This window comes from Parapedobacter deserti (genome assembly GCF_042646065.1).
Classification (GTDB): domain Bacteria; phylum Bacteroidota; class Bacteroidia; order Sphingobacteriales; family Sphingobacteriaceae; genus Parapedobacter; species Parapedobacter deserti.
The window spans coordinates 57,672-115,342 of sequence record NZ_JBHRTA010000022.1 but is presented as its reverse complement, the minus strand read 5'-3'; the positions used below and the strand labels follow the sequence as shown (position 1 = coordinate 115,342).

General features: G+C 48.7%; 46 protein-coding genes and 1 tRNA gene (2 of these 47 cut by a window edge). 25 read left to right on the top strand and 22 right to left on the bottom strand.

The features are described from left to right. Together ACFOET_RS07255 and ACFOET_RS07250 are read right to left on the bottom strand one after the other, a co-directional pair. On the bottom strand, positions 1 to 1,287 hold the 5' portion of the coding sequence (locus ACFOET_RS07255; protein ID WP_379021067.1) for a cation:proton antiporter. It extends 846 nt beyond the left edge of the window; only the first 1,287 of its 2,133 coding nucleotides appear in the window; it begins with the start codon at positions 1,285 to 1,287; its stop codon lies off the left edge, out of view. A 106-nt stretch (positions 1,288 to 1,393) separates the two neighbouring features. Further along, complete coding sequence (locus tag ACFOET_RS07250) at positions 1,394 to 2,596, bottom strand: ABC transporter permease (RefSeq protein WP_379021065.1); 1,203 nt, start codon at positions 2,594 to 2,596, stop codon at positions 1,394 to 1,396. A gap of 63 nt (positions 2,597 to 2,659) precedes the next feature. On the opposite strand from ACFOET_RS07250, the gene fmt reads away from it, so the two are divergent. Continuing rightward, positions 2,660 to 3,598 (top strand): methionyl-tRNA formyltransferase, encoded by a 939-nt coding sequence (gene fmt / locus ACFOET_RS07245; RefSeq protein WP_379021063.1) that lies wholly within the window; start codon positions 2,660 to 2,662, stop codon positions 3,596 to 3,598. Positions 3,599 to 3,856: 258 nt separating this feature from the next. Beyond that, on the top strand, positions 3,857 to 4,717 hold the full coding sequence (locus ACFOET_RS07240; RefSeq protein WP_090972378.1) for a sigma-70 family RNA polymerase sigma factor: 861 nt from the start codon (positions 3,857 to 3,859) through the stop codon (positions 4,715 to 4,717). A 70-nt stretch (positions 4,718 to 4,787) separates the two neighbouring features. On the opposite strand, the gene ACFOET_RS07235 is transcribed toward ACFOET_RS07240, so the two are convergent. Further along, positions 4,788 to 7,601 carry a M16 family metallopeptidase gene (locus tag ACFOET_RS07235; RefSeq protein ID WP_379021060.1) on the bottom strand — a complete coding sequence of 938 codons (2,814 nt, stop codon included), beginning with the start codon at positions 7,599 to 7,601 and terminating at the stop codon, positions 4,788 to 4,790. Between the two features lie 115 nt (positions 7,602 to 7,716). On the opposite strand from ACFOET_RS07235, the gene ACFOET_RS07230 reads away from it, so the two are divergent. The 4 genes from ACFOET_RS07230 (at position 7,717) to ACFOET_RS07215 (ending at position 11,089) form a co-directional block, all read left to right on the top strand. After that, complete coding sequence (locus tag ACFOET_RS07230) at positions 7,717 to 7,869, top strand: hypothetical protein (protein WP_379021058.1); 153 nt, start codon at positions 7,717 to 7,719, stop codon at positions 7,867 to 7,869. Then, entirely contained in the window at positions 7,866 to 8,534 is a 669-nt protein-coding gene (locus ACFOET_RS07225) for an HAD family hydrolase (RefSeq protein ID WP_379021056.1), read from the top strand. Before ACFOET_RS07230 ends, ACFOET_RS07225 begins: the two co-directional genes overlap by 4 nt. Positions 8,535 to 8,636: 102 nt before the next feature. Then, complete coding sequence (locus tag ACFOET_RS07220; protein WP_379021054.1) at positions 8,637 to 9,053, top strand: Fur family transcriptional regulator; 417 nt, start codon at positions 8,637 to 8,639, stop codon at positions 9,051 to 9,053. A gap of 44 nt (positions 9,054 to 9,097) precedes the next feature. Continuing rightward, complete coding sequence (locus ACFOET_RS07215) at positions 9,098 to 11,089, top strand: heavy metal translocating P-type ATPase (RefSeq protein ID WP_379021052.1); 1,992 nt, start codon at positions 9,098 to 9,100, stop codon at positions 11,087 to 11,089. Positions 11,090 to 11,100: 11 nt separating this feature from the next. Here ACFOET_RS07215 and ACFOET_RS07210 read toward each other — a convergent pair whose 3' ends face one another. From ACFOET_RS07210 to ACFOET_RS07200, 3 genes are all read right to left on the bottom strand, one after another. Continuing rightward, on the bottom strand, positions 11,101 to 11,481 hold the full coding sequence (locus ACFOET_RS07210; protein ID WP_379021050.1) for an SRPBCC domain-containing protein: 381 nt from the start codon (positions 11,479 to 11,481) through the stop codon (positions 11,101 to 11,103). 265 nt (positions 11,482 to 11,746) lie between these two features. Then, positions 11,747 to 11,834, bottom strand: a tRNA-Ser gene (locus ACFOET_RS07205). A gap of 168 nt (positions 11,835 to 12,002) precedes the next feature. Further along, the gene (locus tag ACFOET_RS07200) at positions 12,003 to 13,166 is read right to left on the bottom strand and encodes a tetratricopeptide repeat protein (protein ID WP_379021048.1); all 1,164 of its coding nucleotides are present in this window, start codon (positions 13,164 to 13,166) and stop codon (positions 12,003 to 12,005) included. 111 nt (positions 13,167 to 13,277) lie between these two features. Between ACFOET_RS07200 and ACFOET_RS07195 the strand changes: the two genes are divergently transcribed. Further along, positions 13,278 to 13,577 carry a hypothetical protein gene (locus ACFOET_RS07195; protein WP_379021046.1) on the top strand — a complete coding sequence of 100 codons (300 nt, stop codon included), beginning with the start codon at positions 13,278 to 13,280 and terminating at the stop codon, positions 13,575 to 13,577. 288 nt (positions 13,578 to 13,865) lie between these two features. Here ACFOET_RS07195 and ACFOET_RS07190 read toward each other — a convergent pair whose 3' ends face one another. Continuing rightward, on the bottom strand, positions 13,866 to 14,750 hold the full coding sequence (locus ACFOET_RS07190; RefSeq protein WP_379021044.1) for a hypothetical protein: 885 nt from the start codon (positions 14,748 to 14,750) through the stop codon (positions 13,866 to 13,868). Between the two features lie 68 nt (positions 14,751 to 14,818). Here ACFOET_RS07190 and ACFOET_RS07185 point away from each other — a divergent pair, with 68 nt between their 5' ends. Both ACFOET_RS07185 and ACFOET_RS07180 read left to right on the top strand, forming a co-directional pair. Continuing rightward, positions 14,819 to 16,159 (top strand): MBL fold metallo-hydrolase, encoded by a 1,341-nt coding sequence (locus ACFOET_RS07185; RefSeq protein ID WP_379021042.1) that lies wholly within the window; start codon positions 14,819 to 14,821, stop codon positions 16,157 to 16,159. Next, entirely contained in the window at positions 16,159 to 16,656 is a 498-nt protein-coding gene (locus ACFOET_RS07180; RefSeq protein ID WP_379021040.1) for a rhodanese-like domain-containing protein, read from the top strand. The genes ACFOET_RS07185 and ACFOET_RS07180 overlap by 1 nt, the downstream gene beginning before the upstream one ends. 15 nt (positions 16,657 to 16,671) lie before the next feature. On the opposite strand, the gene trxB is transcribed toward ACFOET_RS07180, so the two are convergent. From trxB to ACFOET_RS07165, 3 genes are all read right to left on the bottom strand, one after another. Continuing rightward, entirely contained in the window at positions 16,672 to 17,625 is a 954-nt protein-coding gene (trxB, locus tag ACFOET_RS07175; RefSeq protein ID WP_379021038.1) for a thioredoxin-disulfide reductase, read from the bottom strand. Positions 17,626 to 17,710: 85 nt separating this feature from the next. Next, the gene (locus ACFOET_RS07170) at positions 17,711 to 18,691 is read right to left on the bottom strand and encodes an exonuclease domain-containing protein (RefSeq protein ID WP_379021036.1); all 981 of its coding nucleotides are present in this window, start codon (positions 18,689 to 18,691) and stop codon (positions 17,711 to 17,713) included. Positions 18,692 to 18,784: 93 nt separating this feature from the next. Further along, the gene (locus ACFOET_RS07165; protein ID WP_379021034.1) at positions 18,785 to 18,916 is read right to left on the bottom strand and encodes a hypothetical protein; all 132 of its coding nucleotides are present in this window, start codon (positions 18,914 to 18,916) and stop codon (positions 18,785 to 18,787) included. Positions 18,917 to 19,050: 134 nt separating this feature from the next. Between ACFOET_RS07165 and ACFOET_RS07160 the strand changes: the two genes are divergently transcribed. After that, positions 19,051 to 20,187 carry a cysteine desulfurase family protein gene (locus tag ACFOET_RS07160; protein ID WP_379021033.1) on the top strand — a complete coding sequence of 379 codons (1,137 nt, stop codon included), beginning with the start codon at positions 19,051 to 19,053 and terminating at the stop codon, positions 20,185 to 20,187. Positions 20,188 to 20,262: 75 nt separating this feature from the next. After that, on the top strand, positions 20,263 to 20,475 hold the full coding sequence (locus ACFOET_RS07155; RefSeq protein ID WP_379021031.1) for a hypothetical protein: 213 nt from the start codon (positions 20,263 to 20,265) through the stop codon (positions 20,473 to 20,475). Between the two features lie 42 nt (positions 20,476 to 20,517). On the opposite strand, the gene ACFOET_RS07150 is transcribed toward ACFOET_RS07155, so the two are convergent. After that, a complete protein-coding gene (locus ACFOET_RS07150) occupies positions 20,518 to 20,850 on the bottom strand; it encodes a tetratricopeptide repeat protein (protein ID WP_379021029.1) in 333 nt (110 codons plus the stop codon). A gap of 195 nt (positions 20,851 to 21,045) precedes the next feature. On the opposite strand from ACFOET_RS07150, the gene ACFOET_RS07145 reads away from it, so the two are divergent. The 4 genes from ACFOET_RS07145 (at position 21,046) to ACFOET_RS07130 (ending at position 24,797) form a co-directional block, all read left to right on the top strand. After that, positions 21,046 to 21,783, top strand: coding sequence for an electron transfer flavoprotein subunit beta/FixA family protein (locus tag ACFOET_RS07145; RefSeq protein ID WP_379021028.1), 738 nt, complete (start codon positions 21,046 to 21,048; stop codon positions 21,781 to 21,783). Positions 21,784 to 21,829: 46 nt separating this feature from the next. Beyond that, complete coding sequence (locus ACFOET_RS07140; protein ID WP_379021026.1) at positions 21,830 to 22,804, top strand: electron transfer flavoprotein subunit alpha/FixB family protein; 975 nt, start codon at positions 21,830 to 21,832, stop codon at positions 22,802 to 22,804. A 56-nt stretch (positions 22,805 to 22,860) separates the two neighbouring features. After that, entirely contained in the window at positions 22,861 to 23,472 is a 612-nt protein-coding gene (locus ACFOET_RS07135; RefSeq protein ID WP_379021024.1) for a bifunctional nuclease domain-containing protein, read from the top strand. Between the two features lie 86 nt (positions 23,473 to 23,558). Then, positions 23,559 to 24,797, top strand: a complete 1,239-nt coding sequence (locus tag ACFOET_RS07130; RefSeq protein WP_379021022.1) for a nucleoside permease — start codon at positions 23,559 to 23,561, stop codon at positions 24,795 to 24,797. 90 nt (positions 24,798 to 24,887) lie between these two features. Here the strand turns inward: ACFOET_RS07130 and ACFOET_RS07125 are convergent, their stop codons facing one another. Then, positions 24,888 to 28,235 (bottom strand): DEAD/DEAH box helicase, encoded by a 3,348-nt coding sequence (locus tag ACFOET_RS07125; RefSeq protein ID WP_379021020.1) that lies wholly within the window; start codon positions 28,233 to 28,235, stop codon positions 24,888 to 24,890. Between the two features lie 36 nt (positions 28,236 to 28,271). On the opposite strand from ACFOET_RS07125, the gene hrpB reads away from it, so the two are divergent. Together hrpB and ACFOET_RS07115 are read left to right on the top strand one after the other, a co-directional pair. Next, positions 28,272 to 30,776, top strand: a complete 2,505-nt coding sequence (hrpB, locus tag ACFOET_RS07120) for an ATP-dependent helicase HrpB (RefSeq protein WP_379021354.1) — start codon at positions 28,272 to 28,274, stop codon at positions 30,774 to 30,776. A 91-nt stretch (positions 30,777 to 30,867) separates the two neighbouring features. Continuing rightward, the gene (locus tag ACFOET_RS07115) at positions 30,868 to 32,889 is read left to right on the top strand and encodes a M3 family metallopeptidase (protein ID WP_379021018.1); all 2,022 of its coding nucleotides are present in this window, start codon (positions 30,868 to 30,870) and stop codon (positions 32,887 to 32,889) included. A gap of 75 nt (positions 32,890 to 32,964) precedes the next feature. On the opposite strand, the gene ACFOET_RS07110 is transcribed toward ACFOET_RS07115, so the two are convergent. From ACFOET_RS07110 to ACFOET_RS07095, 4 genes are all read right to left on the bottom strand, one after another. Next, positions 32,965 to 34,566 (bottom strand): RagB/SusD family nutrient uptake outer membrane protein, encoded by a 1,602-nt coding sequence (locus ACFOET_RS07110; protein WP_379021016.1) that lies wholly within the window; start codon positions 34,564 to 34,566, stop codon positions 32,965 to 32,967. A 16-nt stretch (positions 34,567 to 34,582) separates the two neighbouring features. Then, entirely contained in the window at positions 34,583 to 37,813 is a 3,231-nt protein-coding gene (locus ACFOET_RS07105) for a SusC/RagA family TonB-linked outer membrane protein (RefSeq protein WP_379021015.1), read from the bottom strand. A gap of 91 nt (positions 37,814 to 37,904) precedes the next feature. Beyond that, positions 37,905 to 39,035, bottom strand: coding sequence for a FecR family protein (locus tag ACFOET_RS07100; RefSeq protein WP_379021013.1), 1,131 nt, complete (start codon positions 39,033 to 39,035; stop codon positions 37,905 to 37,907). A 101-nt stretch (positions 39,036 to 39,136) separates the two neighbouring features. Continuing rightward, positions 39,137 to 39,733 carry an RNA polymerase sigma factor gene (locus tag ACFOET_RS07095; RefSeq protein WP_379021011.1) on the bottom strand — a complete coding sequence of 199 codons (597 nt, stop codon included), beginning with the start codon at positions 39,731 to 39,733 and terminating at the stop codon, positions 39,137 to 39,139. 364 nt (positions 39,734 to 40,097) lie between these two features. Here ACFOET_RS07095 and ACFOET_RS07090 point away from each other — a divergent pair, with 364 nt between their 5' ends. Next, positions 40,098 to 40,604, top strand: coding sequence for a hypothetical protein (locus ACFOET_RS07090; protein WP_379021010.1), 507 nt, complete (start codon positions 40,098 to 40,100; stop codon positions 40,602 to 40,604). Here ACFOET_RS07090 and ACFOET_RS07085 read toward each other — a convergent pair. Beyond that, positions 40,601 to 41,917: a mechanosensitive ion channel family protein gene (locus ACFOET_RS07085; RefSeq protein WP_379021008.1), complete on the bottom strand. Its 1,317-nt coding sequence runs from the start codon at positions 41,915 to 41,917 to the stop codon at positions 40,601 to 40,603. The two genes, ACFOET_RS07090 and ACFOET_RS07085, sit on opposite strands and share 4 nt — an antisense overlap. A gap of 248 nt (positions 41,918 to 42,165) precedes the next feature. Between ACFOET_RS07085 and gyrA the strand changes: the two genes are divergently transcribed. From gyrA to ACFOET_RS07070, 3 genes are read left to right on the top strand one after another with little or no spacing between them, the layout of a single operon-like run. Then, on the top strand, positions 42,166 to 44,727 hold the full coding sequence (gene gyrA / locus ACFOET_RS07080) for a DNA gyrase subunit A (RefSeq protein WP_379021006.1): 2,562 nt from the start codon (positions 42,166 to 42,168) through the stop codon (positions 44,725 to 44,727). Then, positions 44,702 to 45,838: a tetratricopeptide repeat protein gene (locus ACFOET_RS07075; RefSeq protein WP_379021004.1), complete on the top strand. Its 1,137-nt coding sequence runs from the start codon at positions 44,702 to 44,704 to the stop codon at positions 45,836 to 45,838. The genes gyrA and ACFOET_RS07075 overlap by 26 nt, the downstream gene beginning before the upstream one ends. 4 nt (positions 45,839 to 45,842) lie before the next feature. Beyond that, on the top strand, positions 45,843 to 47,015 hold the full coding sequence (locus ACFOET_RS07070; protein ID WP_379021002.1) for a tetratricopeptide repeat protein: 1,173 nt from the start codon (positions 45,843 to 45,845) through the stop codon (positions 47,013 to 47,015). A 41-nt stretch (positions 47,016 to 47,056) separates the two neighbouring features. Here ACFOET_RS07070 and ACFOET_RS07065 read toward each other — a convergent pair whose 3' ends face one another. Next, on the bottom strand, positions 47,057 to 48,085 hold the full coding sequence (locus ACFOET_RS07065; protein ID WP_379021000.1) for a quinone-dependent dihydroorotate dehydrogenase: 1,029 nt from the start codon (positions 48,083 to 48,085) through the stop codon (positions 47,057 to 47,059). Positions 48,086 to 48,133: 48 nt separating this feature from the next. Here ACFOET_RS07065 and ACFOET_RS07060 point away from each other — a divergent pair, with 48 nt between their 5' ends. Both ACFOET_RS07060 and ACFOET_RS07055 read left to right on the top strand, forming a co-directional pair. Beyond that, positions 48,134 to 50,047: an ABC-F family ATP-binding cassette domain-containing protein gene (locus ACFOET_RS07060; RefSeq protein WP_379020999.1), complete on the top strand. Its 1,914-nt coding sequence runs from the start codon at positions 48,134 to 48,136 to the stop codon at positions 50,045 to 50,047. A 5-nt stretch (positions 50,048 to 50,052) separates the two neighbouring features. Beyond that, positions 50,053 to 51,372 carry a type IX secretion system plug protein gene (locus ACFOET_RS07055; protein ID WP_379020998.1) on the top strand — a complete coding sequence of 440 codons (1,320 nt, stop codon included), beginning with the start codon at positions 50,053 to 50,055 and terminating at the stop codon, positions 51,370 to 51,372. Here the strand turns inward: ACFOET_RS07055 and ACFOET_RS07050 are convergent, their stop codons facing one another. Then, on the bottom strand, positions 51,373 to 52,245 hold the full coding sequence (locus ACFOET_RS07050; protein ID WP_379020996.1) for an aminotransferase class IV: 873 nt from the start codon (positions 52,243 to 52,245) through the stop codon (positions 51,373 to 51,375). 74 nt (positions 52,246 to 52,319) lie between these two features. Further along, a complete protein-coding gene (locus ACFOET_RS07045) occupies positions 52,320 to 53,357 on the bottom strand; it encodes an RluA family pseudouridine synthase (RefSeq protein WP_379020994.1) in 1,038 nt (345 codons plus the stop codon). A 55-nt stretch (positions 53,358 to 53,412) separates the two neighbouring features. Here ACFOET_RS07045 and ACFOET_RS07040 point away from each other — a divergent pair, with 55 nt between their 5' ends. Together ACFOET_RS07040 and lat are read left to right on the top strand one after the other, a co-directional pair. Continuing rightward, positions 53,413 to 54,312, top strand: coding sequence for a 1-aminocyclopropane-1-carboxylate deaminase/D-cysteine desulfhydrase (locus ACFOET_RS07040; RefSeq protein WP_379020992.1), 900 nt, complete (start codon positions 53,413 to 53,415; stop codon positions 54,310 to 54,312). Positions 54,313 to 54,434: 122 nt separating this feature from the next. Then, positions 54,435 to 55,769 (top strand): L-lysine 6-transaminase, encoded by a 1,335-nt coding sequence (lat, locus tag ACFOET_RS07035; RefSeq protein WP_379020991.1) that lies wholly within the window; start codon positions 54,435 to 54,437, stop codon positions 55,767 to 55,769. A gap of 27 nt (positions 55,770 to 55,796) precedes the next feature. Here lat and guaB read toward each other — a convergent pair whose 3' ends face one another. Then, positions 55,797 to 57,272, bottom strand: coding sequence for an IMP dehydrogenase (gene guaB / locus ACFOET_RS07030; RefSeq protein ID WP_379020989.1), 1,476 nt, complete (start codon positions 57,270 to 57,272; stop codon positions 55,797 to 55,799). Positions 57,273 to 57,353: 81 nt separating this feature from the next. Next, positions 57,354 to 57,671 carry the 3' portion of a porin family protein gene (locus ACFOET_RS07025; protein WP_379020987.1) on the bottom strand. The gene runs 279 nt beyond the window's last position, so only the last 318 of its 597 coding nucleotides appear in the window; its start codon lies beyond the right edge, outside the window; it ends in the stop codon at positions 57,354 to 57,356.

Here is a 57,671-nt window from a genome sequence, read left to right as displayed (position 1 = left end):
CATGTTGTTTAGATTGGCAATTGGCAGAACCAATTGCTCATCCCTGGCGATATTCTTTTCAGTGGTTATTTCGTCTTGCTCACCGGCGAGTACCACCTTTTTCGAGGCATTTTCCGTTGACAACGTGGCAACGATGCAGGTCACCAAAATCAGCACAATAGTACCATTGAGTACATTCTCATCAATGATCTGGTACTGGAAGCCGACCATAATGACTGCGAGCGTAGCTGCCGCATGTGCGCTACTAAGCCCGAAGATAACTTGGCGTTGGGCGGTTGAATAACCGAAAGATAGTTGTGTGAACCAAGCCGCTATCCATTTACTAAAAATGGCGACTATTGTCAAGGTGGCAGCGATCAGTAAGGCGGTCGGACCGTTGAACAGTACACTTGTGTCTACAATCATCCCGACACTGATCAGGAAGAAAGGGATGAATATGGCATTGCCGATAAATTCAATCCGGTTCATCAACGCTGATGAATGCGGGATCAACTTATTTAGTGCTAAACCAGCGACAAACGCTCCGATGATATGCTCCAACCCGGCAATTTCCGCCAGAAAGGCCGCAAAAAAGACAACTGAAAGCACGAAGATATAATGCGCAGTCTTTTCACCTTCCACTTTTTGAAAGAACCACTTGGCGATACGCGGCACAATGCCGAACATAATCAATAGAAAGACAGCGAACGAAATGCCTAACGTTACCCAAAACCGTTGGTCTAGTTCGCCTTGAGACGCTCCGATGATTACTGCAAGAATGATTAACACCGCTGTGTCGGTAAGAATTGTGCCGCCAATGGTAATTGCGACCGCCTCATTCTTAGAAATGCCGTAACTGTTTACGACAGGATAAGCAACCAAGGTATGTGTGGCGAACATACTGGATATCAGGATACTTGCCAGCGTGTCATATCCAAGGACATAATAGCATACCGGATACCCGATTGCAATCGGGATGGCAAAGGTAAAAAAGCCAAACAGAATACTTTTATGTCGTGATTTCCGGAATTCATTCATGTCCAGTTCGAGACCGGCGATGAACATGATGTAAAGCAGGCCGATCGTTGAAAATAGATCGACAGCTGAATTTTTCTCGAGTAGGTTCAAGCCATGCGGACCAATAGCTACACCAGAAAGGATCAGACCGATGATGCCTGGTATCTTAATTCTGCGCAACAATATGGGGGACAGCAGGATGATGAAAAGGATAAGAGCGAAGATGAGCACGGGATTGCTCAACGGGGTTTCAAATGCATGGCTTAGATGATCTAAAAAATTGTTGCCCATAAGGTTACTTTAGATAAATGTACATACGTTCAAAATTGCATTCCCATTAGCTTGCTCGCTTCAAAGGTAACAAAATACGGCCATTTCTGAAGCCAGCCCTGTCCGCTTACTGAAATTGGATAGCTTTTACCGGACTGATCCTGCTGATCAAATAAGATGGGATGAGTAATACAGCAAGCGCAATGACAGCAACACCGATATTCAATACAGCAATTTCGGTCAGGTCGATGCTGACTGGGATATATGATACATAATACGACGCTTCATCTAGTTTGAAATAACGGGTCTGCTGTTGGAATACATACAGCCCAATTCCCAACAGATTACCAAGTAAAAGCCCCAGGCCGATTAAATACGCTGCGTGATATAAAAAGACCCGGCGGATACCACCATCCGTGTAACCTAGTGCTTTTAGCACACCAATCATCGGCGTACGTTCCAGAATGATGATAAGCAGGGCCGACACCATGTTAACCACAGCGACGACTATCATGAGAATCAGTATAATCACGGTGTTTATATCCAGAAGGTCGAGCCATTGAAAGATTTCGGGAAGCTGATCCCGTACGTTCACCGCATCCACGTCGAACGGCAGTATGTCCTGTATTTCGCCGGTGAGTGTATGTAACCCGTTGAAATCGTCAATGGACACTTCATAGCCACCCACATCGCCATCCGTCCAGTTGTTCAACCTCCTGATCAATGGAAGGGCACCGACCACATAAGTGTTGTCAAGTTCCTCCACCCCAGTATGGAAGAGACCAACTACCTCGAATTTCCTTAGCCTGATCGGTTCCTGCACAAAGTACATGATAAAATCATCGCCAACGGACAGTTGCAACCGGTTCGCGACATATTGTGACACCAATATTTGGCTGATCGCCTTCGTGCTGTCCGTAAAATCAATCGTGTCCCCTTCTGCAAGCACGTTGGCAATAAAGTGTTGGTTATATGACGAGTCAATTCCTTTGAACAATACGCCTTCCACCTCATCGTTTACATTGATAATTCCCGGTTTGGCGGCATAATACTGGATAGACGATACACCCGGAATCGCCTTTATTTCGCTTATCTGCGCGTCGTTGAGGCGGAAAGGAGAAGATTCATAGGAAGCATTTAGTTCATATTTACGGATTGTAATGTCTCCGAAGAAGCCCCGTTGTTTGGCGGTAACCTCGCCTTTAAACCCTTTTAGAACGGCGATCGAGAGCATCATGACTGCCAAGCCTATCATGATAGCGCCGATGGCCACCCGCACAATCAAAGTGGAAAAAGTCTGCTTTCCGCTGAGGGCGATCCGTTTTGCCAAAAAAAGTGGAAAATTCAAGCCTCTTGATATAATTTGTATCTTTGCAAAGGTAATAAAAAAACTATGCGCATCGTCTTCATGGGAACTCCGGAATTTGCTGTAAGATCGTTGGCGGCGTTGCTCGACGCCGGTGAGGAGATCGTTGCTGTGGTTACCGCTCCGGACAAACCAGCCGGACGCGGACAAAGACTCCAGCAACCCGCGGTCAAACAGTACGCCATGGCTCATGGTTTACCAGTTCTGCAACCTGAAAAGTTGCGGAATGCAGACTTTTTGTCAGCGCTTGCTTCCTGCCGCGCGGATCTGCAGGTTGTAGTGGCCTTTCGCATGTTGCCTGAAGTCGTGTGGAATATGCCGCCTCTTGGAACCATCAATTTGCACGCGTCCCTTTTGCCTCAGTATCGTGGTGCAGCGCCAATAAATCACGCTATCATCAATGGGGAAACCATAAGCGGTGTCACGACGTTCCGTTTGCAGCATGAAATCGATACCGGAAACATCCTTTTTTCCGAAAAGGTAGCGATTGGTCCCGATGATACCGCTGGTGATTTACATGATAAATTGATGGTCACCGGTGCAGACCTGTTGGTAAAAACCGTAAAGGCTATTGCCGCTGGGGAAATTGATCCCGTTCCTCAAGAACACTTGGAAGCCGGGACTATACTCAAGCACGCTCCAAAAATCTATAAAGAGGATTGCCTGATTGACTGGAGCAGGCCGGTCGATGAAGTGCACAACCTAATCCGAGGCCTCAGTCCCTACCCTACCGCCCATACCGTACTTGACGGAAAGATGCTTAAAATATTTTCTGCAACCAAGGAAACGGCTACAGCACCCTATACGCCAGGAACGCCGTACACTGACGGCGTATCTTTCCTGAGATTCGCCTGTCTAGACGGCTGCATCGCCGTTAATGAGCTTCAATTGGAAGGTAAAAAAAGAATGGATGTAGCGCCGTTTTTACGAGGACATCGATTTTCTTCTGTCACATTTGTCTCATAATAGCAATGCCGGGTAAACCATCAGTTAACCAAGCCGTCTATTACTTTGTTGATAATTAGCGATTTTTCCAAAGTTATACTGACAGTCGGTGGTAACTGACAAAATTTATTTGGAACAATTTTTGAGGTAGGTTTTTAGGTGAAAAAATCCGATAATTTCCTCTAAATCAGACAACTTTTTCCAAAAAGATCAGTTAATATGATTAGGAAAATCGTAATTTTGCAAACTTTTTAAAAGAGGAAGGTACTTAATATATCAATGAGACAGCTCAAAATCACACAATCCATTACCAATCGTGAGTCGCAATCACTCGATAAATACTTGCACGAGATTGGTAAAGTAGACTTAATTACAGCCGAAGAGGAAGTTATTCTCGCTCAAAAAATCAGGGAGGGAGACCAGGCTGCTTTGGAGCGTTTAACAAAAACGAATTTACGTTTCGTCGTCTCTGTAGCCAAGCAATACCAAAACCAAGGCCTTACCTTGGGCGATTTGATCAACGAGGGTAACCTCGGCCTTATAAAAGCGGCGAAGCGTTTTGACGAGACCAAGGGCTTTAAATTCATTTCTTATGCAGTTTGGTGGATCCGTCAATCCATTCTACAGGCTATTGCCGAGCAGTCGCGTATCGTGCGACTTCCTTTAAACCAGGTGGGTTCGCTGAGCAAGATTAGCAAGGCATTCTCCAAACTGGAGCAGGAATACGAGCGCGAACCGTCGCCGGAGGAGTTGGCAGATATTTTAGAAACTACAGTTGACAAAGTATCTGATACACTCAGTAATTCCGGTCGCCATGTATCCATGGATGCGCCGTTTGTGCAGGGCGAGGAAAATACATTATTGGATGTGCTGGAAAATAGCGATCCCGACACAGACAGCACGTTAATCGACGAATCGCTTTCCGAAGAGATCAAGCGTTCGCTAGCTACACTCACCGAAAGAGAGCGGGAAATTATCGTATTATTCTTCGGCCTTGGATCAAACCACCAGCTTTCTTTGGAAGAAATCGGCGAGAAGTTCAATCTCACCCGTGAGCGGGTCCGTCAGATCAAAGACAAGGCGCTGCAGCGGCTTCGCCATACCTCGCGCAGCCGCATTCTGAAATCCTATTTGGGTTAACAGGTATTCTTTACCGCTACAAATAAAAAGCGCCCCGTTAGAGGCGCTTTTTTATTAGGCTATTTCCTTTTTATGGGACATCTCGTGTCTCTGGCATAAGCACGAACCTGAACAGCCGGTCCTCTACGAGGTACTTGTTTGCTACTGTCTTCACGTTCTCCGCTGTCACTTTGTTCAGCTCGTCGAGGTATCTCAGTATATAGGCCGGGTCTTCGTTGTTCTGGTATGAGTTAGACAGGTGGCCTAACCAGAATCCATTTTCCCGCAGCTGCACTTCCAGCTGGCGCTTTTGTTCGCTTACAAACTTATCGATGTCTACCTGTTGGGGGCCATGCTGCTTGATCTTGTTGATTTCATCGATCGCAGACGCCATAAGCGGCTCCACCTTGTCCGGGCTAGTGCCATAAGCGATGCTGAAGGAATACTTATGTTGCGGATATTTGGCATAGCTGGCGTTGGCTGATACACCGTACACACCACTTTCGGCCTCACGCAGCCGTTCGATTAGTTTAATGTTCAGGATACTTTCCAGGGCGTCCAGCTGCATGTTTTCGGTCTCCGAATAATTGTAGTCGCCGAAATAGTAAAGCCGCACACTTGATTTTTGTTCCTTGCCTACATGCACTGTGCGCTGCATACCTTTCTCCGGAGGATAGATACCCAGATCCGGAGCCTCCTCTACCCGATACGTGCTGGGCAGGCCACCAAGGTATTGGAGTAGCAATGGCATGATTTCCGCTTCAGTGAAACTACCGACGATAGTCACCGTGAAATCTGATGCATCTGCAAAGCGTTCCTTGAAGATGTCGAACGCACGGCTCGGGTCAACAAGATCAGCTTGTTCCACGGTCATGCTTGTGCGCCGGATGTTATTGTTGTATAGCACGGCGTTTATGGTGTCAGAAAACACCGCGTTCGGATCATCCAGTCTGTTGGCAAGTGAAGCTTTGATCCGCTGCATGTATCCTTGAAACACATCCATGTCTAACCGAGGTACGGTGAAGTAGCCATAAATAAGTTCGAAAGCCGTTTGCAGGTCTTTCCTGCCGCTTGATGCACTGAATCCCTCGGAACGTTCTGCAACATAAGGCCGTACGGAAACCTTTCTACCGCTGAGGTATTTGGTCAATTGCGTAGCATCAAATGGGCCGAGACCGCTTCCGCCTACTACGGTTGCTGCATATGCCGCCGACAGAAAGTCGCTGTCGTTGTACAACGCCGTTCCTCCCGGGCTGAACGCCGTAATACTGATTTCGTCATTCTTAAAGTCGGTTGGCTTTAACACCACTTTAACACCGTTGCTAAGCGTCAATTCTGTTACTCCCAGTTCGGGCCTGTCTACCTTGCTCACCACCGATCCCGCCGGGGGCAGCGTTTCAAGCAACTGCGCGTCCGCCATGTTGTCATCATAAGGGGCTATTTCCGTTTTTTGAATCGAAGCCAGCCAGCCATTCACGGTGCTTTCGTCGGGAAGGCTGTCTTTATCTTTCTCCGGGGCCATGATAAGGATGTCGCGGTTGCTGTCCGTATAGTATTGTTTGCCAAGCGTATTGACGTCATCAAGTGTGACGGTACCAAGCAGCTGGCGCCCCAATCGATATTGGTCGTCGTTGCTGAGCACGTTTTCGCCTTCCAGAAAATGGTTGAGATAGCTTTCAACATAACTTTCCGACTTTCGTTTATCGCGTTCAGCATAGGCCGATTCTACGCTGGTGAGGAAATTATTTTTGGCGCGTTCCAGTTCAGTGTCAGTAAAGCCGTGGCGCCGGATGCGTTCAAACTCAGTTACCACCGCTTCGAACCCACGTCTCATTTCGCCAGGTTTAGCCGACAAGTACATGGTAAACGCATCCAATCCCCTTAAAAATCCTCCTATACTGCCGCCACCCTGAATAAATGGTGGGTCGGATTGGCGGATAAGCTCAGCAAAACGGGCGCTGGCCATTTGATTGAAGAGTGCTTTGGCCAGCTGCATGCGGTAATCTGCAACGGTTGTCACCTCCTCTTCGGGGTGCTTCACAATCACCTGCACCACCGTTTGAGGCATTTCAGGATCGGTCACCGCCATAAACTGATTCTTGCCGTTTAGTGGTATGCTATATTTTTCACGTGCAGGTGCGTCGTCCGGATTTTCAAGATCGGCAAACAACGCTTTAATCTGTGTTTCCATTGCTATCACATCAATATCGCCTACTACAATCAGTGCCTGCAGATTTGGTCGGTACCACGCACGGTGGAAACTGCGCAACGTTTCATGGTCGAAGCTTTCGATGATCTCCTTTGTACCGATGGGCAGGCGTTGTGCATAGCGTGATTGGTTTAGTATCATCGGGAAGTACTGGTCGCGCATGCGTTGTTGTGCACCGCGTCCACCCAGCATCTCATTGAGAACCACACCTCGTTCTTTGTCGATTTCCTCGTTCTCCAGCAAGGCATCCTGCGCCCAATCACGTAGCACCTGAAGGCCGTTTTTCAGTAATTCGGGATCATCCGAAGGGATGGGCAGTTGATACACCGTCTCATCGAACGATGTATACGCATTCAGGTCAGACCCGAACCGTACACCCGCCCGCTGCAAATAGTCGACCAGTTCATTTTTCGGGAAATGTTTAGTGCCGTTGAACTGCATATGTTCGAGAAAATGGGCCAGTCCCAGTTCGCTGTCGGTCTCCAATATCGAGCCGACTTTGGTGGCCAGGTACATCACGACACGGTCCTTCGGCTCCTTATTGTGTCGAATGAAGTAGGCAAACCCGTTGGGCAGCTTTCCGCGGCGTACGCTGGTATCCATCGGCAGGGTATCGGTAAGACGCAAAGTACCCTGCGCTGGCCTATCCTGCGCGATTGAAGGCCCGGACGTGAACGCCAGTAGTAACAATGGCATCGCCATTGCGCATAATAATCGATTCATGTTGTGCATAAAAAGAGGTTAAAATAGTCTCAAATGTAGCATTTTTTGATCGCGTATGCACGTTAAATGTAAATCTCCGTTCCGGCTTATGCTACCAGATCCTTTAGGCACTGGTAAATTCAAACAATTCACGGCAACAGTATTCGGCGCTCAGGAACAGTTGCTGATCGATTTTGACGGCGACATGGGATGGGGCGGCAAATTGATGTTTACGTATTTAAAACCTACCTTTACGGCATGAACAACTATGCAATCATTTTCGACATGGACGGGGTCATTGCACACACCAATCCCCACCATTCTGAGGCCTTTAAGCAATTTTTTGAGAAATACGAAATCCCTTATACCGAACAGGAGTTCGAGGACCACATGTATGGAAAACACAACGATTACATCATGCGGTATTTTTTCAAACGCGACCTGAACGACACCGAAGTCCAACGCCTGGCAGACGAAAAAGAAGCACTGTTCCGCGAACATTATCGTGAGAGCTTGGAACCCGTTTCCGCGCTTCCGGAATTTCTTGCGGCACTCAAGGCTGAAGGATTTCACCTCGGCGTAGCCACCTCGGCTCCCCGTGCCAACCTTGATTTCATCATCGATGGCTTATCGCTGCGTCCACTGATGGACGCTATGCTATCCAGCGAAGATGTGCAAGCCCATAAGCCCGACCCCGAGATTTACCTGAAGTCGGCCAGCCGGCTCGGCGTGGAACCGAAAAACTGCGTAATTTTTGAAGACTCATTTTCCGGGGTGACTGCCGCCATCAATGCCGGTGCCAAGGTGGTCGGCGTGCTTACTTCGCACACCAAGGAACAGCTTCCGCCCTGCCAACACTACATTCGCGACTACCACGATATCGATTTAGACCGCATTAAGCAACTGCTTAACCTAGAACATGCTTGATCTTCCACCCTCGCGAAGCAATCCTAACGGTCTCATTTTTGACGAGCGCTATTAAACTTCGTGATTTTTGTATAAGTTTGAAGAAGTTAGCATACGTTAGAGATGGACGGAAAGCAGCTTGCTAATATACTAGAGGCCCGGTCGGTCAAGCCGACGGCAATGCGGCTGCTCGTGCTTGATACGCTCATCCGGCAGGAGGCTGCCGTCAGCCTGTCCGATCTTGAAGGGCGGTTTGATAAAGTGGACAAGGTAACGCTCTACCGCACCCTGAAAACCTTCGAACAGCATAAAATTATTCACAGTATAGATGATGGCACCGGATCCGCCAAATATGCGCTTTGCAGCGAAGGTTGCGAGTGTTCACCAGGGGATTTGCATGTGCACTTCCATTGCCAGCAGTGCAAACGCACGTTCTGCCTGACCGATTACGCTATTCCAGCTGTAAATCTTTCCGAAAAGTTTGTCTTGAAAGAAATAAACATGGTATTAAAGGGCTTCTGTGACGCTTGTTCAGACTGAAGTTTGCAAATCGATTGCATATCTTTTTGGCTTACCTTTGCTGTATGAGCAATACCGATCAGGACCATGTAACCGACGCTGCACAGGAGGAGACCGAATGTTGCACCGCTTCGGAACCAAATCCTCATGGTAACGGCGAAGACCAACTGCCAACTCACAGTGCAGGCAACCATCTATTCCGGTTGTTCCTCCCGGTTATCCTTAGCCTCTTGTTGCTACTGTCGGGGCTTGCCTTTGACAATGCATGGCTCCCAAAACCAGCTTTTTTCAGCGGATGGATACGTTTAATTTGGTATATTTCGGCCTACATTCCGGTTGGTGTGCCAGTCATCTCTGCTATGGTCAGTGCTTTTGCGAAAGGAGACCTTTTTTCGGAGTTCACGCTGATGACCATTGCTACCCTTGGTGCTTTTGCTATCGGTGAATATCCAGAAGGTGTGGCCGTGATGCTATTTTATACGGTGGGCGAAAACCTACAGGGTATGGCGCTACGTCGTGCAAAAGGCAACATTAAAGCATTGCTGGATCAACGTCCGGATCAGGTGACCGTTATCGATGAAAACGGTCTGCGGACCATAAAAGCCGCACAAGCCGCCATCGGACAGACCGTACAGCTCAAGCCGGGCGAAAAATTGGCTTTGGACGGTGTCCTGTTGTCGGAATACGCCTCATTTAATACTGCCGCACTTACAGGTGAGGGTATACCGGATAGGAAAGTGCATGGCGATTCGGTATTAGCCGGCATGATTAACCTGAATACAGTTGCAAAAGTGCGCATCACCGCTAACTATTCGGACAGCAAGCTCAGTAGAATCATTGCACTCGTGCAGGATGCAACGGCGCAGAAAGCCCCGACAGAGCTGTTCATCCGCAGGTTCGCCAAAGTCTACACCCCTCTTGTGGTGGTGTTGGCCGCGCTTATTACCATACTTCCTATACTATTTGTAGCCGATTATGTGTTTAGTGATTGGATGTATCGGGCATTTGTCTTCCTGGTAATTTCTTGTCCTTGCGCACTGGTAGTTTCGATCCCGCTCGGTTATTTCGGCGGAATAGGCGCGGCCAGTCGCCAGGGTATCCTTTTCAAGGGAAGCAATTTCCTCGATGCGTTGGCGAATGTCCAGCAGCTGGTTATGGATAAGACCGGTACACTCACCAAGGGTAAATTCACCGTGCAGGAGGCCTTTATTTTTGATGAATTCGATCAAACAGAGTTGCTGCGATTGGTTAATGCATCAGAACAAAACAGCACCCACCCGGTGGCCACCGCTATACACGAGTACGTAGGCCCGGTGGAGCCCAGCTCGCGCGTGAAACAGGTAGAAGAAATCGCCGGATATGGCATGCGTGCTACAGTCGGCAGCAGGGAGCTCTTAGTTGGCAGCTTCAAGTTGCTTGACCGGTTTGGAATCGTATATGACGAACCTGCTAATGAGATGGCGAAAACCGTCGTCGCCATCGGTTATGCCGGCCGATACGCGGGATACCTTACCATCGCCGATGAAATCAAACCGGACGCCGCCAAAGCCATTACACAATTGGAGTCCTTAGGTATTACGCTTACGATGCTTAGCGGCGACCGTCATGTAGTTGTTCGTTCCGTCGCAGACGCCCTAGGTATCAAAGACGCATTCGGCGACCTATTGCCTGAAGATAAGGTAAACAAAGTAAAACAAATGAAATCCTCTGGCTACACGGTCGCGTTTGTCGGCGACGGGGTGAATGATGCCCCGGTTATTGCGGTAAGCGATGTCGGTATCGCTATGGGCGGCCTTGGAAGTGACGCCACCATCGAAACCGCCGACGTGGTCATCCAAGACGATATGCCTAGCAAAATCCCGCTTGCCATCCGCATCAGCAGAGCTACCCGCCGCATTGTATGGCAAAACATCGCTATGGCTTTCACTGTAAAGGCCATGGTGCTTCTCCTTGGTGCCGGAGCGGTGGCCGGCATGTGGGAAGCAGTATTCGCCGATGTGGGCGTGGCTTTGTTAGCTATCGGCAATGCCATTCGGATACAACGGATGAAATTTTGACCGTCTCGTCATCACTCCGTATAAAAGTCGATCAGCGACGACACGTACTCCGTGCGCCATCCATCCACGATATCGTCATAGTCTTCGTCCGGGATATTGCTCTGCCGTACTTCCATAGAAGTACCTTGCTTATGTTCATGTAGTTTAATGGTAACGATGGAAGGCAACTCCTGCTCGCCGAAGTACCATTGCTGTTCAATCTTCTTACCGGGCTCAAATGAAAGGTTTTTCCCAACTATCGCACCCCCCCAAAGTGAAAATTCTGTACCAGGCTCGGGTATCATCACCGCTTCGTCGCCGGTCCACAACCGGATGGTCTCAGCCTTGGTAAGGGCTAAAAAAACATGCGCCGGCGAAGCGGGTATGATAAAATATGCCTTAAAATCTTTCATATTATTGTATCTGCCGGCAAAAATACATAAATTTTGTGCAGACGAATAACTACGTTCATATGTATAGCCACATCCCTACGTTATGAACTTGAGAGTATTCCAAGCCATAGCGGATATGACAAAAAGAGCGATCTTGCTGTGGGATTCCCGGGTTCACTAAAGGTCTGAAGCCGCGACTTCAGGATGGCTTTATTTGCAGCTGGCTGATATAAAAAAAGGCCGTCTTCTTAGACAGCCCGTTCCGATTGTATTGTTTTTCATCCTGCGGAGAGGGAGGGATTCGAACCCTCGATACGCTCAACACGTATACACACTTTCCAGGCGTGCTCATTCGACCACTCTGACACCTCTCCGAATGGGTTGCAAAAGTAAGCGTTTATTTCAGCATTTCAAACGAAACGCAACGAATTTATAGGTAGCCGCTGACCATCGGCCTTCATCGGTACTACCGAGCATACAGATTAAAGCCCTATGATAAGGTCTAACGCTGACTAAGAAAATTGCACAAACCGATGGTTTCATTACTTAAGGCGTTCTAACTCTTTGATTCGCTGTTGCACGTAGGTGATGTACCTGCTTTCTTTTTCCGACGGGTTTTGCTTTAAGTACAACCGGTAGTATCGCAATGCATTATTCTTGTCCGACAGCTTTCGGTCATATACCACGCCAAGGCTGTAATAATGCAACGGAACCACTTCAAACTGAAGGCTGCGCACGTAACTGGCTACGGCAGATGACGGTTGGTTGGCTAGGTCGTGGAGGTCGGCTTTGCGCCCATAATAAAAAGCTGTATTAGTTGAAACGGCAAGCTCCAACACCTTATCCATGCAACTCAGCGCTTCTTTGTAGTGCTTCATTGCCTTATATGACATTGCTAAGTAATAGTAATCGAGCTCACCCATACGTTCATATAGCGCAAGCATACGATCATACGTTTCTTTAGCTCCGGCAAAATTGTTAGTATGGAAATATCCACGGGCCAATAGGGAGAGTACCACAGGACTTTCATCTCCTTGTTCGAGCAACCGCCGACCATAGCTCACCATCTCCGGATAAACTTCCAGTTTTTCGGCAACTTGGATTTTTCCTAATAACAGCATACCATGCCGCGGATCTGTTTGCAAAGCCGCCTGCAAAACGGAATCAGCCTTAACATATTGATCAAAATCCATGCACAATTTTGCAAAATCGTATGCAATATCGCTGTTTGAAGGTTGCAACTTGTTTGCACTTGCAAAATAGCGATAAGCGGTTTCGAAATCTGCCTTTCTTATCATTAAGCCGGATAAGGCTTTATATGCCGCTAGATGGGCTGTGTCGATCGCAATCACCCGTTCGTAGTAGCTGGTTGCCTGCACATATAGTCCCCGCTGTACGCTAATAGCGCCCAAGTTGAGCAAGGTGGGAATGTGCAGACTGTCCTGGGCATGTAGCCGCAGGTAGTATTGTTCAGCCAGATTGTAGTCGCCAGCCATCCGATAACAGTAAGCAAGCCGACTCAAAACCGTTGGGTCAGCTGTCGTTTCCGGATAGAACATGTTTAGGTACTCCGCAGCCTCACGATATTGCTGCGTTTGATAGAACTCGACTAGTCGGGCATCATCCGGTTGTCGGTCTTGGGCGTAGCCCGTTAAACAAGAAAAGCAGAGGTAAGGTAACGCAATTGCGTGCAAAACAGTGTTCATAGCGCTAAATATTAACTCATCAACTAATGCTTTAGCAGAGTAACTAAAAAATTAGTTTAAGAAAAACATTTTACGCTTTTTTTTGTTTATCAAATTAAAAAAGACATAGTTATGGACAAATTAAAGAAATTCGAATTGATGGAAAAAATTGTTCGCGAGCTCGAGGATGTGAAGCGGAGCCAGCAGGCGGTACTTGAAAAAATAGGCAAGGTGGAAGTGGATAACATTGAATTGGGAGATAGTCGCCTCGAAAAGGTATTGCCGGAGATTTACCAGCGTACAGCCGATAACTCCGATGCCATAACTGATTTGTTGAGCTCTTTTGCTGAAACGACCGATGAATTTGCCGCTAAGAACAAGGTGGACCAACTCCGGCAGCAGCAGGAAGCCGGAGGTAACCGCAACGCTTAACCACATGACCTCCCCTATTGTATTATTCCATAACGTAATGTTTTAAAAAAAAACACCGTTTAAATCGTAAGATGGCGAATATACCCCCCATTCCTAATGCAGAAAAAAGTCCTGATTGCGTGGCAATCAGGACTAGTTTTTAAGTTTATAATTAGTTGGTTTGCGCAATAAAAATATAAAAAATTTACCGCCCCTCGTAACCTATTATTCAAAATAGTCAATTTTTTTTACCAAACACTCATAACAGATTGTATATCAGGCATAAAAACAAAACCTAATTATCCTCGTTTATAGTCGATTGTAAAAATAAAAGACCACGTCCATCCCCAATACGGCCTCGCTCAGTGTATAATAGCCTTTTCCTTCGTACGAGAATGCGATCGCCTCCCCTTGTGGCTCCGGCAGATACGGTAGCACAACAGCCGGTTTACTGAGTGCGTCTGCCACAGATTCGCCCCGCTTCCGTGTCCAATAGAAAACGCTCACTAGGTTTTTCATCAAAAGCTCAGTTCCGTCGGGGCTAATATCGGCTGCTGTAATGAATGTGAGTGGTAAGGTTGCTTCCCGACGGAGCACTAACGTATCAACCGGTTTAAGACCTTTCGGCAATTCTGTGTAATACAGGCCCACCCTCAATTCCCGTTTGCTGACAACGTATAGTCGTTCATCTATTGGGTCGAAAAACAGCGATTCGGCATCTCTGGACCCGTCTTCGTACCGCAACGCAAATGATCGGATAGCCGCATTTGGAATCGTGTCGATAATGGGTCCAGATCTGCTTAGCAACGGTTCTTCAAAAATATGTACATCCACGACTGCACGGCGACCAGCGTTGTCTCCAATATCGCCGACTACGAGGTAGTTTACCCCTTGGCGTTCCATCACTCCAATGTCCTCCCAATCGCACGCGTGGATCCCTTCCAGGTAGAAGGTAGCTTTATGCCTTGCCGAATCATCAATGAGAAAAATCCGTGCCGCGTCACCGCTATCGTTATGTGTCCAGAAATGCCTAGCATTTACCCGAGATGCCACCAATCCAGATGCTTCATGAATCTCAACATGGCGCACGCTACCAAGGTTCTGCCTCTTAGAGAAGGGTATGCTGTCCTGAGCAAACGCGGCAACCGCCATAAAGCAACTGGCGATTGCGGTCAACTGTATATGTAGCGTCATTCAGCCAAAATACAAATTAATTTTACTAAAAGACATTTTCTGTATCTTTGCTGCGTAATTGCCACACCATGAATGTACACCAATTTTACGATAACGGACTGGCTCATGCGTCTTATGCCATATTGAGTGAAGGAGTGGTCGCTTTGATCGACCCCGCACGTGATCCTCAGCCCTATTTGGACTTTGCTGCGCAGCATCATGCCAAGATCCAAGCCATCATCGAAACACACCCACATGCAGATTTTGTCAGTTCGCACCTTGAACTTCATCTGCTTACTGGAGCGCCCATTTACACCAGTCGCTTGGTCGGTGCTGAGTATACGCATCAGGCGTTTGATGACGGCGACCACATTACGTTGGGCAAGATCGATCTTGAAGCAATTAACACTCCGGGGCACTCTCCTGATAGCATCTGCGTCTTATTGAGAGATGAGCTTCGGCAACCGTACGCTGTGTTTACAGGCGATACCCTCTTTGTGGGAGATGTGGGCCGACCCGATCTACGGGAAAATGTCGGAAATATCACAGCCAAAGCGTCTGCACTGGCCAGGCAGCTTTACCACGCCACCCGACATAAGCTAATGTCCCTCCCTCCACATGTGCTAGTCTACCCTGCCCACGGACCCGGTTCACTTTGCGGTAAAAATATGAGCAATGACCTACACAGCACTATTGGTAGAGAGGTCAGTGAAAACTATGCGCTGCAGCCCATGGATGAGGAAGAATTTGTTGCATTGGTAACCGAACAGCAGCCATTCGTGCCGAAATATTTCGAATATGATGTGGCACTCAATAAAAAGGGTGCTAATGGGTTCAGTGCCAGCATCGAATTTATCCCAACGTTAAAGAAACCAGTAGATCTGGTGGAAGGAATTACTATTGTCGACGGCCGTCCAGGCGAACAGTTCAGGGCTGGGCATCTTCCGGCAGCTATAAATATACCCGACGGGCTAAGATTCGAGACGTGGTTGGGAGCCGTCATCAATCCAAACGAGCCATTTTACCTCTTAGCCGAGAATGCAGCGCAACTTCAGTTGCTTGTCGAGAAAGCGGCTAAAATCGGCTATGAACAGCACATTGAAGCGAAATTAATTATAACCGGCGGTCCAAAACAATCAACTCCATTCAACATGGACCATTTTATCGGCAACCCGCAGGCTTATACCATCGTGGATATTCGGAATCGGCAGGAAACTGCGGCAAATCGTCTGTTTGAGCAATCTCTTAGTATACCACTACCTGAATTGCGTGAGCGTCTGAACCAAATTCCAACATCGAAGCCCATCGCAGTGCACTGTGCAGGCGGCTATCGTTCCGCAATCGGTTCGAGTATCATTGCTGCCGCGTTTCCCGAGGTATCTGTCCAGGATATAAGCAATCATATTTTGGACTTCACGGCCGCCGGCTGATGTGGAATGTCGTCTTGTCTATTGGACTGGCGCTCGGATCGGTAAGGCAGGATTCAACCGTCAACCCGGAATTTGCGCTGCTCTTAAAACGTGCGTACCGACATAGCGTACCCACCGTCTCCGTAAGTGAATTAAAAAGCATGATCAAGCGGGGCGCGATCGTGCTGGACGCCCGCGAACAGGAGGAGTTTGAAATCAGTCATATAAAACGTGCTAGGCACGTCGGCTATATTTGGTTCGACATGCGGAAAGTGTACGACATCCCGAAAACGGATACCGTAGTTGTATATTGTGCAATAGGCAAGCGCAGCGAACGCATTGGCGAAAAACTCCAACGCGCGGGATACCAGCATGTATACAATTTGTTCGGGGGCATCTACGAGTGGGCCAATCAACGAAATCCGGTATATAACTGTTCAAATATCCAGACGACGGAAGTACACATCTACGACGATGACTGGTCGAGATGGCTCGAAAACGCCTCGAGAGTATATTAATTAATACCGCTTTTTTTAAAATACAGCGTGCTCTTTCGCTGCGAGGTAACGCTCAGCCTCCAAAGCTGCCATACATCCCGTACCGGCCGCCGTCACCGCCTGACGGTATACGTGGTCTTGCACATCCCCACAGGCAAATACACCTTCGATATTGGTACGAGTGCTGTCCGACTTGGTAATAAGGTAGCCATTGGCGTCCATGTCCAATATCCCGTGAAACAGCTCCGTATTGGGCTTATGCCCTATCGCGACGAAGAAACCAGTCACAGGCAAGAGTGTCTCTGCAAATGTTTGGTTGTCGTAAACCAGTACCCCTGTTACACTCTGTCCGTCCCCAACAATTTCCTTTGCCTGAGTGTTGTAATGAATTTCAATGTTTGGCGTATTCAGCACGCGGTGTTGCATGGCTTTCGAGGCGCGAAATTCATCCCTTCGGACCAGCATGTGCACTTTATTGGCAAGTTTTGCAAGATATGTGGCTTCTTCGGCGGCGGTATCCCCCGCCCCTACGATGGCAACGTCCTGTCCCCTAAAAAAGAAACCGTCGCATACCGCACAGGCTGATACGCCGAAGCCGTTGTATTTCTGTTCGCTCTCCAAGCCCAACCACTTTGCCGTAGCACCTGTAGCGATGATTACAGTCTCCGCAGTAATCGTTTTTTCTCCATCCACTACTACTTTATGCACGTCATTGGAGAAATCTACGGCAGTAATGTAGCCAAAGCGTATATCCGTGCCGAAACGCTCTGCCTGTTTCCTGAAATCCTCCATCATCTGCGGCCCCATTACGCCGTCCGGATAACCCGGAAAGTTCTCTACATCGGTGGTCTGTGTAAGCTGCCCCCCAGGTGTGATACCCGTATACATCACCGGTTTCAGATCAGCCCTGGCAGCATAAATAGCCGCTGTGTAACCCGCAGGCCCAGAGCCGATAATAAGACATTTTACGTGTTCGGTTTCTCGTGACATAACTATGTTTTAATCGCACAAAAATACACCTTTGCCTTCTGTAGTTCAATACCGGTTTGTCAGGCACAGGTAAGTATTATTCCGCTTATTTTCCAAATTTTTCTTGCAAGTTTTTTAGCATATCCTCTGTTATCGGGCTCGCTTTGCGTTTTGGCTGCTGCTGATGATCGGATCCGCGCTTATCAGGGCCGGCAGACACCGCGCCTTCGGCAGATTTCGGCAAAGCGTCCGCTTTTGAAAGCGCCATCCGTTGTTCCTTTTGCTTTGCACGGAAACGTTGCCAGACCTTGTCCAGGCACTTTTTGGTATATAATGGGAAATCGCCTTGCATCATCCACGAATAATAGCTCGGTTCTACCGCAAACACTTCCTCCACGGTGCGCCCCTTGTGTTTTCCAAAATTGAACACTTCGTCCCCATGCTCATTGAATACCATCCTTCCCGCAAAATCTACTGGGCGGCTTAAGTTGGTGAATCGGTGCAGCGCTTCGACATCATTGACTACGGGCGTACTTTTATTGCCTGCTTTATCCTCCCATTCCACGCCCTGATAACGCTCCAGTTGAGACTTCAAAACCTCGTACGTAGCTTTCACATCGTCTTCTGCGCTGTGCGCGTTATCCAGATTCTTACCGCAATAAAAATTATAGGCTGCTTTTAGTGTGCGCTGTTCCATCTGGTGAAATATGTTCTGTACGTCCACAAAGAAGCGACCATCCAATGAAAACTCAACATCAGCACGGATAAATTCTTCCATGAGCATCGGAATATCAAACTTATTGGAATTGTATCCTGCTAAGTCAGCATCGCCGATAAAATCAGCAAGCTCAACCGCCACATCTTTAAAGGTAGGTGCATCGCGAACGTCTTCGTCATAAATGCCATGAAAGAGCGATGAAGATAAGGGAATGGGCATTTGGGGATTTATTTTCAGCGTTTTCACCATTTCGCTGCCATCTGGAGAGACCTTCAAAATAGAAATCTCCACAATGCGGTCTGCCGATATGTTTACGCCAGTGGTCTCCAAATCAAAAAATGCCAATGGGCGTCTTAATTTAAGATTCATTCGTGATGTTATTCGTGTATATTAATTCGCTTTTGATGGTGCCTATGGCTTCCTTACTCAGCATACTTTAGGTGTCGAAAACGATAATTGGAGTCAGCTGAATACCACAATGCCCAATAAAATACCAATCACCATGACTACGTACAGCAGAATTTCATTTGTGGCAAAGCGTTTATTCCTTGTCCAAAAACTGTACTCATCCATTTCCGGTTGTTTGATTTCCATTACTCCGCAAAGGTAAGGATTATTTTGAAACATTTATGTCGAACCGTTTTCCCAGTGCGTCGAGCATTAGATAAAACCGGAATAAATCCGCAATGCAACATACGGAAATATCATTTGTTCCTTACATTTGCACCATGCAAGTATACCTGGACAATGCTGCCACCACTGCACTCGACCCCGAGGTCATCACAGCCATGGTCGAAATCTTGGAACATAACTTTGGGAACCCATCGTCCATCCATGCGCATGGACGGCAGGTGAAAACCATCATAGAGAAAGCGCGTAAAACCGTTGCCGGACTGCTGAATGCGGCTCCTGCTGAAATATTTTTTACTTCTGGTGGCACTGAGGCGGATAATATGGCTATCGTTAGGGGCATTGTCGACAATGGCATCACCCGCGCCATCACCTCTCCATTGGAGCATCATGCTGTACTGCACACCTTAGAAGAATTGGAAAATAACGGTACGATCGAGTTAAGCCTTTTGAATGTGGATGACCAAGGCCATGTAGACTTACATCAATTGGAGCAGCTGCTGGAACGTGGCCCCCGCTCGTTCGTTTCGCTGATGCATGCCAATAACGAAATCGGTACGCTGACGGACATTGAGTATGTGTCGGCTCTATGCAAGCAATATAATGCCATCTTCCATTCTGACACCGTTCAGACCATGGGGCATTTCGTACACGACCTGAATAAACTACAGATTGACTTCGTGACCGGCGCTGCTCATAAATTCCATGGCCCGAAGGGCGTAGGCTTCCTTTACATCAGCCGCCACACAAAGATAAAGCCACTTATATACGGTGGAGCACAGGAACGCAACATGCGTGGTGGAACGGAAAATGTCTATGGCATAGTGGGGCTTGCCAAAGCGCTGGAAATCTGCTATGCCCACATGGATGAACACCGGCATCATATTCAAGGGTTAAAGAACTATATGATAGCCCAGCTGCGAGAGCATGTGCCGGATGTGCGCTTCAATGGCGATATTGATCCGGAAAACAGTCTGTATACCGTTGTCAATGCTTCGTTTCCCTGCACGGACATCGCCGATATGATGCTCTTCAATCTTGATATTTCTGGCATCTCAGCCTCCGGGGGAAGTGCATGCAGCTCGGGATCGGACATTGGGTCACATGTTTTGCGGTCAATAGGCGCCGACCCCAAACGGCCCAGCGTGCGCTTTTCTTTTTGCAAAAACAACACAAAGGAAGAAGTTGACTTTGTGATTCGCAAACTGCGCCAACTCTGCCAGGAAAAAGCGTAAATTCCGTTTTGTCCAAACAACGGCATTTCCCTGCTGTTAGTGCATATATAGGAACTAATTGAAAGGAGAAATGTTATGGACCCGAAGAAACCATTTGCTAACGACCCCGAGAAGGAGCGATTAGAGCATCCCACTGATGAAGTTGAAAACGATCGGGTGGATAACATCGAAGAAGATGACGACTCAGTCGATGTAGACGAAGTCATCGAAAAGAGGAGTTATGCCGACAGGAACCATGGCCGGACAAACGAAGGTCCGGCTGACGTCAGCAATCCAGGAACGATTTGATCCGATTGATGGCCGATCGTAATAACGGGAGTCGGCCATCAATTATTCGTCGTCGTCATCGATTCCCATGACCAACCGGTAAGCGGCCTGCAATTCCGACAGTGCATGCATGTTATGTCTGTTTCTTGCAGCATGCATACCGCGCTCATATGTTGATATGGCGTCTTGTTTTCGACTCAGAGCCTCGTACAGCTTTCCTAAGTGATAATAGGTGCCCACATAAGATGGATGATTAGTCAGCAGGTCTTCAAAATATTGGAGTGCTTCGTCTGTTGCTCCGGATTTCAAGTACTCGGTTGCAAGGGCATATTTGAGGAAAGGATCGTTTGGGGTTTCCAATAAAAAGCGCTGTAATTGTGATAAACGGTCGTTCATACTGACTCAACGATTAAACTGCTGCGATGGCAAACTTATCACTTTTTTGGTTATTTCCGATAAGCCAATGGAAATACTATGCTTGCATAATAAAAAAACTTTGTCGACTTTTGTAAAGAGCCGGTTGCCAAAAACGACCGTTTGCTTGACCGGCTATGGTCGTCGAAAAATAATCATTGCACCAATAATTTTACGATGAAGATACTTGTTTGCATCAGTCATGTTCCGGACACGACATCAAAAATAACCTTTTCCGACGGTGATACAGCATTGAACACGACAGGGCTCCAATACATTGTCAACCCTTATGATGAAATCGCTTTATCGAAAGCAATCAGTTTAGCCGAAGGAGGAAAAGGTACCGTAACGGTTATTAATGTGGGTGAAGCAATCACTGAAGCTACCATTCGTAAAACCTTGGCCATTGGAGCTGATGAGGCGGTGCGCGTGAATGCCGCACCCCGAGATGCATGGTTCGTAGCACACCAGATCGCGGGCTATGCGAGGGAAAAACAATTTGACGTTATCCTCACGGGAAAGGAATCCATCGACTACAATGGTGTTCAGGTGGCTGCGTTCGTTGGCGAGCTGCTGGGAATTCCCTCAGTGTCTACCGCCAAGAAAATAGAAGTTGCCGGTGATTCGGCTACCGTGGAACGGGAGATAGAAGGTGGAAAAGAGGTGCTTTCAATTCCGTTGCCCATCGTTGTAGGCACAGCTGAAGGAGTTGCCGAACCACGTATCCCCAATATGCGAGGCATCATGAGTGCCCGCACAAAGCCACTGACCGTAATTGGTCCCGTGGATGTGCCGGTATGGAGCAAAGTGGTGGGCTATGAAGCGCCTGAACCGCGTGGTACCGTCACGTTGATTGATGCCGGGGAAGTAGAGAAACTCGTGGATTTATTGCATAACAAGGCTCGAGTAATTTAATTTATTCAAGTACAATGTTCCCTTTTCAATTTTTTTTTACACAGATATGTCAGTTTTAGTATATACAGAAAACACCGATGGCAAGTTCAAGAAGTCCGTGCATGAAGTTGTTTCCTACGCCAAAGCCGTCGCGGATGCTATAAATACAACTGTTACGGCGATATCTATTGGCAATGTGGACCCATCGGATCTGGCGTCATTGGGCAACTATGGCGCCTCTAAGGTGCTTAATGTATCGGCAGACCGACTTAAGCAGTTCACTAATCAAGCTTATGCCTCAGTCATCGCCGCCGCCACCGACCACATAGGTGCAAATGTAATAGTTCTTTCCAACTCATTTAGCGGGAAAGGACTGGCGCCGAGGGTGGCAGCCAAGCTGGGTGCTGGGCTGGCCGATAGTGCCGTGGAATTGCCTCGGTTTGATGGGGACCGGCTGACCGTTAAGAAGACCGCCTTTTCGGGAAAAGCCTACGCCATTACCGAGCTCAGTTCTGCAAAAAAAGTTATTTCCCTCAACCCGAATGCCTTTGAAGTACGCGAAACGGGCGGCAGTACAGAGATAGAAACATTCAGCCCTGAAATTCCGGCCGGCGACTTCGCTGCGGTCATCCACGATATCGTCCGCGCTACGGATAAGGTGACCCTGCCGGACGCCGAGATTGTTGTATCCGCGGGCCGCGGACTTAAAGGGCCGGAAAATTGGGGAATAATAGAAGAGCTGGCCGAAGCGCTGGGCGCAGCAACGGCATGCTCGAAACCGGTGTCTGACGCCGGTTGGAGGCCTCATTCCGAACATGTTGGACAAACAGGTATTACCGTAAGCCCCAACCTGTATATTGCCATCGGCATTTCCGGCGCCATACAGCACCTGGCAGGCGTCAGCGCCTCTAAAATAATTGTCGTTATCAACAAGGATGCGGAAGCTCCATTTTTCAAGGCGGCCGACTACGGTATCGTCGGAGATGCGTTAGAAGTAGTCCCCAAGCTTACTGCGGCAATAAAGGCACATAAAGGCAATTAATCGGTTGATTTTTCCATAACATTTTGCATCTTTGTATTTCCTGCGCGGAATCATGCATGAAGAAGATAAAATTAGATATCGTCGGATTATCCTATAGCCAGACCCAATCAGGGGCGTATGCATTGGTTTTGGGCGAGGTGTCAGGGCGCAGGAGGTTGCCCATCATTATTGGAGGCTTTGAAGCGCAGGCGATTGCCATCGAAATCGAAAAAATGACGCCCAGTCGGCCATTGACACACGACCTATTCAAGGCCTTTGCGGAAACCTACCACATACGGATCGACGAAGTGATTATCTATAACTTGGTTGATGGTATCTTTTATGCAAAAATCATTTTTAACGATGGCCACAAGCAAACCGAGATTGATGCGCGTACCTCTGACGCCATTGCGCTAGCCGTTCGTTTTAAAGCTCCGGTCTATACCTATGAGTTCATACTGGCCTCTGCTGGCATCGTCATTGAAGGAAACGATTTCGTATTTCTAGAAAACATTGAGTCTGCAGGAACGAACGATCCGGAAGCTATGGCACCAAAAGACGCCGGCTCGTCTTTCACTTCCATGACGGATGACCAATTGCAGGAATTGCTAACAAAGGCACTCGCAGAGGAAATGTACGAAAAGGCAGCTCGGATAAGAGATGAGATTTCTCGTCGAAAGTCGTCCTAGCGACAGCTCAATCAATAGCGAACACCTGCTCGTTCACGGAACACGAACCATCGACCACCTTTATCAACACCACCAACGATCAAACGATGCCGATAAAAATTCGACTCACGGTGATGAACTTCCTGCAGTTTTTCGTTTGGGGTTCATGGCTGATTTCGCTTGGCGGGTATATGGGAAGCCAACTGGGCTTTTCTGGCCTGCAGGTCGGATCGGTCTATTCAACCATGGGAATAGCATCTGTGTTCATGCCTGGGCTGTTGGGTATCGTAGCCGACCGATGGGTCAATGCCGAACGGGTATTCGCCGTGGCTCATTTCATTGCCGCTGGGGCGCTGATTGCAGCGGCACAGGTCACAGACTTCCAGACGTTCTATGTCTTGATGCTCATCAACTCACTGTTTTACATGCCGACGCTGGCATTGTCCAACTCCGTGTGCTATAATGTGTTGACGCGCAATGGGCACGACGTTGTCAAAGCCTTCCCTCCTATCCGTGTGTGGGGCACCGTGGGTTTCATTGTGGCTATGTGGAGCGTCGATCTCCTAAGCTGGACAAAAAACACAAGCCAGCTTTATCAAGCCGCAGTAGCAGGGCTTTTTCTGGGATGTTATGCTTTCACAGTACCGCCGTCTCCGCCGTTTTTAGACGAGACCCGCAGAAAGTCATGGGTATCCTCATTGGGGCTGGATGCCTTTGTTTTATTCAAACACCGGAATACAGCATTGTTTTTCCTTTTTTCCTTGATGCTTGGCGCCGCATTGCAAATTACCAATGCTTTCGGCGGACCGTTTTTAGACGATTTTCGGGCGACTTATCCTGGTTCGTTCGGCGCACAGCACCCCAACCTGCTGCTTTCTATATCGCAGATTTCCGAAACATTTTTTATCCTGCTGATCCCGTTTTTCCTACGCCGTTTCGGCATCCGAAACGTCATCCTGTTCAGTATCCTCGCTTGGGTACTCCGGTTTGCATTATTCGGCTTGAGCAATCCCCATGACAGACTTTATTTACTAATTTTATCAATGATCATATACGGGATGGCGTTCGATTTCTTCAATATTTCCGGCTCGCTGTACGTAGAGAAAGTTGCAGAGCCAAAAATCCGTTCCAGTGCACAAGGACTGTTTATGATTATGACCAACGGTTTCGGGGCGATCGTTGGCGGCTACGGCAGCGGCTGGGTGGTAGACCACTTTACAAACGCCGAAGGTCAGCGGGATTGGCCTAGCATCTGGTTTACTTTTTCAGGCTACGCATTGGTCCTGGCTGTGCTCTTTCTCTTAATTTTTCGGAATAAGCGAATGATTGCAACCAGAAGTTTATAAAGCGGCTTCAACAATAGCTTTAGCCGCCCCAAAGCTCACAACCATGGAATCGTCGTACTTGCCAGTGAAATTTTCTTAAAACCGCAGTGGTTACAATAGCCTTAGCAAATGCTCCTTATTCAATGTTCGGAAAAAGGGTGCATCGTTTCTTACCAGCCCATCCGCCAGCGCGCTTTTCGTAGCCTGCAATTGCAGTACTTTTTCTTCTACCGTGCCCGGTGTGACCAGCCGGTATGCCATCACTTTTCGGTTCTGCCCAATCCGGTGTACACGGTCTATCGCTTGGTGTTCGACTGCCGGGTTCCACCAGGGATCTATCAGATACACTACCTCCGCCGCTGTAAGGTTCAGCCCCATGCCACCGGCTTTAAGGCTTACCAGGAAGACACGCATGGTGGGATCGTTCTGAAAGGTGTTTACCACTTCTTCACGGACCCGCGTACTACCCGTCAAGGTCACATAGCGGACACCGATGCTACTCAACATGTCACCCACTAAATGCAACATGGACACAAACTGCGAAAAGATGACCACCTTGTGATAAGGACTCTTTTCCTTAATTCGCTCCTTCAGCAACTCAAGCTTGGCCGATACTGCGGTGTTCAGCATGCCATCGGGCAGTAGTGCCGGAGAATTACAGATTTGCCGCAAGCGCGTCAGTCCGCGGAGCACATATATCGGACTTTTGTCCAGTTCATCGCCCGACAGTGCGCAGATAAATTCGCGGAACTCCCTTTCATAGGCGTCGTATACCTTACGCTGCTCGTTGCCCATCTCGCTATAAAGCACCATTGACACCTTCTCTGGCAGATCAGCCGCCACATCGGCTTTGGTGCGTCTCAGGATGAATGGTTGGATTTTCTGCTGGAGTTCTATCCGTCGTTTCTGGTTTTTGAACTGGTCGATAGGCTTACCGTATACGTCACGGAAATACCGCTTATCGCCCAATAATCCCGGACAGGCAAATGAAAGCTGTCCGTATAGATCGAACGAACTATTCTCCAAAGGGGTCCCCGTAATGGCTATCCGGTTGCGTGACTGTAAGAGGCGAACGGCTTTGTAGCGCTGAGAATCAGGGTTCTTGATATGCTGGGATTCATCAAGATAGACATAGTTGAAGAAAAAGTCTTTAAGCGAACGGACATCAGACAGTAACGTCGTGTAAGACGTCAGCACCACGTTGTAACGGTTAATCGTGTCAATGGATTTCGGGCGATCAGGTCCGTACAATGTCAGTACCTCCAATGAAGGTGCTAGCGCCGCCAATTCGCGCTGCCAATTGAAGATCAATGTTGCGGGCGCTACTACCAGATCGGTGCCCGTACGTCCACTTTCGCGTTGCGAAAGCATAAACGCAATCACTTGGACGGTTTTTCCCAACCCCATCTCGTCCGCCAATATACCGCCCAAGTTGAAACGATCCAAGAAGCTTAGCCAGTTCAACCCCTGTCGCTGATATGGGCGGAGCACCGCTTTCAGCCCGTGCGGCACCGCTACCGGCTGGATCGCCTCAACGTCGTTCAGTTGTTCACGCAATTTCACTATCTCCGCGGCAGTTGTTTTGTCCAGCATCGCCGCATCATAAAGCGCAGACACCGTCTCGAAATTCGATTTGGTAAAGCGAATCGTCTCATCATCCAGCACCTCGCCTGCCCGGAAGTATGCCGCAAATTTCTCCAGCCACTCCTGGGGGAGGATGCCCATTGTACCGTCGCCCAACGCCACATACCTGCTCTTGTTACGAAGGGCTGCTTGAATCTTTTTCAGCGATGCTTTCTTTTTTCCGAAGCGCACTTCGTGCGTGGCGTTAAACCAGTTTATCCCGCTGGTGACCCTAATATCAATAGCTACTTTGTTCGGAATTAACTTACTATTCAGCTCATTAAATCCATATACCTCAATTCCCAATCGACTCCACGCGTCAAATACCCGCAAAAACCATGTTTCATCCAAAAAGTATTTCTTATGCAGGAAAAAGTAGTAAAGTTTATTATCCATTTGCTCTGCCAGATGAGGATGCTGCTTGATAAGCAGGAACTTAAACTCCTGCTCAAAGTCGTCATCCCGGGAGACGATGAAGTCCCTCCCTCTTCCATCCACCGCCTTCACTTGCCTTTCCGTGCGGATAGCTACCTCGGCTTCCCCGTAGCGCACCACTGGAATGATCATAACATGCTGGCCAAAATCCGACAAGTATATAAGCCGCTCCGGAGGCACCGCAAACCCGTTCTCTAACAATTGCTCTGCCGTGCCCGGCTTGATGTTCGGGTAGGTTACCTGTATGCTGTCGGACAGTTTGTCTAGCAACAACCGTTGGAAATCCCGGTATCTGCTGGCATGGATAAGTAATTTGCCCTGATGTTCCCGAAACAACACCACCAAGGAGAGCAGGAGGGCGCTATCGATTAAATAAAGCGTGCTGTTCAATGAGAAAAAGCAGCCGGCTGTGAGCGATAATTCATGTATGGCGTACGTTTTCCCTGCCAGGGTAACTGCGCCCGTCACCGCGTAGAAAACGCCTTCGGCTTGCACCGAAAGGCATACCGTGTCGGGTAATAGCGCCGTTTTAGTTAACACCAACGATTTAGAAGAAATTTTAGTCCCAAATTGCTCGTCATGGTAGTAAAACGGATGACCACTCCCGTTTTTCAAGATAATCCGCAGTGCTTCCAAGTCCGCAGCCATCCGGTCGACGCCTTTTACCTGCTGAAGTTTGGCGACAGCCGCATAAAACATCGCTTCACCTAAGCTGGCTGATTCCGTGAGCAGGCTAAGTGGATCTACAGGGGTTAGCGGAGCCTTTAGGCCACCTGATTGGGTTCGTTCTGCGTCAAACAGTTCAACTACTGGATGGCGGTAATATTTGTGGCGAGCGATAACCGCAATGGTCCGTTCCGCTGTCGATACGGCGACGTCAGGGTGGCATTGGCGCTCTGCCTGCGCACCCAGTTCTCGCAGCTTGGGCGAATCAAGTGGTAGCAATCCGGCATTGCGCGGTTTGATGGTTAACCGCCCTTCGGCAAGAACCGGCTTTAAATAGAGGTCGAGATCTGGCTCATGCTCCAAGCCATAGGCCATAGCGGCTTCCCGCAGCTTCTGATGCCGGACCAGCGGCTTGAAAAATATATTGAGCTCCTCGCTCCTGAGAATCATAGTCAACACCATTGCCTCCGCAAGCGTCATTTTATTTGACAGACCAGGCAGGTCACCCGAGACAATCACGTGTCCGTTTTCCTGCACTATTCCAACGGTGGCAAGTGTGCCGTCGGGAAGGCGGCAAGTAAATACTCCCCGGTCTACTTCCAGTTTCAGGGGCTTAACTGCCCCTGCGTCCACCCAGAAACCCCGCTCGCTTAGCGACGCTACCATTGATTCGGTAAACTGGTCAACGGCCGTACAGCGCAAAATAAAGACGTGGCACTCTTGAAAATCGAGCATGTCGCAAATATATCCTTTTCCTATCTTTGTCACGGCATGGCTGTAAGTTTTGATTTGTCTAAAGTCCATCTCCCCGTTGTTGGGGTAATACCGCAGCTAACTCAACAGTTGGCTATACATAATACCCTTATCCTCAGCACACCTCCGGGGGCCGGAAAAAGTACCGTGGTGCCCTTGGCGTTGCTCAATGAGTCGTGGCTGCGAGACAGAAAAATCGTTATGCTTGAGCCGCGCCGCCTGGCTGCAAGCAGCATCGCTCAACGCATGGCATCGCTTTTGGGCGAAAAAGCCGGCGAAACTGTCGGCTATCGGGTGCGCTTCGAAAACCAAACTTCATCTCGCACACGCATCGAGGTGGTCACCGAAGGCATCCTCACACGTATGTTGCATCAGGACAATGCGCTGGAAGATGTTGGGATGGTCATTTTCGATGAGTTTCACGAACGCCGTCTGCACACTGACATGTCCCTTGTACTTTGCCGCGAAAGCCAGCAGGTGCTCCGTCCCGATCTACGCCTGCTCATTATGTCGGCCACCTTGGACACCGCCCAGCTTACGACAATCCTGCAAGCACCTGTGGTCGAAAGCAGGGGCCGCATGTACCCTATTGATATCGTCCACACGGAAGAGCCGGACGTGCGCCAACTGCCCGAATATTGCGCCCGTATGATTGTCCGGGCGTCCAGGGAAACAGAGGGCGACATTCTTGCCTTCCTGCCGGGTGAAGGAGAAATCCGGGCTTGCGCGCAGTTACTCTATGCTCATCCCACAGAGGCAGTCGTACACACCCTCTACGGACGGATGTCCTTGGCTGACCAGCATCTGGCCATACAACCGAACCGACATGGGCAACGAAAGATTGTGCTGGCCACCTCCATAGCGGAAACGAGTCTCACCATTGAAGGCATCAGCGTGGTGGTCGACTGCGGTTATACCCGCACACAGGTGTTTGATCCTCCATCAGGACTTTCACGCCTCAAAACGGTACGCATTTCACAGGATGCGGCAGCCCAGCGCGCGGGCCGTGCCGGCCGGCTTGGTCCCGGAACCTGCTACCGCCTCTGGACCATGGCTACGACGCAGCGGATGGCGCCCTACAGAATACCGGAAATCCTAGAAGCGGACCTCACCTCGCTTCTACTCGATACCGCCCAATGGGGCATAAATGACTTAAGCCAGCTTGAATGGCTCACGCCACCTCCACCGCCGACGGTGGCGCGGGCGGCGGCATTGCTGCAAGAGCTGGGCGCTCTTGATGGTGGCAAAGTCACTCCGCATGGCAAAGCCATCCATGCGCTGCCCTGCCATCCGCGTATCGCCCATATGTTGTTGAAAAGCAAACAGCTCGGAATGTCTGCCCTTGCCACAGATACCGCAGCCTTGTTGGAAGAGCGCGATCCGCTTGGTCGAGACGCCGGAATCAATATTAACCTTCGCGTAGAGGCACTACGGAAGCATAGGAAATACGGAATGCAAGGCAAACGTTTCGATAATATCGAAAAAATCGCCCGCTCATACCGAAAGTTGCTCGATATAACCGAAGAAAACGGTCCTGTCGACCCGAATCACACCGGCCTTATGTTGGCATATGCCTATCCTGAACGCATCGCTAGGCATCGAGACGACAGGCCACGTGCTGGCGTCTTTCAACTGGCGGCTGGAAAACGGGCTGCTGTACCGGCCAATGACGACTTGGCCCATGAACCATGGCTATCCATCGCGCTGCTCGACGCCGGTGATGGCCTGGGCAGCGTATTCCTCGCCTCGGCCGTCAATCCCGCCGACTTATCCCCTTTCGTTCGCGAAACCCAGCGCACCATGTGGGACACCAAGCAGGGAGGCATCATCGCTACGCGCGACCGACGCATAGGCGCCATTGTGATCCAGTCCGAGCCACTGCAAGAACTAGATGAAGAAATAATCCGGCAAGCGATTTTCGATGTCCTCCAGACTGAAGGCGATCACATACTCAATTGGACGGCGGCTGTCGAACAATGGCAACGCCGTGTGCTAAGCCTTCGCAAATGGCGGCCCGATGAAGCGTGGCCCGATGTGTCGACGTCTACCCTTTTACGCCATCCGGACCAATGGCTGTCTCCTTACGTCCATGGCGTGCGCAAAGTCGAAGAAATGAAAAAGCTCGATTTATTTGCGATTCTCCACCACACTCTCAATTACGAACAGCAACAGGCATTGAACCGTCTAGCCCCCCCAAGCCTTATCGTACCCAGCGGTTCGACCATCAAGCTTTCGTATGCCCCCTCTGGCGAGCCACCGGTACTGGCGGTAAGGTTGCAGGAAGTGTTTGGCCTGCTGGACACTCCGCGCATAAACGACGGGCGTACTCCCATCGTACTGCACCTTCTGTCCCCTGGATTCAAACCTGTGCAGGTCACAGCCGATCTTCGCAGCTTCTGGCAAACAGCTTACTACGAAGTGCGCAAAGAGCTCAAAAGGCGATACCCTAAACATGCATGGCCAGATGACCCCTTGCACGCGCAAGCGGTGCGAGGCGCACCCAGGAAGTCGCTAACGCCATGAGCGTCGGTAATGTCCGTGATTTTTTGTAAGTTTGGCAGATTTGAACTACTGCCGTTGACCGGCGGTTAAGAACTTTGATAATCGATAATTCATGGACAACCCCTTATTGAAGCCATTTGATACTCCGTTCAATAGCGTACCTTTTGATCGGATTAAAACCGCGCATTTCAAACCTGCAATTCTCCAATTGATCGACGAGGCCAAACGTGACATTGACGCCGTTGTCGGCAATCCAGCTCCACCCGATTTTGGCAACACCATTGCCGCGATGGAGCATACCGGGAAGCGGCTTAATATAGCATCGGCCACTTTCTTCAACCTCGACGCAGCGGAAACCAACGATGACATCCAGCAACTTGCACAACAATTGTCTCCGGTATTGGCGGAATACAGTAATGACATTATGCTCAATGAGGAACTCTTTAGTCGGGTAAAGCAGGTGCATGATGCGACAAACAACAAAATGCTGACGCCAGAAGAAGCCCGCCTGTTAGACAAGACGTATAAAAGTTTTGTTCGAAACGGTGCTTTGCTATCGGCCGATGATAAGGAAAAACTGCGGGACATTGATAAGCAACTGGCTGTCCTAACCATGAAGTTTTCGCAGAATGTACTACAGGAGACCAATGCATATCACCTGCATGTGCAAGACAACGAGCAATTGGCTGGATTACCTGATTCCATTCTCGCCGCTGCCAAGGCCGATGCGGAAAAACGAAATCTTGTTGGGTGGGTATTCACCCTTCACTTCCCAAGCTTTGTGCCATTTATGAAGTATGCAGCAAACCGCAAACTGCGCAAGCAGCTTTACCTGGCATCGGCCACACGCGCAATGAAGCCGAACGAATACAATAATGAAGGTATCGTGCGTGAAATTGTCGCGCTGCGCGACCGTAGGGCTAAACTGCTTGGTTTTGGTACACATGCCGACTTTGTATTGCAGGAACGCATGGCTTCATCTCCAGCCATTGTACTGAATTTCTTGCAAGATCTCCTGCAGAAAGCCAAGCCATACGCCGAGCAAGAAATCGCCAAATTGCAGGCACTGGCAGAAAAGGACGGGATATCGCCCATCATGCCCTATGACCATGCCTATTACGCCGAAAAACTACGGGAAGCTACTTTCAACCTCGCGGAGGAAAAACTGAAGCCGTACTTCCCGTTACCACAGGTGCTCGAGGCAGCCTTTGATGCAGCAAGCAAGCTCTATGGACTCGTCTTTGAATTGCGTACCGACGTCCCCGTCTATCATCCCGAAGTAACCGTGTACGAAGTGTTGGAAAACGGACAGCACAAGGCATTGCTATATACCGATTGGCACCCACGGGAAGGTAAACGCGCAGGCGCTTGGATGACCGCCTACCGAGGGCAGTGGAAAGAGAGCGACCATCAGGTACGCCCGCATATCTCCGTCGTGTGCAACTTCGCTCGTCCAGTAGGTGACGTCCCGTCGCTTCTCACCTTCCAAGAGGTGACCACCCTCTTTCATGAGTTCGGGCACGCCCTGCACGGAATACTGGCAGACACGGTCTACGAAAGTTTGTCGGGCACCAACGTCTATTGGGACTTCGTCGAATTGCCCTCACAGTTTATGGAAAATTATTGTTACGAAAAAGAGTTTTTGCAATCTTTTGCTCGCCATTACCAGACGGGAGAATCGCTGCCTGATGATGAAATCGACAAAATTGTGGCGGCCGCTAATTTTTTGGAAGGCTATCAAACTGTCCGCCAGCTAAACTTCGGTCTCCTGGACATGGCTTACCATACGGGTAAATTTGACGGTGATACCACCATTGAACGCTTCGAGAAAGACATCATCGGTGATAGGCAACTTTATCCAGATGTGCCCGGCACTGCACAAAGTCCTTCGTTCTCCCATATTTTCGCAGGAGGCTATTCCGCAGGGTATTATTCCTACAAGTGGGCTGAGGTGCTCGATGCGGATGCCTTTGACTATTTCAAGGATACAGGCATATTTAACCCTGACACCGCAGCCAAATTCAAAGCGCTGCTCGCGAGTGGCGGCACGGTAGATCCCATGGAGCTATACATACAATTCCGGGGCCGCGAGCCAAAAACTGACGCGTTGCTTAAGCGTGCGGGGTTAAATTAGTAGCCCAGCGGTAGCATAAAAAATGGCCGGCATTTTAGCTAAAATGCCGGCCATTGAATGTTAAAATATGGATGGCTAATATCCTGGATTTTGTTCCAATGCCGGCTCTACTTTTAGCACCAACTCATGGAATGGCCACAGGTAATTATGCGGTGCGAATGAGCGGTCTTCGATATGGAGCGACTGCACCTGCCCATTTACTTCGCGGGAATGTCCCAATGCTGGCTGGTTCAACACGCGTTCAGCGATGCGCCAACGAATAATATCGTCATATCGCAGGCCTTCTCCAGCAAATTCTACCCGGCGTTCGTTGCGGATCAGGTCTATCCATTGCTGTTGTGAAAATGCGTTGTATTCCGGAAGGGTCACGTCAGCATAAGCCATGTCAAGCCCTGCCCTTTCCCTTACTTCGTTAATGCACGTTTTGGCCAAATCGTCTACATCATCCAACATAATCTTCGCTTCTGCATAGGTGAGCAACACCTCCGCATAGCGCAACAACCCATAAGTGAGGTTGCCGTTGCGAAATGCATCCGCTTCTGAAACAAACTTCCTGAACCAATAACCGGATTTACTGGCCCTTTGGTTTTGGTAATACATGGGATTACCCGGTGAATAAATATCAATCTCTTCACCATAGAAAACATCCCCGTGCCCCATGATGCTGGCTTCGTAGCGCGGGTCGCGATTCAACTTGGGATTCAGCTCGTATTCCTCGCGGGTATGCAAGGGGCAACCATCAATCGGCCTACCTTGTTCAGTCCAATATGCATCAACCAAACTCTTTAATGGCACGTTATAGGATTCCCCTCTACCTGTGCGGAAATGCGGCCCCAAATCCCTGAAGGAGTGCGTCACGTTGGTTCCCACAGATTCCAGGTTCTGGTGGATGATGAACTCTTTATTGTTTGCATGCCCTTCGTACTGGAAAAGGTCGCGATAACTGGAGTACAACGCATATTTACGGCTGTCCATGATTTCCTTGGCTAACCGTGCGGCAAGTTCCCAGCGTTCATAGTATAACGCGTAGCGCATGACCAATGCTTTAAAAGAATACCGGTTGAACATGTATTTATCGGTCGTGTACTCATCCGGCGGCAACCGGGTGGCGATGTCGTCTGACATCTGGAAGAGCTGTTCTAAAATCTCTTCCTTCGGAACTGGAGGTGATTTGGCCTCTTCGATGGTCGCTGGTGTCAATAGGAACGGAATATCGCCCCAACGGGAAACCATTTCGAAATAATGCCATACCCGCAACCCCTCCAGTATCGCTTTATACCGCTGCCGGATAGATTCATCTTCAACATATGGCACATTGATATTAGCCAAGTAAGTGTTTATCCGGCCTACATGCTTCATTTGGAGCGTATAGTAATATTCAAAAGCGCGGGTGTTACTGTTCATTGTGCCGTTAGCAATACGCAGGTGATGGTCTCCGTCTACGCGGGCATAAGCGTTATCGCTCCTGCCATCTTTCATGTAAAACAATAGCCTTCGGTTATCGCGCGGGGTAAAGTAGTCAAGGTAGGAGCTATACGTCACACGCTGCAAATCCGCCTCGGTGTTAAAGAACTCTTGAAACGTAGTAGCTGTGGGGTCGCGTTTGTCCAGAAATTTTTCGCATCCCGTAAACCCTGCCAACAGCACAGGGATCAGATATAAAATTCGTCTCTTCATTGCGTTATACTTTCGATTACAATATTGTTGCCTTAATTCCTACACTGTAGCTTGCCATGCGGGGATATGCACCATTTCCGGTAAACCGGTCGTCGCGTTCGGGTTCCAGCCCTTCCCACCTGGTGAACGTCAGCGCATCCTGCGCATTTAAGTAAAACCGGACGTTGCGGATGCTTCCACCGATATTAGGTATGGTATAACCAATCTGGATTGTTTTCACCCGGAAATAAGCCGCGTTGCTCAGCCATACATCACTCAGCACAGCATTTGAACTGTTGCCCGTCCACACCCTGGGAAAGCGGCTGTTCGGATTGTCGGGCGTCCAGCGGTTTTCCACATACTCTTGCCGTGGTGTGCCCAAACTATTGTTGGTACCATCCATCAGCACCGGGTAGCCCTCCATGCCGCGGAGCCGTTGCGTGCGTTTGCCAACCCCCTGGCCAAGCATGCTGAAATCCCAACGTTTGTAGCGCAAGTCCAGCGTAACTGAATAATTCATATGCGGGAATGGATCGCCGAGGTCCACCCGGTCGAGCTCATTGATAATGCCGTCGCCATTTCGATCTACATAGCGGATATCCCCAGGAAGCGTGTTCGGTAGCTTAGCTGCGGTAGCGTCAACTTCTTCCTGCGTTTGGAAATACCCGTTGCTTTGATAGCCATAGTAATTGTCGATTGCGATGCCCCGATACCAGATTTTGTCCGCATTGTCTTTAAAAACAAGCGAATCGCCTGTCGAATAACCTGCTTTGAGTACCCGGTTTTGATTGTCAAACAGCATCCCGCCTACGGCATAGGTTAAGTCGCCCACCCGGTCACTCCAACGGGCGGCAATTTCCCATCCCTTGTTTTCAACTTCACCAATATTGACGGATGATTCCAAAACATTTGCACCAGTCAGCGGAGGTACCGGAAAACTCTCATAAATTAAATCGTATGAATGTTTTCTGTAAACCTCTGCGGTTAAATTGAGCCTGCTTGCCAAGGCGGTGATGTCCATTCCCACGTTCCACTGTTTTTGCTTTTCCCAGCTGAACTGCGGGTTCGGAACGCGCATTACCCATCCCCAGTTGTTAACCACTTCCTGCCACAGGTAAGGGGCCACGTCTTCGTTACCGATCAATCCGTAAGAGAAGCGGAATTTCAAGTTGTTAATGGCACCGCTCTCCCGCAAGCCAGCCATGAAGCGCTCATTGTGTGCGTTCCACGCCAGCGCGGCCGACGGGAAAAGTCCCCACCGGTGTCCGGGAGCAAACTTGCTGCTTCCATCGGAACGGGCTGTTACTTCCAGGAGATACCGCTCATCAAACGCATAATTCAACTTACCAAAAAACGAAGCCTTGTTGATCTCCCTGTAGTCGGTAAAATTATAGGTCATTACTTCCGTTCCTGCAATCAGGTACAGCTTATCCTTGTTTTTCCGGAGCGATTGCTCATAATTGATATTAGCCCGTGCCGTAAGCTGGCTCTCGCTGATACCCTGGTCAGCACCCACGCTATTCGTCCAGATCTCTGTGGGTTTGCCATCGCCATCATAAAAGCGGAATGTCTCACGTTTTTGCTTCCATGCTGATTTATTGATCATGTATGATACGTTGCCGTCAAGCGAAAAATTTGGAGAGATGAAGTAACGCGGGCGCAAGTTAATGGTGCTTCGATCGTGCACGTTATTGCGTATCCCGCCATGAAGAATGGAAGCAATGGGATTGAGGTTGTTATGCAAGATGTAATGATTTTCCCGGTCGCTGTCGTAAAAAATCTGCTGTGTCGGATTCATCTTCCATGCATTTTCATATAAACCGTTCCCGTTCGTGTTGGCCATTAACCGATCCACCTGTAACCGATGAGCGTAAAAGTCGGCCAATAAAACAAACTTATCCGCCATGTTAATGTTCGTATTGAACCGGGCGCTGAATTTTTCTGCTCCTTCTCCATGGTTCAACCCGTTATCAGTTAAATACCCGAGCATCAGGTTAAACGCGCCTACTCCGCCACCGCCTGAAATGCTGGCTGTTGTATTGTGTGAGTGTGCCCTGCGCTGCATGACCGCGTCAAGCCAGTCTACTGATGGCAACTCACCGCTTGCGGCCTTTGCAATATCCCCGTCCGAGAACAGGAGCGACTGTCCTTGCATTCCCCGCGCCTCGTTGTTGAGCCGCATGTAGTCAGCAGCACCCACAAAATTAGGCTGATCAATCGGGTCGCTCAAGGCTGTCCATGAATGCAAATCCACCTTGAATTGCCCTGTCTGCCCGCGTTTTGTTTCGATGATTATTACCCCGTTCGCACCGCGAGAACCATAAAGCGAGGCCGAAGCGGCGTCCTTCAAAACACTGATGCTTTTAATCTGATTAGGATCAATGTCGGTGAGCGATTGTTCCATACCGTCTACAATAACCAACGGTGCTTGGCTCTGCAGGGTACTAATACCGCGGATGGAGATGGTCCCCGGCACACTGCCGGGCAGGTTGTTCCCTTGCATCATCGTGACCCCGGGCAGCGTACCGCTGAATGCTTCTTCCAGTTTAAAGATCGGCCGGTTGACTACCCTATCCATATCAATTTCTGCCACCGACGAAGCGAGGTGACGCCGCTCAATGGTGCTATATCCGGTTACGACCACTTCTTCCAAGCCCGTGGTTTCTTGTTGCAATATAACATCAATCGTTGTTCGATTCTGTGTGTTTACTTCGACTGTCTGGAATCCCATCAAGCTGAAAATCAATGTAGATTCTTCGTTGATGATAATCTGGTAATTTCCCTTGCTATCAGTAATGGCACCCACCGTAGACCCTTTTACTAAGACGTTCGCCGAGGCGAGTGGGGTACCGTCTTCATCCCTAACCGTCCCCTGTATTGTCCGTTGCCGTCTCTCTTCCCTTGCTTTTATTGTAATTTGATTCCCCGTGATGACATAATCCAAATTTTCCTTAGTTAGCAGCTGTTTCAATAGCCGGTGAAGATCTTCATTACGCGCCGATACGTTTACGGTTTTGTGTTTTACCAATTTATCCTGATAAAAGAAGATATAGTCACTTTGTTGTTCTATCTCCCTAAACACGTCGGTAAGGCTGCCGTCTTTGATATTAATGGTAATATGCTGCGAATAGGTATCAGCATAAACAGAAACCATGCACACACATAAAAGAAAAGCGACAGTTTTGAACATTAGAACTGTTTTTTTGAAAAAACCATAGCCCTCGCCGCCAAAGAATGATAGCGATTGCCAGGCATAGAGATAATTCATATCTTTGTTAATCGTTATAAGTTATACATCAATTAATTAACGTGAGACGGGTGGATGTGCCAGCATCTGCCCGTTACTAATTATTGGCTGATTAGTTTGATTTTTGCTGTATAATTATCCTCCTTTCCTCTTGGTTGATATCATAGGCTTGCTGATCGTAGATAATGGCTAAAAGCCTAACGAGCGGCTGGGTTAAATCAAGCCTGCCAGAAAAAGTCTCATTTTCTCTAACAACTTCATTAACCGCCACGATTTCAGTGTTATATATTCGTTCCAGGCGAATGAGTAGCTCGGCTAAAGGCGTGCTTTTCAAAATCAATTGCCGCTGGGTCCATGAAATATGGCTTTGAACATCGTCTTTCCGAATCTCCAAACGACTTGCATTTTTTTGCAAGACGGCGGTACTCCCGGGTTCTAATACCAAGTTCTTGAACTGTTGCTTTCCCACACCCTGCAGCTCAATCTTACCACTTACTAAGACCGTAGAGGTAAATGCATCGTCGCGATATGAACTTACGTTAAACGCGGTACCTAAAACTTTTATCAGCATGTCGGCCGTATGTACAAGAAAGGGTTTATTGAAGTCATGGACAACGTCAAAATACCCTTCGCCCTCAAGATAAATTTCTCGTTTATTCGTGTCGAACTGCTGCGGAAAGGTCAATTGTGAGCCAGCATTAAGCCACGCCTTAGAGCCGTCGGGTAGTACAACCTCCGTACGCTTGCCGTAAGGCACTGTAAGCGTGTTGAAACTATCAGTCGTCCCTCTGCCGCCATAACGGACTGAAAGCAATGATAGATCAATCACGGCTGTATCGTTAAGGATGAAAATCCGTTCGCCGCTTCCTTTCAGCTTAATAGCGCTAGTATCCAAAAGCAGGTTTTGGTTACTTAATGCGGCATGGGCTATTGGCGCTTGCGTGGTCCCGGGCGATAGCCAAAACCACAAAGAAACCGTAAACACACTGGCAATGCTTGCGGCTGCGGCTAGCCTCAACCTGCGTATATTCTTATTCCGCTGCTGGTTTATTTTACTAATGTTTGACTTTATCTGTGCCCATAATTGCTCACGGTCTTCCAGACTAGGCCCACTATTTGGTTGGCTATTCAAGATGTTCAATATGGACGCGGCCATTCTCTTTATGGGGCCATCAGGTTCCTTGTCAAGGTTTTGGCGAGGGTCACCATCTCCCCCTAAAATATCTTCGACGTTGCGGTTCATTCAACTTGGAGCATTACTTCTTTTATACAGAGAGAAGAAAATACAATTTATAGACACCTTTTTGAAAAAAAGGTGATCGTTACCTGTAATGCTTTTCATTTCTAGGGTCGCCTAAATGTGATGAAAAGCACGTTAGACATAGGAATGTAGGCTAACTTTTTGCGCAGTTCTTTAACGGCACGGTATACCAGTGTACGGCATGACGCCACCGAAACTCCCATAACGTCTGCGACATCGTCATAGCCCAATTCGCAAGTAAAACGCAAGTAAAGGGATTCTTGTTGCCTGCTGGAAAGCCGGCTCACTTCTGTAACAACACGTTGTAACAATTCGGCCTCCTCCTCATTGCGGATGGCCTTGTGTTCAATATCCCATTCGATCAGGAATGGAATGCCTTCTTCAAATGCAGCGTATAGTTCGGCCTGCCGTTGGTTATTCTTAATAGCTAAAGCTATTTTCCGCCGCAACGAACTGAAAAGATAAGCCGTCGGGTTGGCAGTGACGTCCAATCGGGGTCGGTACCTGTAGATATCAATAAATAAATCGTGAACCAGGTCTTTAATTAGCTCGGTATCTCGACTATAACGGCAGCCGAAAGCAAATAAACGCTCAACATAACGATCATACAAGGCGCCAAAAGCATGTTCCTTTCCGATAACAAAGTCTTTCCAGCAGCTATCTTCAGTTAATATTGCCATTCAATGCACTACTGCTCACAAAATCCATGGTTGCAAATATCCATAACGATTTGTTATGATAATGTTAATATTAAAATTAAGACAGGTGGCCTCTATTACAACCCCACGTAACTCAATCGTCATACCACGCCCTTCAAAAATAACTATTTCTAAGAAGGGTTCAAACTTTCGGCCATGTAATCTATCCGTGCTTGCTTATAGCAAGCTCCTTGGTTATAGGCATGAGTTCCGACCAATGACACGCATTTTTGCAAAAGTTGATGCAACACAAACTACTTGTGGGTATTTTCCTATTTTTGCGGTTGCTGAAATTGATGTGTAATACGCCGCTGGAAGCGGCGCACAGAACTAAACAAATATTGAAATGAGTGAACGGGCAAAAAAGATCTTTCTAGCCATATGTATTATCATCCCCTTTATTGTCTACTGTTATGTATACTACAGCCAGATGCTCCGGAACGCCCCGTACCGGTTTTCCGATTTTGAATCGATCGTCATCAAGTATGGCGAAGGAAGCGACTTGACTAACCAATTTGACTCAAAAACCGGAGTCTTTCAATACTTAAACAAGAACGACTCATTGGTCATTGATACTGTTCGGCTTCGGAAGGATGACCTGCACCACCTGCATGGAAAAGCTGCCCAGTTAGGTTTCTGGAACTTGCCCGAAGACATGACGGGGCCGGCAGTCGCAGACGGAGCCTCTTCCCGCCGGACCACCCCCCGTTTCTATCTTCAATACAACTATAAGGACAAAAGAAAGGAAGTGACCTTCGACCCCAATTTTGCCGGCAACCCCAAGATGCTGGAGACAGCAAGATCGGTCATCGACGAAGTGATGCGGGTCATCAACGACGCGCGCGACCGTTAGTCAGATGCCGCGTTTGCATCCGTCGCAATGACCGGTACGCGCAGGCTCCGGACATCGTCCGACGCTGGTGCTTCAAACACTTCCAGCTCAAAGTATTTGATTGCTGCCAATAAGTGGTCAAAAATATCGGACATGATATCTTCATAAATGGCCCAACGGGTGTCGGAGGTAAACATATACAGTTCAATAGGAAGCCCATGTTCCGTGGGCTGCAATTGACGCACAAGCATGGTCATATCCTTGCGTATCTTGGGGTGGTGCTGCGCATAACGATTGATGTATTGCCTGAATAGCCCTACATTGGTCATGTTCCGACCGTTAACCGGCATTGACCGATCGGCCTTGGTTGCTTCATTGTAAGCATCGATTTCCAATTGCCGCTCCTCGATATAAGGCAGCAGCAATTGGACTTTTTTCAGACGTGCAATCTCGTCTACGGTAAGGTACCTGATAGACGATATCTTAATGCTGATTGCCCGCTTGATACGCCTCCCCCCGGAGTTCTGCATACCGCGCCAATTCTTAAATGAGTCGGATATCAGGTAATACGTTGGGATGGTCGTGATCGTTTTATCCCAATTCTGCACTTTCACCGTATTCAGATTGATCTCGATGACATCGCCGTCTGCTCCGTGCTTGGGCATCTCTATCCAGTCACCTACACGGATCATGTCGTTGGTTGAAACCTGAATACTCGCGACAAAGCCCAAAATTGTATCTTTGAAGACCAGCATCAGGATGGCTGATGCTGCACCCAAGGCTCCTAAAAATGCCCATGGGGACTTGCCGGTAACCATCGAAAACACCACTATACCTGCAATAAAAAACATAAAGATATTGGCAACCTGCAGGTAACTGTCCAGCGGCTTGTCGTGAAAGCCACGCTTGGTCCGCAGGTGGTCACGGACCGATTTGAACAATGCCCGGAAAAGCATGGTCCAGCCGAAAACAAGCAAAATGTCAATAAATTTCCGTACAGGGCCAATCCAATCGGGGAAACCGAAAAAAATAACCGGAACAAAGTTTATGGAGATAATGAGCGGAATGAGCCGTGCAAAATGGACCAGCACGTTGTTGCGTACCAGGTAATCATCAAATTTTGTGGTCGATCTGCGTGCCGCCGCAGTCAGAAAATTCAACAGCACTTTACGGACGACGAAATCGACAACTACTAAAACAAAGAGCAGCACTCCCAAAAGGATGAACAGATTGATCAAATTTGCCTGCGCCTCGGGCACCCCCCATTCAATAAGTTTGCGGTAGGTCCATTCGTATACAAAGTTCGAAGATGTAGCAATTGTACGTATTTCCATAAGCGGTCGACGAAAAATAAGCGGGTTGTAACCTAACCAAGAATAAGAAGCCTCAAAGTTAAGGATTCCCCATGGAATTCAAAACGTGAACCCACAGGCCGATCATCAAACACGACTTAGATCATTGGGTTCCAAGCGCCAAAAAACATTATTAAATCAGGCAAAAAATACTTAATTTCGCATGCGCAATAAGCTTATCCTACTATACGCTTATTGCGCTTATTGATTCAAGAACTGGAAACGTAATAATGGCTGAAGAAACAGAAAACGACAACAATCTCGTACCGGCAAACGACCGGATCATCCCCATCAATATCGAAGACCAAATGAAATCGGCATACATTGATTACTCAATGTCTGTCATTGTTTCCCGAGCCCTGCCCGATGTTAGGGATGGACTGAAACCCGTACATCGCCGGGTGCTTTTCGGTATGTTGGATCTGGGCGTTACCAGTGGCAAACCCTATAAGAAATCGGCTCGTATTGTGGGCGACGTGCTTGGTAAATACCACCCGCATGGCGATTCTTCAGTATATGACACGATGGTGCGTATGGCCCAAGAATGGAGCCTGCGGTACCCACTGGTAGACGGTCAGGGAAACTACGGATCCATAGACGGCGATCCTCCAGCGGCCATGCGTTATACCGAAGCGAGGCTGAAAAAAATTGCAGAGGAGCTTTTGTCCGACATCAATAAGGACACAATCGACTACCAACTTAACTTCGATGACACCACCGAAGAGCCCACGGTGTTGCCTACGCGAATACCTAACCTCCTGGTCAACGGTGCGTCGGGCATTGCAGTGGGTATGGCCACGAATATGGCGCCGCACAACCTTTCCGAGGTCATCGACGGCATTATAGCATATATCGACAACCGTGACATCGAGATTGCGGAGTTAATGCAGCACATTAAGGGACCGGATTTCCCTACGGGCGCCATTATCTATGGATACGCCGGTGTACAGGAAGCGTTCCATACCGGCCGCGGCCGCATCGTTATGCGCGCGAAAGCCGAAATTGAAACCACAAAAAGCGGTCGGGAGCAGATCATCGTCACCGAGATACCTTATCAGGTAAATAAATCAGACATGATCAAACGTACAGCCGACCTGGTCAACGAAAAAAAGATAGAAGGGATATCCGAAATACGGGACGAGTCTGATAGGCGTGGTATGCGCATTGTATACGACATCAAGCGGGACGCCAATGCCTCCATCGTGTTGAATAATTTGTACAAGCACACTGCCTTACAAACCTCATTCAGTGTAAATAATATAGCCTTGGTGCACGGGCGGCCTATGCTGCTCAACCTCAAGGACATGATTTATCATTTTGTCGAACACCGACACGAGGTGGTGATACGCCGAACCAAGTTCGAATTAGCTGAAGCGGAGAAACGGGCGCATATCCTGGAAGGTTTGCTCATTGCACTCGACCATTTGGATGAAGTGATCCAACTCATCCGCGCCTCAGCAACGCCCGAAGATGCGAGGGTAGGATTGATCGAGAAATTCGGTCTTTCGGATATCCAAGCTCGGGCGATTCTCGACATGACCCTACGCCGCCTTACCGGACTAGAGCGCGACAAAATCAAAGAGGAATACGCCGAGTTGATGAAGACCATCGACTACTTGAAATCCGTGCTTGAAGATGAAGGCTTGCGAATGAGCATAATAAAAGACGAACTACTGGAGGTCAAGGATAAATTCGGTGACGAACGGCGCTCTTCCATTGTGCATTCAGCAGAAGATATGCGCATGGAGGATTTCATAGAAGATGAAGAAATAGTCATCACCATTTCGCATGAAAGTTATGTGAAACGCACACCGCTCAGCGAGTACCGCCGACAAAGCCGGGGTGGAAAAGGCTCCCTGGGCACCAATACCCGTGAGGAAGACTTTACAGAGCACATCATCACTGCGTCCGCTCACAACTATATGCTGTTTTTCACCGAGACAGGGCGCTGCTTCTGGCTAAGGGCCTTCGAAATTCCCGAGGGAAGTCGTACATCCCGAGGCAGAGCCATCCAAAATATTATCAATATCCCCAAAGAAGAGAAAATCAAAGCATATATAAAGGTGAAAAACCTCAAGGATCAAGAATACCTTGAGAATAATTTCATCATCATGTGCACAAAACGGGGCACAATTAAGAAAACGTCGCTGGAAGCCTATTCACGTCCGCGTGCCAATGGCATAAATGCTATCAACATCAACGAAGGCGACCAACTGTTGGAAGCTTGCCTCACGGATGGCAGCAGCGAAATTCTCATGGCCTTGAAGTCAGGACGGGCCATACGCTTCAACGAATCTACCGTGCGGCCAATGGGCCGTACAGCAACCGGCGTACGCGGTGTCACACTAGCCGGACCGGACGATGAGGTAGTTGGCATGATTAGTGTTAATAACCCAGAGGTTACCGTGTTAGTCGTCTCGGAAAAAGGGTACGGAAAACGTACTGATATTGAAGACTACCGGGTAACTAACCGCGGAGGAAAAGGTGTTAAGACCATCAACGTTACGGACAAAACCGGCGATTTGGTGGCGATCAAAGATGTAACCAACAACGACGACTTAATGATCATTAACAAATCGGGTATCGTTATCCGGATTGCGGTCAGCGAGTTACGAGTGATGGGGAGAGCCACTCAAGGCGTAAGGCTCATTAGCCTGAAAGGCGACGATGAAATCGCATCAGTGACCAAAGTAGAGCACGAGGATGATGTCATAAATGAAGAAAATCAAGGAAGTAATGAAAATACCGATGAAAACGATACAACGGATGAATCGACACAATCGGACAATTAACTTAGGAAGCGCATTATTGCTTGCTGCGCTATTGGCAGTCATTACATTGCCGGCTGTTGCCCAATCCAACTTAAAGGAAGGCAACAACAATTTTGCGATGTACACCAAGACCAAAGATTTCAAACATTTGGAGGCCGCCCGAAAGTTTGCTGACGAGGCGTATAAGACCAAGCGCGATTCGACCAGCTTTCGGAACAACCTGCTGCGCGGGTTGGTGTACAGTACATTGGCAGTAGTAGATTCCAACCGCACGCAAAAGTATCCTGCCGATCCCATTGACATTGCTTCGGCATCGCTCCGGAAGCTGGTAAACAATAAGCAGCTGAGCTATGAACATGGCCCCGAAGTCAACTACATCAAACGGTCACTGGCAAATGCATATCTTATCAAAGCCAATCGTGCGGTTGCAAAGGCCAACTACGAAGAGGCCTTCAATCAATACCGCCAGGTAGACTCCATCAGTGGCTCGGCCATTGACGTCAAACACAACCTCGCCGTATTGAGCACCAAAATTGGAGGAGAAGACGACGCTATAAAGCGCTATCAAGCGTTTACGCGCCAACGGGAAACTTCTTCGCCTGTTTATATACTGGAGTTAGCCGAACTCTACCGAAAAAAACACGACAAACCGGCAATGTTGAACACCTTACTCACTGGAAGGGAGCAATTTCCCGATAATAAGGAAATTTTATTTGCGCTGATAAACCTCTACGTGGCGGATGAGGCGTATGCTGCTATAGTACCGCTGGTCGATGAGGCCATTGCACATGAGCCTGAAAATGTTAATCTGAACTACATCGCCGGTTTTGCCAACGAAATGGAAGGCAACACAGCTAACGCTAAAAGATATTATGAAAAAGTGATTAGCCTGGATGCAAACAATTTCGAAGGCAATCTGCAACTGGGACTGCTTTATCTTAAAGAATACATTGATAACCCGGCGGACGAAGACAAAGAAAACAAAGCGCAGGAATATTTGTTAAAAGCAAACCAAATAAGGCCCTCCGAGGTCAGCGCGTTGAAATCCCTTGCGGTATTGTACGATCAATCGGGAGATATTATCCAGTTGGAACGAGTAAATAACATATTAAATCAACTCACAGTAAACTAAGATCATGAAAGTGAAATTCATCTTATTAGGTGCAATGGTGTTCGCCACATCTGTGGCATTTTCACAAACCGGCAACCTGAGAAAGGCAAAAGCAAGCTATGATAAGTTCAATGAGGTCAAATCCATAGGAAACCCCGCGTTAGGTGCCAGCGATTTGAATGCCGCTAAAGAGGCACTGGAAAAAGCCATCGAGCACGAAAAAACAATGGAACTGGCGGAAACATGGACATACTATGCCTTGGTGAATGCTGATCTGGCGTTGCTCGATTCAACCGAAGCGTCAGCTGGCTACATGCAAAAGGCGGTCGAGGCCCGTGAAAAAGCGATAAGCCTTGACACCGAAAAGGAAAACGAGCAGAATCTCAGCATCCTTAATTCTATTTTGGCTCAGTATGAGCTGAACAATGGCGTGAAAGCATGGGATAGCCAGGACTTCGAAAGCGCGTACAGCGCGTTTGATAAAGGCCTGAACTACTTGCCCGGAGATACGACGTTATTGTATTATTCAGGTCTTGCCGCTGTCAATTCACAGCAATATGATAAGGCACTTTCCAAATACGTGGAACTTGTGCCCATAGACAGCTTCTCCAATAACAAACAGATTATTCTGGATGTATCCCGCCTGTACCTCATGCAAGGCGATACGACCAATGCCATTAAGTACGCTGAAGTGGGAGCAAGCAAGTATCCCGAGGACAACGAATTGGCTACTCAGAACATCGAGCTGAACCTCATGGCCGGCAATCAAGATAAAATCATCAACACTATCAATGAGCAGGTAGCAAAAGACCCAAACAATAAAAACCTGCATTACTACCTCGGCATTGCCTATAGTGAAACAGGTGATTTGGAGAAAGCAGAAGCATCTTACAAAAAGGCCTTGGAAATCGATCCAAATTACCTGGAGGCCAATATCAACCTCGGCGGATTGATCCTGAACCGGGGTATCGACCATTTCAATAAAACAAATAACGCTAGTCTACCACAATCGGAATATGACGCGGAAATCAAAAAAGCGTATGACATTTTTGACTCCGCCCTACCATACCTGGAAAAAGCGGTCGAGGTCGACGGCAACTCTTATTTAGCATTGGCCAACCTCAAAAAATACTACGAAATCAAAGAGGACCAAGCTAAAATCGACGAGTTGCAGGCACGTATTGATGCGCTCCAATAGGCTAGCGGCTTAAGAGATGTGACCATAGCCCTCGGATGCAATCATCCGAGGGCTATTTTTTTGCAAATACGCTTGATCAGCCCCGGTCCCTCATAGATAAAACCTGTATATAACTGAACCAACGCTGCACCGGCTTCCAGCTTTTCAAGTGCATCCTCTGGGCTATGTATTCCGCCTACCCCGATGATGGGAAACGCGTTGCCCGATTTCGCTGCCAAGTACCGGATAACTGCCGTAGACCGTTCTGCCAATGGTTTTCCGCTTAGCCCCCCTGCTTCCGACGCTAGTGCCATGGGGCTTTTCAGGCCGTCGCGTGAAATGGTCGTATTGGTAGCGATAACCCCCGAAATACCCGTTGCGAGTACAATTTCCACAACGTCATCTAACTGGTTGTTTGAAAGATCAGGGGCGATTTTCAGCAGGATCGGCCGTGAAATACCCTGTTTGCTGTTACGCTGCTGCAACGCGTTCAATAGGTGCATCAGCGGTTGCTTTTCCTGCAGGGCGCGTAGGCCAGGTGTATTGGGAGAGCTCACATTGACCACAAAATAGTCTACGACATCGAACAATGCATCGAAACACTTGATATAATCACTTACCGCGTCTTCATTAGCTGTTGCTTTGTTCTTACCAATATTCCCCCCGATGATGAGCTGTTTCCTGTCTTTAAGGTGCGACAGCCGTGTCGCCGCTACATCAGCTCCCTGGTTGTTGAACCCCATCCGGTTTACCAGCGCGTTGTCTTCCACCAATCGGAACAACCTTGGTTTATCATTTCCCGGCTGTGGGCGTGGAGTTACCGTTCCGATCTCTACGAACCCGAAACCCAGCGCCGCCATTTCCTCTACATACTCAGCATTCTTATCAAATCCGGCGGCCAACCCGACGGGATTTTTGAATTTCAGGCCAAACACTTCCCGCTCAAGTTTCGGATGGTCATAACCGTAGAGCGATCTCAGCAATCGTTTGCTTCCGGGAAGCTTACCAAGCGACTTTAGCCCTCCCGAAACAGTATGATGCGCAGCTTCCGGATCAATTCCGAAGAGCAAAGGTTTTACCAGTTTATACATGGGACAAAGTTAACAAACCCTTGCCTTTTTCGTACCTTTGCAACCAATATGATTGCGATAAACAACCTTACGTTCGAAATAGGCGCCCGTGCCCTGTATGATGAAGCGAACTGGCATATCAAGCCCGGCGATAAGACTGGACTTATAGGAGCCAACGGCACCGGAAAAACCACGTTGCTGAAATTGATTGTTGGTGACTATAAGCCTACTTCGGGTAGCATATCAATGGCAAAGGACATTAAAATCGGCTACCTCAATCAGGACCTGCTGTCCTATGTGTCCGACAAAAGTATTCTGCACGTCGCAATGGAAGCCTTCGAACGTCAGAACCAATTGCATTCCGAAATAGAGCGGTTGCTTGAGAAACTTGAAAAAGACTACTCAGATGATATAATCCTGAAACTTAGTGACAAGCAAACAGAGTTCGAGGCGCTTGACGGCTACAACATCGAGTACCGGGCCCATGAGATACTCGCGGGCCTGGGCTTCAGCGACAGTGACCAAAAACGCACCCTTTCCGAGTTTTCTGGAGGATGGCGCATGCGCGTCATGCTTGCTCGAATCCTGCTCCAAGCCCCCGACATCCTATTGTTAGACGAACCTACCAATCACCTTGACCTTCCTTCCATCAAGTGGCTCGAAAGCTACCTGCAAGCATTCGAGGGTGCCATCGTCATTGTGTCCCATGATCGCTACTTCCTCGATCGCGTAGTCGATTCCATCGTCGAGTCAAAGCGAGGAAAACTGATCCAATATTCCGGAAATTACAGTTTCTATTTGGAAGAGAAAGCCTTACGTGAAGAGATACAGGGCAATCAATATAAGAATCAGCAAGCAAAAATCAAGCAGGAGGAGCGGCTTATTGAACGGTTCCGAGCTAAGGCCAGCAAGGCCAAGATGGTGCAGTCCCGGATCAAAGCGCTCGAGCGCATGGAAAAAGTGGATGACGTGGATGACTACAATCCCACGGTAAACTTCCGTTTTAAGTTCAGCAAACAATCCGGCAGGCATGTGGTAATGCTGGAAAACGTATCTAAGTCGTATCCCGGCATTCCCATTCTCGAACGCGCCGACGCGATCATTGAAAAAGGTGATAAAATTGCCTTAATCGGCGCCAACGGAAAGGGCAAGTCTACCCTGTTGCGCATTGTGGCCGGTGCAGACGGAGATTTTACCGGCAAATGCGAGACTGGTCATAACGTCACACAAACATTCTTTGCGCAACACCAGTTGGAAGCGCTCCACCTCGACAACGAAATCCTGCGGGAGCTGCAGGCATTCGCCCCCAAGCATTCGGAAACCGAGCTGCGCTCCATCCTTGGCTGTTTCCTTTTCACCGGCGATGACGTATTCAAAAAGATACGGGTACTTTCAGGTGGCGAAAAATCGCGGGTGGCATTAGCGAAAGCACTTACCGCCGATGCTAATTTCTTAGTACTCGACGAGCCGACCAACCATCTGGACATCCAGTCCGTCAACATTCTTATACAGGCGCTCAGGCAATTCGAAGGGACCTTTATCCTGGTATCGCACGACCGCTATTTACTGGACAACGTAGCCAATAAAATCTGGTTTATTGAAGACCGAAAAATTAAAGAATACCCTGGAACTTATCAAGAGTATGAAGCTTGGCAAGCTAAGCGCCCCCAGAAAATTGACACGCAAAAGGCCGCTGAACCACCTAAACCAGCCAAGGAAGAGCCGCTGAAAAAGGATGACAACAAGGAACGTCAGGCTAAAAAGTTGCACAAGGAACTGGAAGGTATCGAGCAGCGTATCACCGAGAAAGAACACGCGATAAAAGAAATTGAAGTGGCCATGGCAGAAGAACGTATTTATTCCGACAGCCAGAAATTGGGGGAAATCTCCAGACAGTATGAATCCTTGAAAAAAGAACTTCGGGTAGTGCAAGAACAGTGGGAGAAGCTAGCCTCAGAGATCATGATGCTGGAGGAGGGATAATCGGCATGAACAAGTATGACTTTATGATCAAAAAATCCATTCTCTTGTTAGCGCTCATCCACGTTGGCTTCGGCGTGGTAGCACAGAAAGCCCGCAAAAAACGCCCAACGCGCGAACGCAGCCCCCAACAGGAGCTGGTCTATGATAATGTCAATTACCTTGAGGCTATTAAAAGTGTTCAATTTTTCCCGGCGGAGCAGGAGAATGCATTGCCTGTCATCGAGTTGCACAGCGGTGACAGGCTAGCGTTGTCATTTGACGACCTCAGGGCCGATGTTCGCAACTATTATTTCAGCATCGAACACTGCGACGCCAACTGGAACCCAAGCAGGCTCTCCCCGCTCGAATACGCCGAGGGTTTTAATGAAGAACGAGTCTTAGATTACCAAACGTCGGTAAATACCCTCCAGCCCTATACCCATTACCGTGTTGATTTCCCGACCAGCAACATCCGACCGAAATTAGCCGGAAACTACTTGCTGAAGGTTTACGAAGATGCCGACAAAAGCAGATTGGTCATCACCCGGCGCTTCTATGTACTTTCGCCGCTTATGCCAGTTTACACTGAATTATTTCCTTCAATCGATATTTCCAAGCGCAATAAAAACCAGAAACTGAACCTCAGAATCAGTACAGGCGGACTTACCATAAACAACCCCTATCAGGACGTCAAAATCCTGGTTATGCAAAACAACCGCCCCGATATCAGGGAATGGCTCACTACTCCACGGTTCGTCAACAACAATGAACTGATCTATAACGACAATAACACCTTGGATTTCGCGGGCGGCAATGAATTTCGGTATATAGATCTCCGCAGTTTACGGCTGGCGTCAGAACGCGTGGCAAACATCCGCCTAGACAGTGCCGTAAGGATAGATCTTGTACCGGATGAGAAGTACACCGATGCGTCTTACGCCTCGGTGTTCGATGAAAATGGGGCGTTTTTTATCCGCAACCAAGATAAGGCCAGCGCGGACACCGAATCGGACTATGCCTGGGTTACCTTTGCATTGTTGGATGACAAGGGGGGCGACGGCGCGGTATACGTTGTAGGCGGATTCAACAATTACAGGCTTGATGAGATCAACAGGATGGCGTACAACGACTCCCAGAAAAAATGGCAGGGTGCCATCCTGCTTAAACAGGGCTTGTATGACTACGAATACGCCTATGTCAATTCATCGGGCGAGATCGATGTATCTTTTTCCAGCGGAAACCATTTTGAAACGGACAACACTTACCAGATATTGGTTTATGTACGCCGTCAAGGGACGACCTGGGATGAGCTGGTCGGGTACGCTGATATTGATACCGTCAAGTAACTAAGGCATATTGGCATATTCATCGTCACCCCCCACCGCAAGCAGCTTTTCCTGCAGCATGCGCGAGATTCGGTTGAAATAACGCTTTTGCTTGTAGCCCATCACCCATTGCACACCGTGAATGGCGTTGGTGTGGAAAATTTCATCCGCTTCAAGCATGACGGCTGGACTAATCTGCGCTTCAATCACATCCAACCCGCTGGCCAATGCGATGTTGATTACGACTTTTCGCATTACACCGTCAATACACCCCTCGCTGATGGCGGGTGTGTAAAGCTTTTTGCCATACCATATGAAGACATTAGAACTTAGCGATTCACAGAGATATCCTTCCTGATTCAGTATCAGCACGTCATCCAACCCATTCTTCTTTCGGTGCAGTCCTGCCATGACATAGATCAGGGAATTAGCCGACTTCAATTTTGACAGCTCGCTGTACGGCTTGCGGTATTCAGTATAAACATCTACAATGAGCCCGACTTTCCGGTGTTTTACATCGTCTGGATCGAGCCGGGAAACGCTCATCACGTATGCCGCCTTATTCTGTTGTGGGCTGTATAGTCCTCCGCCGTCCCGATAAACCTGAAGCCGGATCCGAACATGCTGGCCTTCCAGTTCGTTTCTCCTAATGAGTGCAGCTGCTCGGGAACGGATCATATCGGCGTCTAATGCCGGGGTATGCTCCAATTGCAACATGCGCATGCCCTCATGAAGCCTTGCCGCGTGGTAAGCTAGAAAACGGATATCGCCGTCCATCCATCGCATGGTCTCAAACAGGCCATCGCCGTAACGGAAGGAACGGTTGTCCGAAACAAATATCGCGTCATTTTCCGGAATAAACTTGTTATTAAAATCAATATAATGTAGCGGCATGTACTTGCTGATCTGAAAACGTTAGTCCTTTACTCCAAGCTTCTTACTTGCTCATCATTGCTTTTCGCGCTCCTTTATCTCTCTAAGTTGGCGTAAACATACCCACGCCACTTTTCCAGACATAGCCGGAAGTCGTCAGGCAACGGCGTATTAAACTCCAGCGATTCCCGAGACCTGGGGTGAACGAATCCGAGGCTTTGCGCATGAAGAGCCTGCCGGGGCAGCAAGGAAAAGCAATTATCCACAAACTGCCGGTACTTGTTGAACACCGTTCCCTTAAGAATGCGATCGCCACCGTATACCGCATCATTAAACAACGGATGTCCGATCGACTGAAAATGCGCGCGGATTTGATGGGTGCGGCCAGTCTCCAGCCGGCATTCGAGCAGCGTCACGTAGCCGAGCCGTTCCAACACACGGTAATGCGTAACTGACCACTTGCCTTTATCCGGATCATCATACATGCTCATTACCCGGCGGTCCTTGGCGCTGCGGCCGATATATCCGGTAACACTTCCATCGCTGGCGATATCCCCCCATGCCAACGCAATGTACCTGCGCGATATGCTATGATCAAAAAATTGCTTGGCTAAGTGCGTCAGGGCCCAGTCGTTCTTGCCGATTACCAGCAGGCCGCTGGTGTCCTTATCGATCCGGTGTACCAGTCCGGGCCGACCATCGTTTCCGGGCAATTGAGGAAATGTTTCGAAATGATACGCGAGCGCATTCACCAGCGTGCCGGTATAGTTGTTGTGACCTGGGTGCACGACCATGCCTGCAGGTTTGTTTACTACCAGTAGGTCGTCGTCTTCGTATTGAATGTCTAATGGGATGTCTTCTGGGTAAATCTCCGTATCACGAGGCGGGTGGGGCAAAACGACTGAGACCGTATCCAGCGGCTTTACCTTATAACTGGCTTTTACCTGCTGCCCATTTACCAGTACCGTTCCAGCCGCTATCGCGTTTTGGATCCGGTTACGGGAAGCATGCTCTATTCTGTTCATCAAGAACTTATCCACACGCAACAACGCCTGCCCTTTATCCACGACGATACGCAGGTGCTCAAACAAATCCTGTTCGTCAGATTCTTGCAGTTCCTGAATATCTCCCATGGTGCAAACTTAGCTAAAAACCCGGGTAAAATCTGCTATATTTGCGAAAAACAGCATGTTTTCGTTTGATTTTCATAGCCCGGTCGAACCGCTCGATGTTCCCTTGTTCAAGGACAGGGAAGTAAACGTCTATGTCAAACGCGACGACATGATCCACCCCTTTATATCGGGCAATAAATGGCGGAAATTGAAATATGTGCTACAGGCGGCAAGAAGTCTTGGAAAGACGCACCTCGTCACCTTCGGCGGGGCTTGGTCCAACCATTTGCTTGCTACCGCATGTGCCGGTGCCAAATTCGGATTCCAGACTACGGCATTCGTCCGCGGCGAGGTTGTATCTAATCCACTCCTTTCGCTGTGCCGCATATTCGGCATGCGGCTGCGGTTTGTCGACCGAAACGCCTACAGGGATAAGGCTGGCCTTTTCGCAGCATTTGCCACCCAAGATGAAAAGGCTTATTTCATAGAGGAAGGCGGATATGGCTTGGACGCTGCAAAGGGATGCGAAGAAATTATCAACGAATTAGACACGGTATATGACCATATTTTCTGTGCCTGCGGTACGGGCACCACCCTTGCCGGACTATGTATGGGGCTGGATAGCAAGGGATTGCATACTCGCATACACGGCATTCCTGTACTTGCTGGAGGCGCTTTTATCAAAAAAGCGGTAGCGGAGCTGTATCCTGAAGTCGCAGCAGATGGCATCGTATTGCACACAGACTATCACTTCGGCGGCTACGCAAAGACAACGGCCACGCTTGAGCGCTTCATTTGCCAATTCAGCGCAAATACGGGTATGCTTATCGAACCAGTATATACCGGCAAACTATTCTATGGTGTTTTCGACCTGGCTTCCCAAGATTATTTCAAGCCAGGAGATAGCATCCTTGTCATTCACACTGGCGGACTCACGGGAATCCTTGGCATGTATAAGCGGTTCGAAAGCGTTTAAGTGAAATATTGGTTTAAACGATTTAAACCCCTAAAAGCCGCATAAACAGGCAAAATACCGCTAAAAAGTTTGTTTTGCACAAGTCAACAGATTATATTTGGGGATAACCAATCCATATATGCATGTATAAAATAGCCATTACGCCGGAAGATGTACATCAGACGATATCAAAGCATGTTTTAGCAGATGGATACGATATCACCTTCGATATGGAGCGCAGTCAGGGGGTCATCATCCACGATTCAAAACATCAGCGTCAGCTGCTCGATTTCTTCACCTGCTTCGCATCCGTCCCCCTGGGGTACAACCACCCCAAGATGACTGGCGATATGTCGTTTACCAAAAGCATGCTGGCGGCTGCACTGACAAATCCTTCCAATTCCGATGTATATACGTTAGAATATGCACAGTTCGTCGAAACGTTCGCTCGTATAGCGATCCCGGATTACCTTCCACATGCTTTTTTCGTCTCGGGTGGAGCACTCGCCATTGAAAATGCGCTGAAAACGGCGATGGACTGGAAGGTCCAGAAAAACTTCCAAAAGGGCTATGGCTATGAAAGGGGAACAAAGGTACTGCATTTTGAACAGGCATTCCATGGACGCTCGGGCTATACACTGAGCCTAACAAACACGCAACCGGATAAGACAAAGTGGTTTGCAAAATTCGACTGGCCGCGCGTAACCAGCCCGAAGCTGGCTTTTCCATTGACGGCCAGAAACCTCGAAGCGGTAGCCGGGCAAGAACAGCGGAGCATTGACCAGATCAAGCAGGCATTCATAGACCACCGCGACGATATCTGCTCCATCATCATTGAACCTATTCAGGCCGAGGGCGGTGATAACCACTTCCGCCGCGAATTTATGGAACAATTGCGTGTGTTGGCCGATGAAAACGAGGCGTTATTGATCTATGACGAGGTACAGACGGGAGTCGGACTGACGGGAAAATTCTGGGGGCATGAGCATTTTGGCGATCGGGCGAGACCGGATATCATTGCCTTCGGAAAGAAAATGCAGGTGTGCGGTATACTTGCCGGCACCCGTGTGGATGAAATCGACACCAACGTGTTCCGTGTGCCCTCACGCATCAACTCGACATGGGGTGGCAGCTTGGTCGATATGGTACGCGCGACTAAGATTCTGGAAATCATCGAGGAAGATCAGCTCCTGCAACACGTGGAAAGCGCCGGCAACTATTTGCAGCAGCAGCTTGCCGACCTGGCATCCCGCCATAACTCCCTCTCTAACGTGCGCGGAACAGGCTTTTTCTGTGCCTTCGACCTGCCTGACAAGCACACGCGCGACGCCTTCTTAAGAAACGGCATGGACAACGGCGCGCTGTTCCTTGGATGCGGCGAGCGCTCTATCCGGTTCAGGCCCGCACTGATTATGCAACCTGCGGATATTGATAAGGGAATGGCGATCGCCGATCGTGTTTTGGCATGTATTCAATAGCGTTCACCCGACCTTATTACTTCTGTATTATGGCCGGCTGTGATAGTTCGGCGCCTCCTTGGTTATCGTAATATTGTGAGGATGGCTTTCCCGCAGGCCTGCCCCCGTGATTTTCACAAATCGAGCTCCTTGCAACGCCTTAATCGTCTGTGCGCCGCAGTACCCCATACTGGCTCGCAGCCCCCCGACGTATTGATATACCACTTCGGCCAGCGTGCCTTTATAAGCCACACGCCCCACGATGCCTTCTGGCACCAGCTTTTTAATATCGTCCTCCACGTCTTGGAAGTACCGATCCTTTGAGCCCTGTTCCATAGCCTCCACGGAACCCATGCCCCGGTACGACTTGAATTTCCGCCCCTCGTAAATGATGGTTTCGCCCGGCGCCTCTTCCACACCAGCGAAGAGCGAACCCGCCATGACTGTATCCGCTCCAGCAGCAATGGCTTTGGCAATATCGCCCGTCTGTTTGATGCCACCATCAGCGATTACGGGCACACCGCTGCCGTGGAGCGCTTTGGCCACTTCATATACCGCATAAAGCTGTGGAACGCCGACACCGGCGATAATCCTTGTGGTACAGATGGACCCCGGGCCAATTCCTACCTTTACGGCGTCGGCACCTGCATCGGCCAGCGCCACCGCTGCTTCGGCAGTGGCGATGTTACCAACAATAACCTGAAGATTGGGAAACTCAGCCTTTACCTCTTTTAGTTTCTCGATTACGCCCTTTGAATGCCCGTGGGCGGTATCTATTGTCACCACATCCACGCCGGCCTTTACCAGAGCCGATACCCGATCCAACGTATCAACTGTCACCCCTACCGCTGCGCCCACCAGTAGCCTGCCATGGCTATCTTTGGCTGCGTTGGGAAAATGTTTATATTTCTGGATGTCTTTGAAAGTGATCAGGCCAACAAGAATATGGTCATCATCTACAACAGGTAGCTTTTCAATTTTATGGTTCTGAAGAATCGCTTCCGCCTTAACCAGGTCAGTGCCTACCGGAGCCACGATAAGCCCTTCCTTCGTCATCATCTCGACGATGGGACGCATCATATCCTTCTGGAAACGGAGATCTCGGTTGGTCACAATCCCGACTAGTTTACCATTGCCGTCAATGATTGGTATGCCACCGATTTTGTGCTCTTTCATAATCTGGAATGCATCACCAACCGTTGCGTGCTCACTCAAGGTAACCGGATCCTGGATCATACCGCTTTCCGAACGTTTTACCTTGCGGACCTCTGCCGCCTGATCGGCGATGGTCATATTTTTATGGAGCATACCCAGCCCTCCCGCTTGGGCAATGGCGATGGCCAGATCCGCGCCGGTGACGGTATCCATCGCAGCAGATACCAAGGGGATGTTGAGCCGGATGGTTCTAGTGAGATGCGTGCTGGTATCCACATCACGCGGCAGTACTTCTGAATAAGCAGGAATTAAAAGCACATCGTCGTAGGTGAGACCTTCAGCTACGAATTTTTCGGGATCTAAATGCATGGCAAATATGTATTGGAACTATTATTTGCCGGGCAAAATTACTTATTTTTTGTGTCTTATACAAATAAAAAACTCGCAGCTTCAAAAGGAATACGCTACGCCGACCTGAATGACACGGTTGAGCGATATGCTATCCGGATCGTCGAAAATCCCTGAAAAGTAGTCATGGTTAAATACATCAAGCAAACCGGTTTTAAACCGACCTTCGACCGTGAGGCCGAAGGGTAACGAATAGCCAAGTCCAAGCGAGATTCCCATGTCAACTCCGCCATAATTGTCATCACTGAAGTCTACACGGGGGAAGTTCTTGCCAATCCTCATATCCAGCGACGGACCGACCATACCGTGGAAACCCTCAACGAAATAAAACTTATTGATCACCCCAAGCGAAAGGTATTG

What these genes read in the sequence shown, in the direction of transcription:
- ACFOET_RS07090 (WP_379021010.1), top strand. Translation starts at nt 40,098, where the DNA reads ATGAGTGAACGGGCAAAAAAGATCTTTCTAGCCATATGTATTATCATC.
- ACFOET_RS07045 (WP_379020994.1), bottom strand. Translation starts at nt 53,357, where the DNA reads ATGGGAGATATTCAGGAACTGCAAGAATCTGACGAACAGGATTTGTTT.
- ACFOET_RS07225 (WP_379021056.1), top strand. Translation starts at nt 7,866, where the DNA reads ATGAACAACTATGCAATCATTTTCGACATGGACGGGGTCATTGCACAC.
- ACFOET_RS07125 (WP_379021020.1), bottom strand. Translation starts at nt 28,235, where the DNA reads ATGCTCGATTTTCAAGAGTGCCACGTCTTTATTTTGCGCTGTACGGCC.
- lat (WP_379020991.1), top strand. Translation starts at nt 54,435, where the DNA reads ATGTATAAAATAGCCATTACGCCGGAAGATGTACATCAGACGATATCA.
- fmt (WP_379021063.1), top strand. Translation starts at nt 2,660, where the DNA reads ATGCGCATCGTCTTCATGGGAACTCCGGAATTTGCTGTAAGATCGTTG.
- ACFOET_RS07230 (WP_379021058.1), top strand. Translation starts at nt 7,717, where the DNA reads ATGCTACCAGATCCTTTAGGCACTGGTAAATTCAAACAATTCACGGCA.
- ACFOET_RS07170 (WP_379021036.1), bottom strand. Translation starts at nt 18,691, where the DNA reads ATGAATCTTAAATTAAGACGCCCATTGGCATTTTTTGATTTGGAGACC.
- trxB (WP_379021038.1), bottom strand. Translation starts at nt 17,625, where the DNA reads ATGTCACGAGAAACCGAACACGTAAAATGTCTTATTATCGGCTCTGGG.
- ACFOET_RS07065 (WP_379021000.1), bottom strand. Translation starts at nt 48,085, where the DNA reads ATGTATAAACTGGTAAAACCTTTGCTCTTCGGAATTGATCCGGAAGCT.
- ACFOET_RS07040 (WP_379020992.1), top strand. Translation starts at nt 53,413, where the DNA reads ATGTTTTCGTTTGATTTTCATAGCCCGGTCGAACCGCTCGATGTTCCC.
- ACFOET_RS07190 (WP_379021044.1), bottom strand. Translation starts at nt 14,750, where the DNA reads ATGACGCTACATATACAGTTGACCGCAATCGCCAGTTGCTTTATGGCG.
- ACFOET_RS07095 (WP_379021011.1), bottom strand. Translation starts at nt 39,733, where the DNA reads ATGGCAATATTAACTGAAGATAGCTGCTGGAAAGACTTTGTTATCGGA.
- ACFOET_RS07135 (WP_379021024.1), top strand. Translation starts at nt 22,861, where the DNA reads ATGAAGAAGATAAAATTAGATATCGTCGGATTATCCTATAGCCAGACC.
- ACFOET_RS07200 (WP_379021048.1), bottom strand. Translation starts at nt 13,166, where the DNA reads ATGAACACTGTTTTGCACGCAATTGCGTTACCTTACCTCTGCTTTTCT.
- ACFOET_RS07085 (WP_379021008.1), bottom strand. Translation starts at nt 41,917, where the DNA reads ATGGAAATACGTACAATTGCTACATCTTCGAACTTTGTATACGAATGG.
- ACFOET_RS07215 (WP_379021052.1), top strand. Translation starts at nt 9,098, where the DNA reads ATGAGCAATACCGATCAGGACCATGTAACCGACGCTGCACAGGAGGAG.
- ACFOET_RS07235 (WP_379021060.1), bottom strand. Translation starts at nt 7,601, where the DNA reads ATGCCATTGTTACTACTGGCGTTCACGTCCGGGCCTTCAATCGCGCAG.
- ACFOET_RS07210 (WP_379021050.1), bottom strand. Translation starts at nt 11,481, where the DNA reads ATGAAAGATTTTAAGGCATATTTTATCATACCCGCTTCGCCGGCGCAT.
- ACFOET_RS07155 (WP_379021031.1), top strand. Translation starts at nt 20,263, where the DNA reads ATGGACCCGAAGAAACCATTTGCTAACGACCCCGAGAAGGAGCGATTA.
- ACFOET_RS07110 (WP_379021016.1), bottom strand. Translation starts at nt 34,566, where the DNA reads ATGAAGAGACGAATTTTATATCTGATCCCTGTGCTGTTGGCAGGGTTT.
- ACFOET_RS07240 (WP_090972378.1), top strand. Translation starts at nt 3,857, where the DNA reads ATGAGACAGCTCAAAATCACACAATCCATTACCAATCGTGAGTCGCAA.
- ACFOET_RS07100 (WP_379021013.1), bottom strand. Translation starts at nt 39,035, where the DNA reads ATGAACCGCAACGTCGAAGATATTTTAGGGGGAGATGGTGACCCTCGC.
- ACFOET_RS07150 (WP_379021029.1), bottom strand. Translation starts at nt 20,850, where the DNA reads ATGAACGACCGTTTATCACAATTACAGCGCTTTTTATTGGAAACCCCA.
- ACFOET_RS07220 (WP_379021054.1), top strand. Translation starts at nt 8,637, where the DNA reads ATGGACGGAAAGCAGCTTGCTAATATACTAGAGGCCCGGTCGGTCAAG.
- ACFOET_RS07070 (WP_379021002.1), top strand. Translation starts at nt 45,843, where the DNA reads ATGAAAGTGAAATTCATCTTATTAGGTGCAATGGTGTTCGCCACATCT.
- ACFOET_RS07195 (WP_379021046.1), top strand. Translation starts at nt 13,278, where the DNA reads ATGGACAAATTAAAGAAATTCGAATTGATGGAAAAAATTGTTCGCGAG.
- hrpB (WP_379021354.1), top strand. Translation starts at nt 28,272, where the DNA reads ATGGCTGTAAGTTTTGATTTGTCTAAAGTCCATCTCCCCGTTGTTGGG.
- ACFOET_RS07140 (WP_379021026.1), top strand. Translation starts at nt 21,830, where the DNA reads ATGTCAGTTTTAGTATATACAGAAAACACCGATGGCAAGTTCAAGAAG.
- ACFOET_RS07060 (WP_379020999.1), top strand. Translation starts at nt 48,134, where the DNA reads ATGATTGCGATAAACAACCTTACGTTCGAAATAGGCGCCCGTGCCCTG.
- guaB (WP_379020989.1), bottom strand. Translation starts at nt 57,272, where the DNA reads ATGCATTTAGATCCCGAAAAATTCGTAGCTGAAGGTCTCACCTACGAC.
- ACFOET_RS07075 (WP_379021004.1), top strand. Translation starts at nt 44,702, where the DNA reads ATGAATCGACACAATCGGACAATTAACTTAGGAAGCGCATTATTGCTT.
- ACFOET_RS07055 (WP_379020998.1), top strand. Translation starts at nt 50,053, where the DNA reads ATGAACAAGTATGACTTTATGATCAAAAAATCCATTCTCTTGTTAGCG.
- ACFOET_RS07185 (WP_379021042.1), top strand. Translation starts at nt 14,819, where the DNA reads ATGAATGTACACCAATTTTACGATAACGGACTGGCTCATGCGTCTTAT.
- ACFOET_RS07115 (WP_379021018.1), top strand. Translation starts at nt 30,868, where the DNA reads ATGGACAACCCCTTATTGAAGCCATTTGATACTCCGTTCAATAGCGTA.
- ACFOET_RS07160 (WP_379021033.1), top strand. Translation starts at nt 19,051, where the DNA reads ATGCAAGTATACCTGGACAATGCTGCCACCACTGCACTCGACCCCGAG.
- gyrA (WP_379021006.1), top strand. Translation starts at nt 42,166, where the DNA reads ATGGCTGAAGAAACAGAAAACGACAACAATCTCGTACCGGCAAACGAC.
- ACFOET_RS07050 (WP_379020996.1), bottom strand. Translation starts at nt 52,245, where the DNA reads ATGCCGCTACATTATATTGATTTTAATAACAAGTTTATTCCGGAAAAT.
- ACFOET_RS07145 (WP_379021028.1), top strand. Translation starts at nt 21,046, where the DNA reads ATGAAGATACTTGTTTGCATCAGTCATGTTCCGGACACGACATCAAAA.
- ACFOET_RS07130 (WP_379021022.1), top strand. Translation starts at nt 23,559, where the DNA reads ATGCCGATAAAAATTCGACTCACGGTGATGAACTTCCTGCAGTTTTTC.
- ACFOET_RS07165 (WP_379021034.1), bottom strand. Translation starts at nt 18,916, where the DNA reads ATGGAAATCAAACAACCGGAAATGGATGAGTACAGTTTTTGGACAAGG.
- ACFOET_RS07105 (WP_379021015.1), bottom strand. Translation starts at nt 37,813, where the DNA reads ATGAATTATCTCTATGCCTGGCAATCGCTATCATTCTTTGGCGGCGAG.
- ACFOET_RS07180 (WP_379021040.1), top strand. Translation starts at nt 16,159, where the DNA reads ATGTGGAATGTCGTCTTGTCTATTGGACTGGCGCTCGGATCGGTAAGG.